Genomic DNA, 57,259 nt, shown 5'->3' with positions numbered 1-57,259 from the left:
GCCTTCGCGGCGCGCACCGCGTCCACCGTCTCTTGCGCAATGGTGTACCACTCGGTGTGCATCTTGTGCTCGCTCAAATCCTCGACCCGCACCGGCTGGAAGGTGCCGGCGCCGACGTGCAGGGTGACGTAGGCGAACTTGACGCCTTTTTGCGCCAACTTGTCGAGCAGGGGCTGGTCGAAGTGAAGGCCGGCCGTCGGCGCGGCAACGGCGCCCGGCTCTTTCGAATACACGGTCTGATAGCGCTGTTCGTCGAATTCGTCGGCGGTGTGCTCGATATACGGCGGCAGCGGCAGGCGGCCGTGGGCTTCGATCAGCTCGAACACGTCGCCCTCGAAATGCAGGGTGAAGAATTCGCCGGCGCGTTCGCCGGTGGTGACGTCGAAGGCGTCGGCCAGGCGGATGCGGTTGCCGGGCTTGGGCGACTTGGAGGCGCGCACCTGGGCCAGCACGGTGCGGTTGTCGAGCACACGCTCGACCAGCACCTCGACCTGGCCGCCGGTTTCCTTGACGCCGAAGAAGCGCGCCTTGAGCACGCGGGTATTGTTCATCACCAGCAGGTCGCCCGGCTGGAGCTGGCCGACGATGTCGGCGAAGTGGCGGTCGGTGATCTGGTCACCGTCGAGCTGCAGCAGGCGCGAGGCGCTGCGATCGGGCAGCGGCAGCTGCGCGATGCGCTCGGGGGGCAGCTCGAAGTCGAAATCGGAAAGCGAGTACATTATTCTCAATTCTGGGAAAATAAGCGCTGCCAGCTTTACAATACAGGCTCCAGCGCTGATGGCGAACCTTCTATTTTACGCCAGCGAGCGCCATTTTGCCGCGATATGCCCGCCTCCAAGACCACAAATCCTCCCAAAACCCTCGAAAGCAAGCTCGCCCGCCTTGGACTGCGCAGCGACATGGACCTGGTATTGCACCTGCCGATGCGCTACGAGGACGAGACCCAGATCGTGTCCATCCGCGAGGCCTGCCTGCGCGGCGGCCACGTTTCGCAGGTCGAAGGCGTGGTGACCAAGAACGAAATCTCGTTCAAGCCGCGGCGCCAGCTGCTGGTGACCATCGCCGACGAATCAGGCGATTTGCTGCTGCGCTTCATGAATTTCTATGGCAGCCAGGTCAAGCAGATGGCCGAAGGCGTGCGCATCCGTGCTCGCGGCGAACTGAAACACGGCTTCTTCGGGGCCGAGATGGTGCATCCGCAATACAAGGTCGTCAACGAAGGCGCACCGCTGCCTTCCTCGCTCACGCCCGTGTATCCGGCCGGCGAAGGCCTGTCGCAGACAGTGCTGCGGCGCGCGATCGCCGATGCGATGAAGCGGATCGACTGGAGCGATACCGTCCCCACGGGCATCCGCGCCAAAATGGGCTTGATCGACTTCGAGCCGGCCGTGAAGCTGCTGCACTATCCGCCGGCCGACGTCGACGAACACGCGCTGGGCGAAAAATCGCATCCGGCCTGGGAGCGCATGAAGTTCGACGAGCTGCTGGCGCAGCAGCTGTCGCTCAAACGGGCGCAGCGTGCGCGGCGCGAAAAAGGCGCGCCGCACTTGCGCGCAGTGGGCAAGCTGTCGGAAGCCTTCCTGAAAGGTTTGCCGTTTGCGCTCACCGGCGCCCAGCAGCGCGTGGTCGAAGAGATCCGTGCCGACCTGCGCGAGGGCTATCCGATGCAGCGCCTGCTGCAGGGCGACGTCGGCAGCGGCAAGACCGTGGTCTCGGCGCTGGCCGCGGCGCAGGCGATCGACAGCGGCTACCAGGCGGCGCTGATGGCGCCGACCGAGATCCTGGCCGAGCAGCACTTCAGGAAGATCGCGGCCTGGATGGAGCCGCTCGGCGTGAAGGTCGCCTGGCTCACCGGCAGCCTCAAGAAAAAGGAAAAGGCCGCGTCGAACGAGTTGATCGAGTCGGGCGAGGCGAACCTGGTGATCGGCACCCATGCGCTGATCCAGGACACGGTGCAGTTCGCGAAACTGGGCCTGGTGATCGTCGACGAACAGCACCGCTTCGGCGTCGGCCAGCGCCTCACCCTGCGCAACAAGGGCAGCGACGGCCTGGTGCCGCACCAGCTGATGATGTCGGCCACCCCGATCCCGCGCACGCTGGCGATGACGTATTACGCCGACCTCGAAGTGTCGGTGATCGATGAACTGCCGCCTGGCCGCAGCCCGATCGTTACGCGCGCGATCGACCAGATGCGGCGCGACGAGGTGATCGAGCGCGTCTACGCGGCGGCGCTCGAAGGCCGGCAAGCGTACTGGGTCTGCCCGCTGATCGAGGAATCCGAGGCCCTGCAATTGCAGACCGCGACCGAGACTTACGAAACCCTGGCCGAATCGCTGCCCGAGCTGCAGGTGGGGCTGGTGCATGGCCGCATGAAGCCGGCCGAGAAGCAGGAAGTGATGGATGCCTTCACGGCCGGCGAGGTGCACGTGCTGGTGGCGACGACCGTGATCGAGGTCGGGGTCGACGTGCCGAATGCCTCGCTGATGGTGATCGAGCATGCGGAACGCTTCGGCCTGTCGCAGTTGCACCAGTTGCGCGGACGCGTGGGGCGGGGATCGGCGGCCTCGGTGTGCCTGCTGCTGTACCAATCGCCGCTGGGCCAGGTGGCCAAGCAGCGTTTGATGACGATGCGCGAGACCACCGACGGCTTCGAGATCGCGCGGCGCGACCTGGAGATCCGCGGGCCGGGAGAGTTTTTGGGCGCGCGCCAGTCGGGCCAGGCGATGCTGCGCTTCGCCGACCTGGAGCTCGATGGCTGGCTGGTCGACCGCGCGCGCGATGTGGCGCAGTATCTGCTCGACGGCGAAAAGCCCGAGAAGATCGCGGTGGTCGATGCGCACCTGGCGCGCTGGCTGGGTGGGCGCGAGGAATTCCTGAAGGTCTGATGGAGAGACGAACGATGAATACGGAACAGGCATTGACGATCGATGAACTGCGTGCCCTGGCCTCGGCCTCGGTGACAGACAGCTGCGCATGCGAGATCGCGAGTTACCCCGGGTGGACGCGTACGCCGGTGTCGTTCCCGCAGGCGCAGATGCGCCCGGCCGGCACGCTGGCCGGCGATCCCTACGCCGAGCCAACCTTCGCCGAATACCATCCGCACGGGACCAATTACTGGTCGCCGGATGCGCCGATCGCCATCCACTATTTTCCCTACAACCGCTGCGCGGTCCAGCAATGCAGCGTGTGCCTGCGCTACTGCCTCAGCTATGTGGAAGCGGGCGGCTACTACGTCGAGCCGCGCATCCGCGCGCTCGATGTGCGGCATATCGTGGATGCGCCGGTGGTCAAATAGGCGCCGTGACAATCGGTTAGAAATTTCACCCCCGATTACGGATATCTTTGCTGTAGCGCGATATCCGGCCCGGCGTGTCGCGTACTTCGTTCATCACCGGACTCGGAACCGCCCATGCCCTTCATTGGACTCGGACTGCATTTCCTGATCGCCCTCTTCTTCGCGATCCACGCCCTGCGCAACCGCCGCCAGATGTACTGGCTGCTGATCCTGTTCTCATTCCCCCTACTCGGCAGCCTCGCCTACTTCGTCGTGGAATACCTGCCGGCCTCGCGTCTCGAGCGACGTGGCCGCATGGCCGGGCGCGCGCTCCAGAAAAGTCTCGATCCTGGCCGCGACGTGCGCGAAGCCCGGAGCGCGTTCGACCTGACGCCGACCGCCCACAACCAAATGCGCCTGGCCGCCGCCCTGCTCGAGGCTGGCGAATCGGAAGAAGCGGTGCGCCATTACGATGCCTGCCTGAACGGGCCATTCGCCGGCGACCCAGAGGTCATTCTGGGCGCCGCGCGCGCCAATGCGGCGCATGGACAGCCGGCGACGACGATTGCGCTGCTGGCGCCGCTGCAATCGAAGCATCCGAACTTTCGCGCCGACGAAGTCGGGCTGGAACTGGGCCGCGCCTATGCCGCCGTCGGGCGGCAAGAAGAAGCGGGCACCGAATTCGAGGCCGTCGTCGAACGTTTCGGCAGCATCGAGGCCCGCGTCGAACTGGCGCTGTGGGCGCTCGCCAATGGCAAGGAGGCGGTAGCCCAGCGCGAATTGAAGGAGATCGGGCATGCGCGCACGCATATGGAGAAGCACACGCGGGAACTGCACCGGGAGTTGTTCAAGCGGCTGGATGCCGCCACCGCGCCGAAGTAGGAGGCCGGCCCGCTAGCCGGCGAAGGTCAACCGGTTCCCGAACGGATCCTTGACGCTCAACTCGCGCGTCTCCCACGGCGTGTCCTCGATCCCGGGCCGCGCATAACCATATTGTTTGGCGGTGAGTTCGGCATGCAGGCTATCGACGTCGTCGACCTCGATGCGTAGCGCGGCGCCCGGGCAGCAATCGCCGTGATGCTCGCTCAGGTGCAGCACGCAGTCGCCGCGCGAGACCTGCAGGTACAGCGGCATGCCGGGACCGAAACGGTGGTCCCAGTCGACCGTGAAGCCAAGGTAGTCGACATAGAATTCGCGCGCCTTGGCCTCGTCGAAGATGCGCAGGATCGGCGTGACGCTCCCGAGCTTCATGGCATCCGCCCTAGACGCGGTCGGCCGCGTAACGCAGGCCGATCTGGCGCCGGATCTCGTCCATCACGCCCATCAGCGCCAGCGTCTCGCCCTGCGTCATCGACGGGCTTTCCAGCAGCCCCTGCTGCCAGCAGCGCTGGGCCTCGATCGCCTCGTGCACATAGCCGTTGCCGAGATACGGGGTCTCGATCGTGCGCTCGCTGCCGTCGTCCAGCTTGACCGTGACCGAGGTCGCGCGGTGGAACATGGTATTCATCCGTACCTGGCCGCGCTCGCCCGACACGGTCAGCTCGGCCGGCGTGCGCGCCAGGAAGGAGCAGCTGCACACCGACATGCCGCCGCCTTCGTGCTTGAGCGTGAAACCGGTCTGCACGTCGACGCCGGTCGGGCCCATCTCGGCTTGCGCACGGACTTCGATCACTGGCCCCAGTAAGCCGGCCGCGACCGACAGCGGATAGATGCCCAGGTCGAGCAGCGCGCCGCCGCCCAGCTCGGGATTGAACACGCGGTGCTCGGGGCCGAAGGCGGCCGCGAAGCCGAAGTCGGCGACGATCTGGCGCGGGGTGCCGATCTCGCCCGAGGCCAGGATGCGTTTCACTTCCAGGTAGGCCGGCAGGTAGCGCGTCCACATCGCCTCCATCAGGAACAGGCGTTTCGAGCGCGCCAGCGTCACCACCTGCTCGGCTTCGCGCAGGTTCATCGTGAACGGCTTCTCGCACAGCACGCCCTTGCCGGCGCGCAGCGCCATCAGGGCGTTGCCGGCATGCTCCGGATGCGGCGTGCCGATGTAGATCAGGTCGACGCCCTCGGCCTGGGCCAGCAGCTCGCCCGATCCATAACTGGCGAGCGCGCCGAATTCCTCGGCGAAGGCCGTGGCCTTGTCCTGGCTGCGCGAACCCACGGCGGCCAGTACGGCGCCCGGCACGTCCTTCAATGCATTGGCAAAGGCACGCGAAATCTTGCCCGTGCCGAGAATTCCCCAGCGTACCGTTTCAGCCATCGGCCTCTCCCTTTTCACGCCGTCCGCTTGGGACGGAACACAGTCGTATCCAGATAAAAATCAGTGTCTTGTCCAGGCCACCAGCCTGGAATGCCCAGCACCTGCAGGGGCGTGAAGCCGCCCGGCGTCAGATCTTGCTTCGCCAGGCTGGCCGCCACCTCGCGGTCGAGCCATGCGCGGCGCGCATCGGCTGCCAGCGCAAAGTAATCGTCGCCGGCAAACACCACCCGCGTATGCGCGGTGATCGCCTTGCGCGGCGCCACCAGCTTTTCCATCAGCGCGTGGCCGAACAGCCAGACCTCGACGTCCTTGCCGAACAGGTCACGCTTATCGTACAGGGCCTCCAGCCAGCGGTGCGCACGCAAGTCGTCGACCAGCGAGCGCCCTGCCTCGTTGTCGCGCACCACCAGCAAGGCCGCGTTCTCGTCGAAGATGGTGGCGGCGTCGCGCGCCGGACCGCGCGACTTGCCGACGCCAGCCTGCGCGATCTGCGCCGCCTGCAGCGCGTTCAGCGCGCGCTTGATACCCGGGAAGGTCTGCCACACCAGCGCGTTGAAGAAATCGTGCAGGTTGTCGCGTGTCGGCACCTGGCCGGTGGCGCCGATGAATTCTTCATAGGCCGTCCCTTCCGGCAGCGCGGCTTGCGGCACGAAGGACAGCGGCATGCCGCCGCCATTGCGGAGGTCGAGCGCGCGCGCCGCCACGTTGAAGGCGTCGATGAAGCCTTCCGGCGGCGGCGCGGCGCGCTCGAAAGCCGGGCGCACCGTGTCGTACCAGGGCTGCGCCCAGTCGATCGGCGGCAGCACGGTGCTGCTTATACCATCTTCCAGTTGATGCTCTCGCCCGCGTTCAGCGGCACCAGCTGGTGTTCGCCCATCGGCACCGATTCCGGCAGGGTCCAGCTTTCGCGCTTGAGCGTGATCGTGCCTTCATTGCGCGGCAGGTTGTAGAAGGCCGGGCCGTTGAAGCTGGCGAAGGCTTCCAGTTTGTCGAGCGCACCGGCCTGGGCGAAGGCTTCGGTATACATCTCCATCGCGTGCAGCGCGGTGTAGCAGCCGGCGCAGCCGCAGGCGGCGTACTTGGTGTGCACCGCATGCGGGGCCGAGTCGGTACCCAGGAAGAAGCGTTCGTCGCCGCTGGTGGCGGCGGTGACCAGCGCCAGGCGGTGCTCCTCGCGCTTGAGCACCGGCAGGCAATAGAAGTGCGGGCGGATACCGCCGCGGAAGATCTCGTTGCGGTTGTACAGCAGGTGGTGGGCGGTGATGGTGGCAGCGATCGGGCCTTCGGCCTCGGCCACGTACTGGGCCGCGTCCTTGGTGGTGATGTGCTCGAACACCACGTTCAGCGCCGGCATGTCTTTACGCAGCGGGCGCATCACGCGCTCGATGAACACGGCTTCGCGGTCGAACAGGTCGATCTCGTTGTCGGTCACTTCGCCGTGCACCAGCAGCGGCATGCCGACTTCCTGCATCACTTCCAGCGTCTTGTAGCACTTCTTGAGGTCGGTGACGCCGGCGTCCGAGTTGGTGGTGGCGCCGGCCGGGTACAGCTTGACCGCGTGGATGAAACCGGTGTCCTGTGCGCGCCGGATCTCGTCCGGATCGGTGTTGTCAGTCAGGTACAGCGTCATCAAGGGCTCGAAGACCATCCCCTCCGGCAGCGCGGCCAGGATGCGGGCGCGGTATTCAAGAGCGGCGGCGGCCGTGGTCACGGGCGGGCGCAGGTTCGGCATCACGATCGCGCGGCCGAACTGGCGGGCGGTGTGCGGCAGCACGCTGGCCATCGCCGCGCCGTCGCGCAGGTGCAGGTGCCAGTCGTCTGGGCGGGTGATGGTGATGGTGTCTGGGGTCTCGATGGTGGACATGGCGGCTCTCGGAAACGAATGGCGTATGAAAGGCGTATTTTACCTGCGCTGCGCCGCGCCGCGCGGGGTGCGTTCGGCGGGCCGGAAAGTCATGTCGGATTACCGTAACGACAACGGTGTAAGCGTGCTTGACAGCACTAACTGTGCCTAGGATACTGCGGAACTTGCCATAATCTTCAGTACCAACCGGCCTTCGGTCCTCGAAAACCGGTCATTGCCCGAACAACCTGCCAGCGACAGCGCAATCCGCCGCCGCCGGCCCTGCACAGGTCCACACGACAGGAAGCTTTATGAACAATCGAAATCGCCTGACTACCTTCATCATGATCGCCCTGGTGGTCGGCATCGTGGTCGGCTACCTGGTCAACACCAATACCGATGCGACGGGCGCGACGAGCTTCTCCGACACGATGTCGCTGATTACCACGATGTTCCTCCGCCTGATCAAGATGATCATCGCGCCGCTGGTGTTCGCGACCCTGGTGGTCGGCATCGCCAAGATGGGCGACGCCAAGGAAGTCGGCCGCATCGGCATCAAGGCGCTGGGCTGGTTCATGATCGCCTCGGTCATCTCGCTGTCGCTCGGCCTGGTCCTGGTGAACATCTTCCGTCCGGGCGACGCGCTGTTCGCGGCAGGCATGATGCCGCCGGTCGACGCGAGCTCGGGCATCACCAGCGGCAGCCTGACGATGAAGGACTTCATCACCCACCTGATCCCGACCTCGATCGTCGACGGCATGGCCAAGAACGAGATCCTGCAGATCGTGGTGTTCTCGCTGTTCTTCGGCACCGCCGCCGCAGCGGTTGGCGCACGCGCCACGCCGATGATCGACGCCATCGACGGCGTCGCCCACGTCATGCTCAAGCTGACCGGCTACGTGATGAACTTCGCGCCGATCGCGGTGTTCGCGGCGGTGGCCGGCATCATCGCCAAGAGCGGCCTGGGCGTGCTGTCGACCTATGGCATCTTCATGGCCCAGTTCTACTTCGGCATCGCGCTGCTGTGGATCGTCCTGATCGGCATCGGCATGGCCGTGATCGGCCCGCGCATCCTGCGCCTGGTCTCCGAACTGCGCGGCCCGACCGTGCTGGCCTTCTCGACCGCCTCGTCCGAAGCCGCCTTCCCGAAAACCCTGGAAAGCCTGGAGCGCTTCGGCGTCAAGAACCGCCTGGCCTCGTTCGTGCTGCCGATCGGCTACTCGTTCAACCTGGACGGCTCGATGATGTACTGCACCTTCGCAGCCGTCTTCATCGCCCAGGCCTACGGCATCGACCTGTCGGTCGGTACTCAGATCACCATGATGCTGGTGCTGATGCTGACCTCGAAAGGCATGGCCGGCGTGCCGCGCGCCTCGCTGGTCGTGATCGCCGCCACCCTGAACCAGTTCGACATTCCGGAAGCGGGCCTGCTGCTGCTGCTGGCGATCGACCACTTCCTGGACATGGCGCGCTCGGCCACCAACGTGATCGGCAACGGCATCGCCACCGCCGTCGTCGCCAAGTGGGAGGGCGACCTGGGAGAACCGAACAAGGAGCCCGCCATCTCACCGTTGAAATGACGATGGCAACCGGCTGCCCGTAGCACCCAAGGCCTTCCAGCAATGGAGGGCCTTTGTTTTTTCAACATCGATAATCACAACAAGGGGAAAGAGATGAAACAGATGGTTGCCGCCGGCATGCTGCTGGCCCTGAACAGCGCACACGCCGCCACCCAGACGGTCGACTGCGGCCGGCTGCTGGACGTCCAGAAAGGCGCCTGGCGCGAGCGCGTCAGCATCGTGATCGATAACGGCAGCATCGTGTCGGTGGGACCGATGACGCAGGCTGCCGGCAACATCGACCTCTCGCGCCACAGCTGCCTGCCGGGCCTGATCGACATGCACGTGCACCTGACCAGCGAAACCCAGCCGGCGGTCGACGCCTACCGCGACCGCCTGGCCGCCAATCCGGCCGACATGGCCTATCGTTCGGTGAAGTACGCCGAGCGCACCCTGATGGCCGGCTTCACCACCGTGCGCGACCTGGGCGCCGCCGACAACCTGAACATCTCGCTCAAGCGCGCCATCGCCGCCGGCGAAGTGCCGGGTCCGCGCATGTTCACCGCCGGTAAATCGCTGGCCACCACCGGCGGCCACGCCGACCCGACCAACAACCTGTCGCATTTCCTGTCCGAGAAGATCGGCACGCCCGGCCCCACCGAGGGTGTGCTCAACAGCCCCGAGGAAGCGCGCCAGGCGGTGCGCACCCGCTACAAGGATGGCGCCGACCTGATCAAGGTTACCGCCACCGGCGGCGTGCTGAGCCAGGCCGCCAGCGGCCACAACTCGCAGTACACCGAGGACGAGCTGCGCGCCGTGGTCAGCACCGCGAAGGACTACGGTTTCCGCGTCGCGGCCCACGCCCACGGCGCCGAAGGCATGAAGCGCGCGCTGCGCGTCGGCGTCGACTCGATCGAACACGGCACGTTGATGGACGACGAGGTCATCGCGCTGTTCAAGAAAGGCGGCGGCTGGTACGTGCCGACCATCTCGGCCGGCCGCTACGTGGCGGACAAGGCCAAGGAACCGAATTATTATTCCGCCCTGGTGCGTCCGAAAGCGGCCGCGATCGGCCCGCAGCTGCAAGCCACCTTCGGCCGCGCCTATAAAGCCGGCGTGAAGATCGCCTTCGGCACCGACGCCGGCGTGTTCCCGCACGGCGACAATGCCAAGGAATTCGGCTATATGGTCGAAGCGGGCATGACGCCGGCCGATGCGATCCGCTCGGCCACGGTCAACGCCGCCATCCTGCTCGACCTGCCGAAGCGCCTGGGCGCGATCGATGCGGGCTTCGCGGCCGACATCATCGCGGTCGAGGGCGATCCCCTGCAGGACGTGAAAGTGCTCGAGCAGGTCAAGTTTGTGATGAAGGATGGCGTGGTCTACAAAAAGCCCTGATTTCCAGGGCGTCCCGCCAGTTTTAGAAAGGTAGTAACACGATGTCCCAGCTGTTCCCCCAAGCCGCACGCGCGCGCGCCGCGCTGTTCGGCTTTTTGTTCATGTTCGCCGCTGCCGCGGTGCAGGCCCAGACCACGGCAAAGCTGCCGAACGTGACCATCCTCGCCACCGGCGGCACCATCGCCGGCACCGGCGCCACCAGCACCACCACGGTCGGCTACACCGCCGCCACCGTGGGCGTGCAATCGCTGATCGCGGCGGTGCCCGAGATCTCAAGGATAGCCAACGTCACCGGCGAGCAGGTGTTCCAGATCGCCAGCGAGAACATCAGCGACGCGCAATGGCTGCAACTGGCCAAGCGCGTCAACGTGCTGCTGGCGCAGCCGGACGTGGACGGCATCGTGATCACCCACGGCACCGACACGCTCGAAGAGACGGCCTATTTCCTGCACCTGACGGTCAAGAGCAAAAAGCCGGTGGTGGTGGTCGGTTCGATGCGGCCGTCGACCGCGCTGTCGGCCGATGGCCCGATCAACCTCTACAACGCGGTGCGCCTGGCCGGTACGCCCGAGGCAGCCGGCCGCGGCGTGCTGGTGGCGATGAACGACCAGATCCATTCGGCGCGCGACGTCACCAAGGCCAACACCACCACGACCGACACCTTCCGTACGTCGGAACTGGGCGTGATCGGCTACATCCAGGGCGGCAAGCCGTTCTTCTACCGTAACGTGGTGCGCAACCACACGCTGGACACCGAGTTCGACGTGAGCAAACTCGATGCGCTGCCGCAGGTCGACGTGGCCTACGCGTATGCGAACGTGGGCGACGTGGCCGTGAATGCGCTGGTCGCAGCCGGCGCCAGGGGGCTGGTGCATGCGGGCGTGGGCAATGGCAGCCTGCCGGCAAAGACGAAGCCGGCGCTGGTCAAGGCGCGCAAGGACGGCGTCGTGATCGTGCGCGCGAGCCGCGTCGGCCAGGGCATCGTGGCGCGCAATGGCGAAGCCAATGACGACGAGCTGGACTTCGTGGTGGCCGATACGCTGAGCCCGCAGAAGGCGCGCATTCTCCTGATGCTGGCGTTGACCAAGACGACCGATACCAAGAACATCCAGCGGATGTTTTATACCTACTGATCGAGTCGGACAGGTACATCACCCGTCGTTCCCGCGGAGGCGGGAACCCAAGTGTGCGTGCGGACCACTACTGCATGCTTTTGCGATAAGCGAAGGGCTTGGGTTCCCGCCTGCGCGGGAACGACGTTCCAAGGCAGGTGGTGCTAATCCTGCTGCACGCGCAGTGCTTCCACCTCCAGCGGCGGCGACGCCACATCCTCATCCGGCCGCGCCAGCTGCCGTTCCCACATCTGCGCATACAGGCCCTGCGCCGCCAGCAGCGAATAATGCGTGCCGCGCTCGACGATCCTGCCGTGGTCGAGCACGATGATCTGCTGCGCATCGGCGATCGTCGACAGGCGGTGTGCGATCACCAGGGTCGTGCGGTTCTTGGCGATTTCCTTCAGTTCGGCCTGGATCGCCTGCTCCGCGCGCGAATCGAGCGCCGACGTGGCCTCGTCGAAGATCAGGATCGCCGGATCTTTCAACAAGGTGCGCGCGATCGCCACCCGCTGCTTCTCTCCGCCCGACAGTTTCAGGCCGCGTTCGCCCACCATGCTCCCGTAACCGTCCGGCAGGCTCTCGATGAAGTCGTGGATCGAGGCCGCGCGCGCGGCCGCCACGATGTCCTCGCGGCTGGCGCCGGGCCGGCCGTAGGCGATGTTGTATTCGATCGTGTCGTTGAACAGCACCGTGTCCTGCGGCACGATGCCGATCGCGGCGCGCAGCGATTCCTGGGTGATGTCGCGCAGGTCCTGGCCGTCGATGCGGATCGCGCCGCCGTTGACGTCGTAGAAGCGGAACAGCAGTCGCGACAGGGTCGACTTACCCGAGCCGCTATGCCCCACCACCGCGGTCGTGGTCCCGGCGGGAATCGTGAAGTCGACGTCGAACAGGATCTGCCGCTTGGTCTCGTAGCTGAACTCGACGTGCGAGAACGCGACCTCGGCGCCTTTCGTCGCCAGCGGCTGGGCCTTGGGACTGTCGGCCACTTCGCGGTTCTGGTCCAGGAGGCCAAACAGGCGTTCCATATCGGCCAGGCTTTGCTTGATCTCGCGGTAGATCACGCCCAGGAAGTTGAGCGGCAGGTAGAGCTGGATCATGAAGGTATTGACCAGCACCAGGTCGCCCAGGCTCATGGTGCCGGCGATGACGCCCTCGGTCGCGCGCCACAGGATCAAGGTGACGGCGGTCGCGATGATCAGCGACTGGCCGGTGTTGAGGAAGGACAGCGAGGTCTGCGAACGCACACCGGCGTTCTCGTAGTTCTTGAGGCCTTCGTCGTAGCGCCGCGCCTCGTAGTCTTCGTTGCCGAAGTACTTGACCGTCTCGTAGTTGAGCAGCGAGTCGATCGCCTTTGTCGACGCTTTTGACTCCAGCTCGTTCATCGTGCGCCGGAAGTGGGTGCGCCACTCGGTCACGACCACCGTGAAGGTGATGTAGGACGCCAGCGCCACCGCCGTGATGATGGTGAACCAGATATCGTAGTTGAACACCAGGTAGACCAGCACCAGCGTGATCTCTACCAGGGTCGGCAAGATGTTAAACAGCGAATACGAGATCAGCGAATTGACGCCGCGCGTGCCGCGCTCGATGTCGCGCGTCATGCCGCCGGTCTGGCGGTTCAGGTGGAAGCGCAGCGACAGCGCATGCAGGTGGCGGAACACCTTGAGCGCGATGGTGCGCACCGCGCGCTGGGTCACGCGCGCGAACAAAAACTCGCGCAGCTCGGTGAAGACCGTCATCGACAGCCGCAGCAGGCCGTAGCCGACCAGCAGGCCGAGCGGAAGCACCAGCAGCGCATGCGGGTGCGCCGGGTCGATCGCCAGGCCGTCGATGATCTTCTTGAGCACCAGCGGCACGCCGACGTTGGCCATCTTGGCGCCGACCAGCGCGGCCATGGCGGCCATCACCCGCCACTTGTAGACCCACAGGTAGGGAAACAGGGTTTTGAGGGTGCCCCAGTCGTTGCGGGGCACACCGGTGGTGTCGGGAGGAAGTGGAGCGGAGTTGCGGCGCATGACGGGGCTTCTGGATTTATGGTTCAATTCGGGTCGATTGTAGCTTTTACCGAGAATTCACGATGACCACGCCCGAAAACACCCCGACCGCTCCTGCCACCGTCCCGACCGCGGTACGTCTGCCAGCAGGAAAAATGCCCGAACTGCGCGTCATGCCCGCCCCGTCCGACGCCAATGTGTACGGCGACGTGTTCGGCGGCTGGATCATGGCCCAGGTCGACCTGGCCGGCTCGCTGCCCGCCACCCGCCGCGCCAATGGCCGCGTGGCGACCATCGCCGTCAACTCATTCCTGTTCAAGAACCCGGTGTTCGTGGGCGACCTGCTATCGTTCTATGCCGACATCACCAAGGTCGGCAACACCTCGGTCACCGTCTTCGTCGAGGTCTACGCAGAGCGCAATCGCCTGGCGGCCGAGGTGGTCAAGGTGACCGAGGCGACGCTGACCTATGTCGCCACCGGCCCTGACCGCAAGCCGCGCCAGCTGCCGCCGCTCGAGTCGCTGGTAGCGCACCGCTGATAACCCGCTCGCTTCCGTTATTGTTGACGTAAAAACGTCGTTCCCGCGAAGGCGGGAACCCAAGTACTGCGTGCGTATCGATAACGCTGGCAAACTTAGGTTCCCGCCTGCGCGGGAACGACGTGGCTGTACTAAGTTAAACGATCAAATTGACGCGCAAGCCGGTCAAGCGGTCTTCTTCTCGTCGCGCAGTTCGCGCCGCAGGATCTTGCCGACGTTTGTCTTCGGCAGGGTCTCGCGGAATTCGATGAACTTGGGCCGTTTGTAGCCGGTCAGCTGTTCCTTGCAGAACTCCTTGATCTGTTCAGTGGTCAGATCGGCGTCCTTCCTCACCACATACAGCTTGACGGCCTCGCCCGAGTTCTGGTCGGGCACGCCCACGCACGCCACTTCCAGCACGCCCGGGTGCGCGGCCACCACGCCCTCCACCTCGTTCGGATAGACGTTGAAGCCCGAGACCAGGATCATGTCCTTCTTGCGGTCGACGATGCGGGTATAGCCTTGCGCGTCCATGACGCCGATGTCGCCGGTCTTGAAGAAGCCGTCGGCGGTCATGACCTTGGCCGTCTCGTCGTCGCGCTGCCAGTAGCCGGCCATCACCTGGGGGCCGCGCACGGCGATCTCGCCGGCCGTGCCGAACGGGACTTCGTTGCCCGCGTCGTCCAGGATGCGCAGCTCGGTCGACGGCAGCGGCAGGCCGATGGTGCCGGTGAAATCGGTGATGTCGCAGCGGTTGGCGCTCACCACCGGCGAGGTCTCCGACAGGCCGTAACCCTCGACGATCGGGATGCCGGTGGTCTTGAGCCATTTGTCGGCCACCGTCTTCTGCACCGCCATGCCGCCGCCCGGGCATACCATCAGGCCCGAGAAATCGAGTTTGGCGAAATCGTCGTTGTTGAGCAGGCCGTTGTACAGCGTGTTCACGGCCGGGAAGATGTTGATGCGGTATCCGCCCAGCTCCTTGATGAAGCCCTTGATGTCGCGCGGGTTCGGGATCAGCAGGTTCATGCCGCCGATGCGCAGGCCCAGCAGCGCGCAGACCGTGAGCGCATAGATGTGGTACAGCGGCAGCGCGCAGGCGAACTGCGGCTGTTCGCCGGCCTTCAGCTTGCCGAGGGTCGGGGCGAACCAGGCTTCGTTCTGCAGCACGTTGGCGATCACGTGGCGGTGCAGCAGCACCGCGCCCTTCGACACACCGGTGGTGCCGCCCGTGTACTGCAGGAAGGCGATGTCGTCGTGGCCGATGGTCACCGGCTTGAGCGTCTCGCGGCGGCCGTCGGCCAGCACCTTGTTGAAGCCGATCGCGTCCGGCAGCGAATAGGCCGGCACCATCTTCTTGACCTTGCGCACCACCAGGTTGACCAGCGTGCCTTTCAGGCCGCCCAAGAGGTCGCCCATGGTCGCCAGGACGATGTGCTTGACCTTCGTCTGGCGCACCACCTGCTCGACCGTGTGGGCGAAGTTCTCGAGCACCACGATCGCCTCGGCGCCCGAGTCGACCAGCTGGTGCTGCAGCTCGCGCGGCGTGTACAGCGGGTTGACGTTGACGACCACGTAGCCGGCGCGCAGCACGGCGGCCAGCGCCACCGGATACTGCAGCACGTTCGGCAGCATGATCGCCACGCGGGCGCCGGCTTGAAGGCCGCGCGCCTGCAGCCAGGCCGCCATCCGCTGCGACATCGCATCGAGTTCGGCAAACGTGATGGACTTGCCCATGCAGGCATAGGCCTTGCGGTCGGCGTACTTGCGAAACGCCTCCTCCAGCAAATGCGTCAGCGAGCGGTACTGGGTCGGATCGATTTCCGTCGCCACGCCGTTCTCATACGACGAGAGCCAAAATTTGTCCATCTGTCCTGCCTTCCTTGTTGGTTCCAATAAAACGCGAAAGCCGCCCGACGGGGCGGCTTTCGCCGGGTAAGTCCCGTCACAATGCTTATGCCACCGTCTCCGGCTGCTTTTTCTCGTCCCTCAGCGCCCGCCTCAGGATCTTGCCGACGTTGGTCTTCGGCAGCTCGTCGCGGAATTCGATGTACTTCGGTCGCTTGTAGCCGGTGAACTGCTCCTTGCAGTAGCCCATCAGCTGTTCGGCCGTGAGGCCAGGGTCTTTCTTTACCACGAATACCTTGACCGCCTCGCCCGAATGCTCGTCCGGCACCCCGACCACGGCGCATTCGAGCACGCCCGCATGGCCGGCGATCACGCCTTCGAGCTCGTTCGGATAGACGTTGAAGCCCGAGACCAGGATCATGTCCTTCTTGCGGTCGACGATCTTCACGAAACCGGCAGCGTCCATGATGCCGATGTCGCCCGAGCGGAAGAAGCCGTCGGCGGTCATCACCTTCGCGGTTTCGTCCGGACGGTTCCAGTAGCCGGTCATCACCTGCGGGCCGCGGATGGCGATCTCGCCGATCTCGCCTGGCGCCAGGTGGCGGCCTTCGTCGTCGATGATCGCGATGTCGGTCGACGGCACCGGCAGGCCGATGGTGCCGGTGAAGTCGGTGCCGTCGGCGCGGTTGCAGGTGGCCACCGGCGAAGTCTCGGACAGGCCGTAGCCTTCGATGATGGCCACGCCGGTGATCTGGCGCCACTTGTCGGCCACGGGCTTTTGCACCGCCATGCCGCCGCCGTTGCACACCCGCAGCGCCGAGAAATCGAGGTGGGCGAAATCGGGATTGTTGGCCAGCGCGTTATACAGCGTGTTCACCGCCGGCAGCATGTTGAAGCGGTATTTTGCCAGTTCCTTGACGAAGGCCGGGATGTCGCGCGGATTGACGATCAGGACGTTCAGCGCGCCCATGCGCATGCCCCACATCGCGCACGCGGTGAGCGCGAAGATGTGGTACAGCGGCAGCGCGCACACGATCGTGACCTGCTCGCCGCCGGCCTCGCCCAGCGCCGGTTGCGACCAGGCCTCGCTCTGCAGCACGTTGGCGATCACGTTGCGGTGGCTGAGCGTGGCGCCTTTCGAGACGCCGGTGGTGCCGCCCGTGTACTGCAGGAAGGCGACGTCGTCGATCTTGAGCTCGGCCGGCTTGAACGGCATGCGCTCGCCCTGGGCCAGCGCGTCCTTGAACGTGACCATATTCGGCAGCGAGAACTCGGGCACCATCTTCTTGACGTTGCGGACCACGAAGTTGACCAGCATGCCCTTCACGCCGCCCAGCATCTCGCCCATGCTGGCCACCACCACATGGCGCACGGGCGTCTTGCCCATCACCTTCTGCACGGTGTGGGCGAAGTTTTCCAGCACGATGATCGCTTCGCTGCCCGAATCGGTGAGCTGGTGTTCGAGTTCGCGCGCGGTGTACAACGGATTGACATTGACGACGGTGTAGCCTGCGCGCAGCACGGCGGCCAGCGCGATCGGATACTGCAGCACGTTCGGCATCATGATCGCCACCCGCGCGCCGGGGGCCAGGCCACGGCTCTGCAGCCAGGCGGCCAGCCGCTTCGAATACGCATCGAGTTCGCCGTAGGTGAGGAACTTGTCCATGCACACATAGGCTTTGCGGTCCGCGAACTTGCTGAAGGATTCTTCGAGCAAGTGCACCAAGGAGCGGTATTGATCCGGATCAATCTCCGCAGGCACGCCCGGGGGATACGACTGCAGCCAAATTTTGTCCATCGCTCACCTCTGTCTCGATTTTTATCGTTCTGATCGGGCGGCCTGAGGTGTTTGCCGGGCGCGCCTGCGCACGTGGCTTATAGGTTTGCCATCGCTGATGTGATGCTATCGGGCAGCGCCCCTGTGCGCAAGCGGTTTTACCGCGATTGGAACCGGTCCTCTACGGCGACGCTCCCATGGTGCGCTGCACCACCAGCGTGCCCGGCGTGGTCGTTCCGCCAAGGCGTTTGAGCACGCGATGACGCTCTTCCTTGTCGAGCTTGGCCAGCTGGTTGACGGCCTTGTAGAAGCCGCGCCACGTCTTCTCGCGGCGCAGCAAAACGCGAAACGCCGGCACGAAATCGTTATAGGTCGCCACCGAGGCCAGATGGGCGTTCGACAGTGGCTCGGCGAAGAAGCGGTCGTAACCCGCATAGCCGCCCCAGTTCGCCTTGAGCACCTGGTAGTCGTCCTGCAGCGCCAGGAACAGGCGCGCCTTGGCGGCGCGCTTGACGCCGTCGGGTTCCATACTTTTGTACGTACGCTCGAGCTCGCCGCGATAGCGCAGCAGCAGCGCCAGGAAGTCGCTCTTGCGGGTTTTATAGCGCTCGTAGGCTTCGCTCATCTGGGGATTGCCGAAGCGCTCGAGCCAGGCTTCCACGCCAGCCTGCTCCACCGCGCTGGCGAAGGATTCGTTGAACTGCGAATCGCCCGCCACATAGACCACCTGGTGCGCCAGCTCGTGGAAAATCAGGCGCGCCAGCTCGGCGTCCGGATAATTGATGAAGGTCGACATCAGGGGATCGCTGAACCAGCCCAGGGTCGAGTAGGCGCTCACGCCGCCGACCTCGACGTCGTTGCCCTGCGCGCGCAGTTGCCTGGCATACGCCTGGGCCTCGGCCTTGCTGTAGTAGCCGCGATAGCTCACGCAGCCGGCCACCGGGAAGCACCACTGGATGGGCTTGAGCGACAGCTCGGGCGTGGCGACCACGTTCCACAACACGTAGGGCCGGCCGAGATTGGTGTAGTTGGTATAGCTGCCGTTGTCGGGCAGCTTCATTTCCTGGATGGCGAAGCGGCGGATCTGGCGCGCCGATTCGAGGCGATGGCGCAGCTTGACGTTGGTATTGCTATCGGCGATCCAGTCGTCGATCGGGCGCGCATTGGTCAGCAATTGCAGCTGGCCTTGCGCGGCCTGGGTGTAGTAAGAGAGGGATGAGCAGCTTGACAACATGAGGGCCGCGGCTGCTGCGACCATGACTGGCTTGAAGGCCTGGGAAAATCTAGATGGTTTCATCTCGCGTCAAGGGTGCAGCTCTTTCGACCTGCACAAGGGTGTCGTAGAAAGTGGGCGCCCGGCCCATGTCGGTCAAACGCTGGCTGGTGACTTCATTGGCGTTCTTGCCGTCGCTGGCGAGTTTCTTCCACCAGACTGACAAGCCCACCACCAATCCAGCACGCGCCTTGTCGGTCACGCGTGCGCGGGCGATGAACGAACCGCGGTCGTTAAAAATACGCGCCATGTCACCGTGGGCGAGGCCGCGTGCGGCAGCATCGTTGGGGTGGATGTCGAGGTGCGGTTCGCCCTCAGTTGCGCGCAGGCTCTTTACATTGACAAACGTGGAGTTGAGGAAGTTCCGCGCCGGCGGAGAAATCATCGCGAGTGGGTATTTTTCGGCCAATACAGGGTTGGAAGCAACAGACTCGTAAGGCGGAATATAAGTGGGCACCGGATCGAGCCCATCGGCCAGCATGCTCTCAGAAAAGAACTCGCACTTGCCGGACGGGGTCGTAAAACCGCCCTCGGCGAACGGCGCGGCCGGCATGTTCAGCTTTTTCCAGCCGCTGCGCTTGAGCGAATCCCAGTCGAAGTGGATCGCGCGCGCATCGCTCTTGTTGAAGGCCTGGGCCGCGATCTCGTCGTCGCTCTCCTGGAAGCACGGGTCGTCGTAACCCATGCGCGCCGCCAGCAGGCGGAAGAACTCGGTGTTCGGCTTCGATTCGCCGACGGGTGCGATGGCGGCATTATTCGCCATCATGTACAAGTGGCCATAGGCCAGGTGCGCATCGACGTGCTCGAGCTGGGTGGTGGCCGGCAGCAGGATGTCGGCATAGTCGGCGCTATCGGTATGAAAGTGCTCAAGCACCACGGTAAACAGGTCTTCGCGCTCGAAGCCCTGCTGCACCTTGCGCGAATCGGGCGCGATCGCCAGCGGATTGGCGTTGTAGACGATGACGGCCTCGATCTTCGGGCCGAATTCGGGCGACGCTTGCCTGAGCAGGTCGTCGCCGATGGTGGTCATATTGATCGTGCGCGGCGTGCGGCCGGCCAGCAGATCCGGGCGCTGCAAGGCCGGGCGGTTGACCGGGAACGACGCCGAGGTCGACAGCTGGATACCGCCGGCCGGCAGGCGCCAGGCGCCCACCAGCGCCGGCAGGCAGGTGATGTTGCGCACCGCCATGCCGCCGCCGCGCACGCGCTGGATGCCATAGTTGACACGGATCGCGGCCGCTTCGCCGCGCTTCGCGGTCTGTCCGTACAGGCGCGCCAGGTTGAGCACTTCGTCGACCGTGATGCCGCAGGTTTCCGCGGTGCGCTCGGGCGTCCATTCCAGGGCGCGCGCCTTCAGGGGCTCGAAGCCCAGCGTGTATTGCGCGATATAGTCGTGGTCGAGCAGGTCTTCCTTGATCAAGACGTGCATCATGCCCAGCGCCAGCGCGGCATCGGTGCCTGGCAACAGGGCGATGTGCTGATGGCACTTCTCGGCCGTCAGCGAACGATAGGGATCGATCGCGATCAAGGTCGCGCCACGGCGCTTTGCCTCTTGCGCGCGCATCCAGAAATGCAGATTGGAAGCGATCGGGTTGCCGCCCCAGATCAGGATCAGCTTGGCGTCCTGGAACTCCTCCAGGTCGGTGCCGATCGAACTGCCGATGGTATAGCGATAACCGGTGGCGCCGGCGGTGGCGCAGATGGTGCGATCGAGCAGCGAGGCGCCCAGTTTATTGAAGAAGCGCAGCGACATCGATTCGCCCTGCACCAGGCCCATGGTGCCGCAGTAGCTATAGGGCAGGATGGCTTGCGGGTCGCGCGCGCCGATGTCTTTCAGACGTGCTGCGATGGTGTCGAGGGCTTCGTCCCAACTGATGCGTTCGAATTTTCCTTCTCCCTTGCGGCCCACGCGGCGCATCGGATACAGCACGCGGTCCGGGTGATAGGTGCGGTCGGCATAGCGCGACACCTTGGTGCACAACACCCCGGCCGTGGTCGGATGCTCCGGATCGCCCTTCACTTCCGTCGCGACGCCGTCTTCGACTTTGACGAGGATGGCGCAGGTGTCGGGACAATCGTGGGGGCAGGTCGCACGGACGTGGGTAATGGTCATTTTCTTATGAGGCTATGGTGAAAAAACTGCGTGAATCCAATACTTTATACGATTCCAGCGGGCTTCGCGCCCTCCTCTGTCAAGTCTGTTTGAGGCACGCTACAATAGTTAAAACGATGCCATGCAAAGGCTGGACAGCGTGGTGACACATTCGCAAACAGCGAGGAGAACACGATGAAACTAGTGGAACCTATCCTGGCGTCTCAAGCAGAGATCCAGGCCATCCGACGTGACCTGCATGCCCACCCGGAGCTGTGCTACGAAGAACACCGCACCGCCGAAATCGTCGCCGAACGCCTGAGCGCGTGGGGCATCCCCGTGGTACGCGGCCTGGGCGTGACCGGCGTGGTCGGCATCATCAAGAACGGCACGTCGGAACGTGCGATCGGCCTGCGCGCCGACATGGACGCGCTGCCGATGCAGGAATTGAACGGCTTCGCGCATGCGTCGACCCACGCGGGCAAGATGCACGCCTGCGGCCATGACGGCCATACCGCGATGCTGCTCGGCGCCGCCCACTACCTGGCGCAGCACCGCAACTTCGACGGCACCGTGTACCTGATCTTCCAGCCGGCCGAGGAAGGCGGCGGCGGCGCGAAGCGCATGATCGAGGACGGCCTGTTCGAGCGCTTCCCGATGGACGCCGTGTATGGCATGCACAATTGGCCAGGTATCCCGGAAGGGCATTTCGGCGTCGTCTCCGGCCCGATGATGGCCTCGAGTAATGAGTTCCGCGTAACCGTGCGCGGCAAGGGCGCGCACGCGGCGCAGCCGCATCGCGGCATCGATCCGATCATGGTGGCGGTGCAGATCGCGCAAGCCTGGCAGACCATCGTCTCGCGCGAGAAAAATCCACTGCACACCGCGGTGCTGTCGATCACGCAAATCCATGCCGGCAGCGCCACCAATATCATCCCCGATGAAGCCGAACTGGTCGGCACGGTGCGCACCTTCACCACCGAAGTGCTCGACCTGATCGAGCGCCGCATGCAGGAGATGGCGAACGGCATCGCGGCTGGCTTTGGCGCCAGCATCGACTTCGGTTTCAAGCGCAATTACCCGCCGCTGGTGAACCATCCGGAACAGACCGCGTTCGCGATCGAGGCGATGCGCGCGGTGGCGGGCCCGGCCCAGGTCGATGCCAATGTGGAACCGACCATGGGCGCCGAGGACTTCGCCTTCATGCTGCAGGCCAAGCCGGGCTGCTATGTCTTCCTCGGCAATGGCGACGGCGATCACCGCGCCGGCGGCCATGGGCTCGGCCCTTGCCAGCTGCACAATGCCAGCTATGACTTCAACGACAATCTGCTGCCGATCGGCGCCAGCTACTGGGTGCGGCTGGCGGAGATGAGCCTGGCTGTGGCCTGAGGCTTAGAACAGGCCCAGGAACTTCTTCCGGGCCGTGTTCTTGCGCGCCGGATCGACCACGTCGGTGACGTTGAACTGGTTGAACTTGTCGATCAGTGCCGCGAAGCCGCGGCGGCGCGCCAGGTTCAGCTCTTCCTTGTACAGCGGCACGACGCAATGGAAATAGACGTCCTTGCCGTCGACCGTGACCGAGTGGAACGGTTCCGGGCTCGATGCCGGCGGCAATACGATGGCGCCGCAGAAGCCGATGCTGGCGATATACGGCTTGGCCGGGTTCCCGTTTGGCAAGGAGTGGCCGAGGCCGATCCAGGTACGCTCCGTATGCGGATAGTGGGCCAGATGGCGCAGCAGGGCGACCGGCCAGTACCAGCGCTCGTCCTTCATCGCCGCCTCGTCCAGTTGCCAGTTCGCCGGCAGGGCCATCATGAGCTCGGCATAGGCCGGCGCGCCTTCCGGCACGTTCATCGGCTGCTTGCTCATGCCCGACGTCACCAGGCGCACGTAGGGATAGGAATCGGTCGGCCCGATCACGTGGATGTCGACCTGGACGCCGTCCGTCTGCGTTTCGTGGAAGTACAGGGCAGGCTTGCCGAGATGGGCGGCGATGTGCTCGCCCACCGGGTCGTGCGGCAGCACTGCGGGTTCGGGCTGGCGCGCCATGGGGGCGGCAAGCGGGTACAGGGGAGCGACTGTCGGTTCGATTGGTTCGGCCATTGTTATTAATGTGGGTCGGTTGCAGCGGGCGTCTATGATACCTTCGCCACATGGTTACGTGGCCGCCAGCACGCTATTGTTCTCGCTAGTACAATAGCGCATCAAACAAGAATTACGCTTTTTTCCTACCAAGGATAACCATGCTCACTACCAAGAAAATCGGCGCCCTGGCGGCTTGCTGCGCCGCGCTGTTCGCTCCGTTCGCCTCGGCCCAGTCCACCGTCGGCAACGGCTACATCGATTCGGCTTCGTTCGAAGTCGGCACCAACCCGCAGCAGCGCATGTACCGCATCGCGGTCCAGTCCGACTGGGACAAGCGCTGGTTCGCCGGCAACGGCCGTCACCTGTCGGGCTACTGGGAGGGCAACCTGGCCCTGTGGCGCCTGAATTCCTACGAAAACGTGCGCGGCCAGAACAAGAATATGGCGGCGATCGGCTTCACCCCGGTGTTCCGCTACCAGAATGACAACAAGCTCGGCCTGTACGGCGAGATCGGTATCGGCGTCAACCTGTTCTCGACCCTGTACAAGAACGAAGACAAGGAACTGTCGACCGCCTTCCAGTTCGGCGACCACATCGGCATCGGCTACACCACCCAGAAGTGGGACTTCGGCCTGAAGTACCAGCACTACTCGAACGCCAGCATCAAGAGCCCGAACGCGGGCGCCAACTGGTTTATCGCCAAGGCGGCTTACCGCTTCTGATGTCCCTGATGCACGCATGGGCCGGCAACGGCCGGTCCATGGCGCGGCCATCTTGCAGTTTGTGACACAATCGGGCCCCTGGCGGCCACTGCCGCCTGCCGTTTTGCCGAGGCCCGATTGACCCCTTCGCCCACCCTCAAGCGCTACCTTCCCTGGCTCGTCGCGACCGCCCTGTTCATGGAGCAGCTCGATGCGACCATCGTCAATACCGCTATCCCCAGCATTGCCGCCAGCCTCGGCGTCACCCCGCTGAGCCTGAAATCGGTCGTCACCAGCTACATCCTCGGCCTCGCGGTCGGCATTCCCTTGAGCGGCTGGATGGCCGACCGTTTCGGTACCCGGCGCGTGTTCTTCACGGCCATTGCCGTGTTCACCTTCGCATCGGTGCTGTGCGGGCTGTCAGTGAGCGCCCACATGATGACCGGCGCCCGGCTGCTGCAAGGATTGGGCGGGGCCATGATGATCCCGATCGGCCGCCTGTCGATCGTGCGCACCTTCCCCAAGAACGAGCTGCTGGGGGCGATGAACTTCGTCATCATCCCGGCCCTGATCGGACCGCTGCTGGGGCCGACGGTCGGCGGCCTGATCGTGCACTGGACCTCGTGGCGCGTGATCTTCTTCGTCAATATCCCGGTCGGACTGGCTGCGCTGTATTTTGTCTGGCGCTATATGCCTGACTACCGCGCGGAACAGCGGCGTCCGCTCGACGTGCCCGGCCTGATCCTGTTCAGCAGCGGCACCGCCCTGCTGTCCTGGGTGCTGGAAGTGTTCGGCGAGCATACGCTCGACGGCATGACGGCCGGCCTGCTGTTCCTGCTGGCGCTCGGCCTGCTGGGCGCGTATGCCTGGCATGCCTGCCGCACCAAGTTCCCGCTCCTGCGCCTGACCCTGCTCAAGGTGCGCACCTTCCGCATCGCGGTGCTGGGCGGCTTCGTCACCCGGCTCGGCGTCGGCGGCCTGCCCTTCTTGCTGCCGCTGCTGTACCAGCTGGGGCTGGGCCTGCCGGCCTGGCAGTCCGGCTTGCTGATGATGCCGGCGGCGCTGGCGGCAATGGGCATGAAGGTGTTCGCGCCCGGCTTGCTGGCGCGCTTCGGCTATCGCCGGGTGCTGCTGGTGAACACGATCATGATCGGCGTGACCATTGCGATGTTCACGCTGGTGGATGCCGGCACGCCGCTGGCGGTGATCGTCGGCATCGGCCTGATGCAGGGCTTCTTCAACTCGCTGCAGTTCTCGAGCATGAATACGCTGGCCTATGCCGACGTCGAGCCGGCCGATACCAGCATGGCCAGCACGATCTCCAGCTCGTTCCAGCAATTGTCGATGAGCTTTGGCCTGGCCGCAGGGTCGATCGTCACTGCCTGGTTCCTGGGCGGCGTATCGCAGACCAACCAGGGCCAGGTGACGCAGGCCCTGCACCATGGCTTCGCCGTCCTGGCGGTGCTGACCCTGCTCTCCTCGGCCGTGTTCTGGCGCCTGCGCCGCAACGATGGCGACAGCATCAGCCGCGGGCAGAGCGTGGCTCCGACGGCCGAGCCGGTGACGGTCACGGCTCAGTGACGGCTCAGTGACGGCTCAGTGACGGCGCCTTATTTCACCGGTTGCGAGATCACTTCGACCGAGCCGCGTTTCAGGATTGGGTTCTTGACGGCGGAGAAGTACACCTGTCGCTGGCTCATCGCGATATAGGTCCGGTGTCGATGCAGGAAGTCGGTGCCCAATACCAGGATCGCGCCTGAATACGGCAAGTCCATCAGGCGCAGATTGAAATCCTTGACCTCGAGTCCGCCGATCGACATCTGCCCCACGGGGACACTCCACACCGGCTTGTCCTGGTCATGGCCGGGAAGTGGTTCCTCGCGGGTCGCGCCGGATGCGGCGGGTGTCAATCCCAGCCGCTCCGCAGCGCTTGCCGGAAGGTAGGAATGCGGCGTCGCCGTCGACAATAGCGCCCAGACTTCCTTGCCGTTGATGAGCACGCTGAACACCGGACGTGGATCGCGTTTCCACAGGTCGACCCGGACGGGGACGGCGACGGCGTCCGGGTCCCAGTAGGCGAGATGCTCCCTGAAGCAGCCTTGCGGGTTGAAGTGTTTCAGATAGCCCTCATCCAGGGCGACCTCTAGATCCGTGAGCAGGAGATTGCCGGCGCCGACCCTTGCGCCGAACGTGTCGTCCATAAAATCCTCGACCATATACCAGCTGTCCGTCAACTTCGTCCGGCCGAAAGAAGCATCATCGACGAATGTCGTCACGCCTTCCTTGACGATGAATTGACCAGACGGCACGAAACCGCCTTGCGGGATGAACGTCGTCGTGACGTTCCTGCTTTCCTGGAACTGGGTACTGGTGACGTGACGTACCTTGATGTCGAGACGATCCAGGGTCTTTTTGTTGAGGACGATGGTTTGCGACGAGCCGATGTTCACCATGGCGGAGATGGGGGAGCCGTTGAGACTGGCCTGCATGACGGGACGCAGATCGTCGGTGAACGTGAGTGGCACCGTGGCCAGTTCACCCATCTCGCAGCCGGCAGGGAGCGATTGCGCAATCGCAGGGCTGGAACTCATCAGGGCCGCGAGCAAAAGCGGGCCGGTCAGGTGGGCGTACAGCGTCGAGAATCGGTTAGTCATCGCCATCAATCATGAGTCCAGGGAAGAACCAGTATAGATACTTCAATGCATGTAAGTGATCGGCGGCGCGAGATTACCCGCTCGGGGTTGATGTCATGCGAATCAGGTAGTTGGAGGTGAAATCACCTTCTGGTGACGACAATTCATCGACTTTTCGGCGCGATCAACTCCGTGATTCTTTTCCGTAAGACATGCACTAGTACATTAGCGGGTCGTAATCTGGCGGTCCATAAAAAAGATTACGGAGACGAGAATGAACAGGCATACAGCAATGCATTGCCGTACACGGCGTCTGTCCGGTGCGGTTGCAATGGCCCTGGCTTCGCTTGCGACCGGCGTACCGGTGCACGCACAACAGGCCGGGCAAACGGAACAGGACGCGACGACAAATAGCCCCGCCAGTGCCCCCACCACCGTACGCGTGGTGGGTACGCGGCAAGCCCAGGAAAGCGCGATCGGCAGGAAGAAACAAGCCGACACCGCCCAGGATTCCATCGTGGCGGAAGACGTGGGCGCCTTCCCGGACCGGAACGTGGCGGATGCGATTTCCGTTCCTTCAAACTTACGCAAAGCTCTTCATAGTTAACTTTGCTGTTGAATTCCTGCTTCACCGGGGCCGGTTTCACCTCGCACTTGACGCGCGAGGCCAGTGCCTGCCCCTCCACAGGCCGATGCGGTGGAACTCACCGCCATATTTCTCAGGTTGATTGCCGCGTTGACGTCTCGGTCGTGCAGTGCGTCACAGCCAGGACAACGCCAATGGCGCACCGTCAGTGGGAGCACATCCATCCGGTAGCCACAGCACGAGCACGTCTTGCTGCTCGGATACCAACGATCCACCACGACGACCTGACCGCCACACCGCGCAGCCTTGTATTCCAGCTGGCGGCGCAGTTCACCAAATCCCATGTCAGCGATCGCCCGGGCCAAGCAATGATTTGCGAGCATGCCCTTTACGTTCAGGTCTTCGATACCGATGGTGTGGAAATGGCCGGTGATATAGGCGCTCAACTGATGCAGGCTATTGCGCCTCATATCAGCAATCCTGGCGTATAGCCGGGCAAGCTTGGCTTTCGCCTTTGCACGATTGCGCGATCCTTTGACTTTGCGTGAAACCTCGCGTGACAGGCGTTGCAGTTGGGCGAGCCGTGTGCGCAACGCTTTCGGCCCGTTAAACACTTCACTGGTCGACAGTGTGGCCAGCGCCGAGACACCGAAGTCGACTCCCACCGCGCCTTGGGTTTCGGCAGGCGGTTGAAGTTGATCCTCGATGTCAACGGTGATACTCGCATACCAGTGACCGGCAATTCGGCTGATCGAGGCCGAGACGATGCGCCCAAAGAAACGCAGGGATTCGTGCATGCGGACCCATCCCAGTATTGGAATGTGGATGCGCTTCTCCTCGACCCAGAACTGGTCATTGCTTAATGTAAATCGATCGTCACGGCCCTTGCGGCGAAAGGTGGGATAGCGGGCACGCCCTTTGAAGAAATTATCGAATGCTCGCCCCAACTGCATGATCGCCATCTGCGGAGCGTTCTTGGTCACTTCCAACATCCAGGGGAATTGTTTGCGCTTGATCGTGTTGAGCTGGCGCCGCAATGCCGCCTCATTTGGCTTGTCCATCTCCGGGTCGACCTTGCTTGCCTCGTACTGTCGCATCCATTCGACCAAGGCCCAGTTGTAGGCGAAACGTGCAGTGCCAGCCGCACGCGCCAGGTACGTCGCCTGGACGTTATTCGGATCGAGTCGGATGCGATGGGCTAGGTACATTGCGACTCCTTGACTGCTGCACGCACGCCATCGATCAGCTTCTGGTTGCGGAGACTGCGGCTTCCATAGAGACGGGCCGAGAAGACGGTGATGATCTCGAGCATGTCGCTGGCCAGCTTTTCTTCGAAATTCGTGTCTTCGCCCTGGTTGATGATGACCACTTCGACCTGCCTTGTCTGGCACAGAGAAAAAATCAGCTCTGCGCCAAAACGCAGCAGCCGGTCCTTGTGCGTCAAGATCAGGCGCTCAACCTCATCTTCGACACTCCCATCGAGCAAACGTTTCAGGCCCTTCTTGCGATAGTTCATGCCAGACCCAAGGTCGGCAATCATATCGCACGCCCATCCATGACTGGCGCAGTACAATTCGAGTACCCGTTTTTGCCGCTCCAGGTCCGCCTTTTGATCATGACTGGACACCCGAGCATAGGCGACAGTCTTACGCACCGCCTGAGCACCGCTGCGAGCGTCAGGTCGCAAGGCAGACAAGTCATACCGGCGCTGACCTCCTTCTGTTCGCGCAGGAGTGAGACGACCGCTGGCTTCCCACCGACGCAAGGTACTGGTCGAGACGCCAAGGGCTTGCGCAGCCATGCAGATGGAAACGAACTTGTTCATCATGCATAAGACTGCTTAAATTCGAACAAGTTCTTATCTACCTGTTAATAACCCTTCCAGTAGTTTCCCCAGAATATTTGAGAATTGACGTCGGGCGCGCGTCCAGTCGGTACAATGTGCGCCTTATTCAATCAACTCATGCTTTTGCCCGGCAGCGGGCCGCACACCGATCATGGCAGTCATCTCCCTATCTTCCGCACAACTGGCCTTCGGCCATGTCCCGCTGCTCGACCACGCAGACTTTTCGCTGGAAACCGGCGAACGCGTCGGTCTCATCGGCCGTAACGGCACCGGCAAATCCTCGCTCCTGAAAATCATCTCGGGCCGCTCGAAACTCGACGACGGCCTCCTGGTCATGCAGCAGGGCGTGAGCATCGCCTATGTGGAACAGGAGCCGGTGTTCGACCCGCAGATGACCGTGTTCGACGTGGTCGCGCTCGGCATGGGCGACCAGCAGGCGATGCTGACCGAATATGAAGAACTCACCGGCAAGTTCGGCCAGGGCGACGACGATGCGCTGATGGAGCGCATGCACGTGCTGCAGACCAAGCTGGACGCCACCGACGGCTGGAACCTGGCGAACAAGGTCGAGACCACGCTGGGCCGCCTGAACCTGTCCGGTGACGCCAAGATGGGCACCTTGTCCGGCGGTATGCAAAAGCGCGTGGCGCTGGCCGTGGCCCTGGTGTCGGCGCCGGACGTGCTGCTGCTCGACGAACCGACCAACCACCTGGACTTTACCTCGATCAAGTGGCTGGAGAGCTTGCTGCGCGAATTCCGCGGCTCGATCCTGTTCATCACCCACGACCGTAGCTTCCTGGACAACGTCGCTACCCGCATCATCGAACTCGACCGCGGCAAGCTGCTCTCGTTCCCGGGCAATTTCACGACGTACCAGGAACGCAAGCGCGAGCTGCTGGCCAACGAGGAAGTCGAGAACGCCAAGTTCGATAAATTCCTGGCGCAAGAAGAAGTGTGGATCCGCAAGGGCGTGCAGGCACGCCGCACCCGCGACGAAGGCCGCGTGCGCCGCCTGGAAGCGCTGCGCCTGCAGCGCTCCGCGCGCCGCGACCAGCAGGGCCAGATCAAGCTCGACGTGGCCACCGGCGAGCGCTCGGGCAAGATCGTCGCCGACCTGGAAGGCGTGTCGAAGCGCTACGGCGACAAGGTTATCGTCGACGGGTTTACCGGCACCCTCATGCGCGGCGACAAGGTCGGCCTGATCGGGCCGAACGGCGCCGGCAAGACGACCCTGCTCAAGATCATCCTGGGCGAAGAGTCGGCCGACAGCGGCAGCGTGCGCCTCGGCACCAAGCTGAACGTCGCCTATTTCGACCAGATGCGCACCCAGCTCAACGAAGAGGCGAGCCTGGCCGACACCATCGCGCCCGGCAGCGACTGGGTCGAGATCAATGGCCAGCGCAAGCACGTGATGACCTACCTGAACGATTTCCTGTTCTCGCCGGAGCGGGCGCGTTCGCCGGTCAAGTCGCTCTCGGGCGGCGAGCGCAACCGCCTGCTGCTGGCGCGCCTGTTCGCCAAGCCGGCCAACTGCCTGGTGCTCGATGAACCGACCAACGACCTCGACATCGACACCCTCGAACTGCTGGAAGAATTGCTGGAGGAATACACCGGCACCGTCTTCCTCGTCAGCCACGACCGTACCTTCCTGGACAATGTCGTGACCCAGGTCATCGTGGCCGAGGGCGGCGGCAAGTGGCGCGAATTTGTTGGCGGCTATACTGACTGGGAGCGCGTCAAGGCAGCGGCCCCGGCGGTGCAGGCGCCGGCATCGACCCCTGCCAAGGCCAGCGCCGCCAAGGTGGAAGAAGCGCCGGCCCAGGGCGCGGCCAAGAAGGTCAAGCTCAGCTACAAGGAACAGCGTGAGCTCGAAGAATTGCCGCTGCTGATCGCTTCGCTCGAAGACGAACAGTCCGCGATCACCCAGCAATTGAACGCGCCCGATTTCTACAAGACGAATCCGGCCGACGCCAAACGCATCAATGCGCGCTTTGCCGAGATCGAAGACCTGCTGCTCGACGCGCTCGACCGCTGGGAACGTATCGAGGCGCGCGCCAGGGGCGAGTAAGCGCGGTTTAATACTGAAGGGACGGCATCGATGAGCGAACACGATGATTCACATGCCGTCCCTTCACCGGCCGCGCTCGCGGCCGGCGAACCCTTCCTCAACCGCGCCGCCTGGGTGCGGATCCTGCCTTTCGGCACCTATATTTTCTTCATCGTCCTTGGCGACGTGCTCGAGCGCTTCGGCTACAGCCGCGCCGAGCTGCGCTGGCTGTATCCGGTCCAGGTCGGCGCCGTGCTGGCGCTCCTGGCTGCGTTCTGGCGCGCTTATGACGAGCTGCATCGCTTCGCGCTGTCGCCCAGGCAGGTGCTGGCCGCCAGCGCTGTCGGCATCGTGGTGCTGGTCTTGTGGGTCAATCTCGATGCTCCCTGGATGACGATCGGCAGCGCGCCCGGCTACGACCCGCGCACGCATGGCCAGATCGACTGGCTCTTGGCGTCGATCCGCATCGCCGGCGCCGCCCTGATCGTCCCCGTGATGGAAGAACTGTTCTGGCGCTCTTTCTTGATGCGCTGGGTCGAGCAGTCCGATTTCATGTCGCTTGATCCGGCGCGTATCGGCTTCAGGGCTTTCGTGATTCCATGCCTGTTGTTCGGATTCGAACACCATCTTTGGCTGGCGGGCATCATGGCCGGCGTCGCCTATGGGATGTTGTATATGCGGCACCGCAAGCTGTGGTCGCCGATACTGGCTCACGCTATCACCAATGGATTGCTGGGAGTCTGGGTGGTGCATACCGGAGGCTGGCAGTTCTGGTAATTCCTTCGGCGCAGCATCTACCGGGAAACTTAGGACATGCCTTTCAACCCTGCATCGCATCGGCTTCGAACCGTGGCGGCCCTGGCGACGGTGTTATGTTCTTTCCCAGCATTGTCCGCGCCGAACGACGCGCGCCAAGAAGACGGCCTGCGGCTGCTTGGCGGTATCGGCTGGGCTTATGACGACAATATTCTGCGTGTCGCCGACGATGAGCAACCGTTCGACGGCCAGCGCAGCGATTCCTATCGCACGCTCGATGCCGGCATCGTGCTCGACAAGACCATCAGCCGCCAGCGCATCGCGGCCACTGCCAAGGTGTCGAAGGTCAAGTTCGACCATTTCGACCAGCTCGACTACGACGGCCGCGACCTGCAGGCGAGCTGGTTCTGGCAGGCCGGCAAGGGGTATGAGGGCCGTGTCGAAGCGCTGTACATCAAGACGCTGGCGCCATACACCGACTTCGACAGCGACGAGCGCAACCTGCGCGAGCAGCGGCGCCAGCTGGTCGATGCCGGCTGGAAGCTGCATCCAAGCTGGAAGCTGCGCGCCAGCGGCGCGCGCGACAAGTACACCTACGCGCTGGAGGCCCAGCGCTATAACGACCGCACCGAAAAGACCTATGAGGCCGAACTCCAGTACCGGCCGAAAAGCGGCAGCACGGTGGGCCTCGTCGCGCGCCGCGTGAAGGGCACCTATCCCTACCGGCGGCCCTACAACAGCAGCGTGCTCACCGACGATTTCACCCAGGACGAGCTCAAGGCGCGGGTCGACTGGCTCGCCAGCGGATCGACGACGCTGCAGGCCCTGGTCGGCTATGCGCGGCGCGACCAGCCTTCGTACGGCGAAGGGCGCACCAGCGGCGTCAATGGCCGTGTCACCTGGCTGTACAAGCCGCAAGGCAAGATCAGCTACGGCGCCTCGCTGTGGCGCGAGTTCGCGCCGATCGAAAGCGTGCGCGTCAGCACGACCCTGAACAAGGGGGCGAGCCTGCAAGCCACCTGGCTCGCGACCGACCGCATCCGGGTGGACGCCCGCGCATCCTACGAAAAGCGCGACTATACGGCGCGCGACGAGTTTGCGGGCCTGGATGACCTGAACGACGCGATCCGCAGCGCCAGCCTGCGGGCGCTATGGCAGGTTCGGCCCAAGGTACAAGTGATTGCCGGCTACGCCTACGAATCGCGCACGGGTTCGCAGGCACTCGGCACCGGCAAGTTCGACGCCAATATGGTGCAGCTCAGTGCGAATGTGCTGTTCTGATGATGGACGTGGCGGCGCATGACGGTCAACGACATCCCCATCATTTCGTTTTTCCAGCGCGTGCTCGATCCACTGATCGTGATGGGCAGCCTGTACCTGGCGACATTGGCCTTTGGCGAACCGTTCTCCGGCTATTGCCTGGTGCTGATGATCCTGGCCTTCTTCATTTCGTCGGCCGTCTACCAGCAAATCGATCCCTACCGCACCTGGCGTAGCGGCCGCATGCTGGCCTATGCGCGCGACACGGTGTTCGGCTGGTGCCTGACCCTTGCCGTGCTGTACTTTGTCGGCTCGGCCAGCGGCATGAAATACTATTACGACGAACGGGTATTGCTGGCCTGGGCGGTGGCGACGCCGCTGACGATCCTGGCCAGCCATATCGCAGTGCGCTTTGCCACCGGGGGCCGCAAGCACCATGCGCGTGAACTACGCTCGATCGTGGTGGTTGGCGCCAACGAGGCCGGCATCAAGTTCGCCGGCGTGTGCGAGCGCCATCCGAACCTGTTCATGCAGGTGCAGGGCTTTTTCGACGACCGCGCCGACGGGCGCCAGCCGCCCGGCCTGCGCCATCCGATGCTGGGCAGGATGGCCGAGGTCGCCGCTTATGTGCGGCGCAAGAACATCAAGATGATCTTCATCAGCCAGCCGGTCTCGGCCCAGCCGCGCATCCGCCAGCTGGTCGACGAACTGAAGGACACCACCGCCTCGGTGTATTTCCTGCCCGACGTCTATGTATTCGACTTGATGCAGGCGCGTTTCGATACCGTGGGCGGCATGCCGGTGATCGCGATCAGCGAGACGCCCTTCATGGGCTTTAACAGCGTGCTCAAGCGCGGCACCGACGTCGCGGTCAGCGCGCTGGCGCTGCTACTGCTGGCGCCGCTGATGCTGCTGATCGCCCTTGCCGTGAAGCTCGGTTCGCCCGGCCCGGTGCTGTTCAAGCAACGCCGCTACGGGCTGTATGGCGAAGAGATCTATATCTATAAATTCCGCTCGATGACGGTGCTGGACGACGGGCCGACCATCGTCCAGGCCAGGGCCGGCGATCGCCGCATCACGCGCATCGGGCACTTCCTGCGCCGCACCTCGCTCGACGAATTGCCGCAGTTTATCAATGCGCTGCAAGGACGCATGAGCGTGGTCGGGCCGCGTCCGCATGCGGTCGCCCACAACGAGGAATACCGCAAGCTCATCAAGGGTTACATGCTGCGCCACAAGGTCAGGCCGGGCATTACCGGCTGGGCCCAGGTGAACGGCTTGCGCGGCGAGACGGCCACCCTCGACAAGATGGAAGCGCGCATCCGCTACGACCTCGATTACCTGCGCAACTGGTCGCTGTGGCTCGATTTGTGGATCATCCTCAAGACCGTCAAGGTCGTCCTCACGCGCGAAAACGCGCACTGAATCTGTCCGTTCGCTGCGCGTGAAAAATGAACCGTCGGGCTTCGCGCGCATCGAATGGCAGGGGTGGTGGGTATTCCCGCCGCGCCTTCAAGCCTATCAATTTTGTCCTGGAAACGGATGAGCGCTAATCGACGCGCTCTTTGATCTGGACGATTGCCGACAAGCTTGCGCGGCCATCCAGGGTGGGTAGAATCGTTAACTGGTATGCAAGAGCAATGGCCGATTTCTTCGCTGCAATAGGGGGCATCGGCATTGATCACGGGAGGCAATGTGCACGACAAGCCACGCATCTACGTTGCCGGCCACCGCGGCCTGGTCGGCTCGGCCATCGTGCGCGCGCTGCGCGCCGCAGACCAGGTCGAGATCGTCACCCGCAGCCACGATGAGCTGGAACTCACCGACCAGGTGCGGGTACGCGAATTCTTCCGCAGCGAAGGCATCGACCAGGTCTACCTGGCCGCGGCCAGGGTAGGCGGCATCCACGCCAACAACAGCTATCCGGCCGAGTTCATCTACGACAACCTGATGGTGCAGGCGAATGTCGTGCACGAGGCCTGGCGTGCGGGCGTGCGCAAGCTGCTGTTCCTGGGTTCGTCCTGCATCTATCCGCGCCTGGCGGCGCAGCCAATCCGCGAAGAATACCTGATGAACGGCATGCTCGAGCCGACCAACGAACCCTATGCCATGGCCAAGATCGCCGGCATCAAGCTGTGCGAAAGCTATAACCGCCAGTACGGCACCGACTATCGCAGCGTGATGCCCACCAATCTGTACGGACCCGGCGATAACTATCACCCCGAGAACAGCCACGTCATTCCCGCCCTGCTGCGCCGCTTTCATGAGGCAAAGACGAGCGCCGCCCCCGAGGTCGTGATCTGGGGCAGCGGCAAGCCGATGCGCGAATTCCTCTACGTCGACGATATGGCGGCCGCCAGCGTCCACGTGATGGAACTGGCGCCCGCGGCGTATGCGGACGCTACCGACCCCATGCATTCGCACATCAATGTCGGCACCGGCCAGGACGTGACCATCGCCGAGCTGGCGCGCCTGGTGGGCGAGACCGTGGGCTACGGGGGCGATATCGTCTTCGACGCCAGCAAGCCCGACGGCACACCGCGCAAGCTGCTCGACGTCTCCAAGCTGGCGGCGCTGGGCTGGCGCGCCAGTACGCCGCTGGCGGAGGGCTTGCAGCGCGCCTATCTCGGCTATCTCGCTCACCTCTCCTGCGAAGCTGGGCTGGACGCCCGATGTGAAATGGACAACAGAACAGATGGCGCAAGCGGTCCAGAATGGCGGATTTCAACCCGGACCGCGCATGCCTGAGGGGCAATGCCGTCCACGCCGGAGAACACCATGCAGAGCTCGTACCGGAACGCCACCGAATTGCCACCTTCATTCGCATCGCGCTCGAGCCCGATGCGGGCCGTGTGTGCGGCCCTGGTCCTGGCCAGCGTCGCGCTGGCGGGTTGCAACCGGGACAAGCCGGTGCCCGAGACCAAGCCTGGCCAGGCCCTGGCCAGCGTGAATGGCGAAGAGATCACGGTATTGCAGCTCAATGAAGAATTGCAGCGTGCCGGCGTCCCGGCTGCCCAGCAGCAAACCGCCAGCAAGCAGTTGCTGCAGGCGCTGATCGACCGCGAACTGCTCGAAACCGAAGCGGCCAAGGAAAAGATCGACCGCGATCCCAAGGTGATGCAGGCGATCGAGCGCGCGCGCTCGCTGATCGTTGCCCAGGCCTATATGCAGAAGCGGGTAGGCGACGTCGGCCGTCCGACCGAGGCCGAGATCGAGGACTACTTCAACAAGCATCCGCAGTTCTTCGCCAACCGCCGCCAGTTCGCCATGAACCAGCTCGTGTTTCCGGCGGCCAGCGTGACGCCCGAGCTGCGCGCCGCCGCCGACAAGGCCCGCTCGCTCGAGGATGTGGCGGCCTATCTCGACACCAGGAAGGTCGCCTACGGCCGCGCCCAGGTCACGCGCAGCACCGCCGACCTCAAGCCCGAGCTGGCCGCGAAGCTGCTGTCGATGCCGAAGGGCCAGCTGTTCCTGGTGCAGGAAGGGCAGCGCGCGCTCCTGACCGCGATCGACGAGGTGCGCGACGCGCCGGTATCGCTGGCGATCGCCGCGCCGCAGATCGCGCAATACCTGGCCAACCGCAAGAACAAGGAACTGGCCCAGGCCGAGATCCAGCGCCTGCGCGCCACCGCGAAGATCGACTACCTGAACAAGGACCTGGCGCCCGACGCCGCCACGCCCGGCGCGCTCCCGGCCGCGGCGTCGGCCTCGCTGGCGGGTGCCGGACTGGAAACGGGGGCGACCGCGGGCGACGTCAATGGCGACAACGGCATCGGCCCGGTGGCCGACACCGTGGACGAGGACGCGCGCGCCGACAAGGCGGCGCTCGATCGCGGGGTGGCCGGCCTCAAGTAGCGCATCTTCAAGGATTTTCCAACGACATGCCTGGAGACTGACGATGAAACGCTGGATCAAGTGGATGACGGGGGCCGCCTTCGTGCTGGGCATGGGCGTGGCCGGTGCGGCCGAGGTGTTGCTGGGCGCTGGTGACGTGGTCAAGCTGTCCGTATACGGCAGCCCCGACCTGTCGATCGAGACCCGCGTCAGCGAGAGCGGCCACATCACGTTCCCGCTGCTGGGCCAGGTCGAGGTCGGTGGCCTGTCGGTGGCCGCCGCCGAAAAGAAGATCGCCGGCCAGCTCGAGAAGGGCGGCTACATCAAGCGGGCCCAGGTGAACATGCTGGTGACCACGCTGGCCAGCCAGCAGGTGTCGGTGCTGGGCCAGGTGAACCGGCCGGGCCGCTATCCGGTCGAAGGCAGGCGCAAGGTGCTCGACATGCTGGCGCTGGCCGGCGGCATCCATGGCGACGGCGGCGACATGATCAGCCTGGTGCGCACGCGCGACGGCAAGACCACGCGCGAGACCATCGATGTGGTCGACATGGTGCGCAAGGGTGAGCTCGACAGAGACTACGAGGTCGCCGGCGGCGATATCATCTTCGTGGAACGGGCGCCGCGCGCCTACGTCACCGGCGAGGTCAGCCGTCCGGGGCCGTTCCGCCTGGAGCGCGGCATGACGGTCCAGCAGGCGATTTCGGCCGGTGGCGGCCTGAGCCCGCGCGGCAGCGACAACGGCATCAAGGTCACGCGCCGCGACCCCAGCGGCAAGCCGGTCACGCTGGACGCCCAGGCCGGCGACGTGGTCCAGGTCGACGACGTGATCGTGGTGCGCGAGAGCTGGTTTTAACGGCGCCTGACGCAAGCGCCGGTCCCGCATGCAAAGGTGAGCCATGAGCGTGCATCAATTTCTGCTGATCTTGCTGGCCCGTAAAAAAATCGTCCTGGGAACGCTCCTGGTCACGGTGCTGCTCGCCCTTGGCTGGAGCCTGGTGCAGCAAAAGACCTACGAGGCCACGGCATCGGTGCTGCTCAACTACAAGGGCGTCGATCCGCTCACCGGCCTGACAATGCCAGGGCAATTGATGCCGGGGTATATGGCAACGCAGATGGACATCATCGGCAGCAAGAACGTGGCGCTGCGCGTCGTCGACACGCTGCGGCTGGCGTCCAGCCCGGCCGTCGTCCAGCAATTCCAGCAAGCGAACGAGGGCAAGGGAACGGTGCGCGACTGGCTGGCCGACCTGCTGCTCCAGAAGCTCGAGATCATGCCCTCGCGCGAATCGAGCGTGGTCGAGATCAGCTTCAGCGGCGCCGACCCCGTGTTCGCGGCCGCGGTGGCGAACGCCTTCGCCGAGGAGTACCGGCGGGCCGGCGTGCAGCTCAAGACCGAACCGGCCAAGAACGCCTCGCTGTACTTCAACGAGCAGACCAGGCAGTTGCGCGACAACCTCGAGGCGGCCCAGGCCCGTCTTTCAAAGTACCAGCAAGAAAAAGGCATCGTCAGCCTCGACAACAACCGGGTCGATGTCGAGCTGTCGCGACTGAACGACCTGGCCGCCCAGCTGGTCGTGGCCCAGGCCGCGGCCATGGAAGCGGGCTCGCGTGAGACGGCGGCCGGGACGGCCGGCGCGGCCGTCGATTCGCCCGACGTCGCCAACAATGCGCTGATCCAGAACCTGCGCATGAACCTGGCCAGCGCCGAGGCCAAGCTGGCCGAGGCCGGTGCGCGTTTCGGGCGCAACCATCCGCAGTACCAGGCTGCGGCTGCCGAAGCCGGCAAGCTGCGTGCCGAGCTCGGTAGTGCGCTGGGCACCGTCACCCGCAGCGTCGGCGCTAACGCCGAGGTCAATCGCCAGCGCGAAGCCCAGTTGCGCAGCGAGCTGGCGGCGCAGAAGGAACGGGTGCTGGAGCTGAACCGCACCCGCGACGAGCTCGGTCCCTTGCTGAAAGACCTCGAAGGTGCGCAGCGCGCCTTCGATGCGGCCAGCCAGCGCTATTCGCAGACGCGGATCGAGGCCCTGTCCGAGCAATCGGACGTCTCGGTGCTCAACCCGGCCGTGGCTCCCACGACTCCGAGCGGCCCGCGCATCCTGCTCAATACGCTGGCGGCGATCGTGCTCGGCACCGTCCTCGGCGTCGGCCTGGCGCTACTGCTCGAACTGCTGGCGCGGCCGGTACGGTCCAGCAGCGACCTGCACGATATGCTGGGCATTCCGGTACTGGGTACCATCGCCTGGCAGGCGCCGCCCGCGCGGACGGGTCGTATTCGCAGGCTGATGGCGCCCGGCGGGCAGCCGCGCCTGAGCTGAACTGAGTTGAACTGAGCTGAACTGAGCCGAGCCGAGGACCCGCCATGAACTCATCCGTGCTATCCGCCCTGCACAGAGACCCCGGCCGCGACGCCAGCATGGGGACCTTGCTGGTCGATGCGGGCAAGCTCAGCGTCGATGACGCCGAGCGCGTGCTGCGCACCCATCAAGACCTGGGCATCCGCTTCGGTGAAGCGGCGCTGCGCCTCGGCCTGGTGAGCGAGGACGACATACAGCAGGCCTTGGCGCGGCAGTTCGCCTATCCCTATGTGCAGAAAGGGCAGGCCAGGCTCTCGCCCAGGCTGGTCGCCGCCTACGAACCGTTCTCGCCCCAGGTCGAAGCCCTGCGCGCGATCCGCAGCCAGCTGATGCTGCGCTGGTTCGCGCGCGGGCGGCGCGCGCTGGCGATCGCCGGCGCCGACCCGGACGATGGCGCCAGCCTGTTCGCGGCCAACCTGGCGCTGGTGTTTTCCCAGCTCGGCGAGCAGACCCTGCTGGTGGACGCCAACCTGCGCGCGCCGCGCCAGCATGAACTGTTCGGGCTCAGGCCGCGCCAGGGCCTGTCCGACCTGCTGGCAGGGCGGGCCGACCTGGATGCCATATTGCGCGTGCCGTCCTTCGCCGACCTGTCGGTGTTGCCGGCCGGGACCATGCCGCCAAATCCGCAAGAACTGCTGGCGCGGCCCGCTTTCCGCACGCTGTCGGCGCAGCTGGAAAGCCGTCATGACGTCGTGCTGGTCGACTTGCCGCCCTTTACCGCCGGCGCCGATGCCCTGGCGGTGGCCGGCCGTACCGGCGGCGTGCTGCTGGTGGCCTGCAAGCACCGCACCCGTATCGCCGACGTGGCGCGCATGGCCGGGCAGATGGCCGATGCCGGCGCCGAAGTGGTCGGTTCGGTGGTGATGGAGTTCTGACATGGCGACCGGGAGCGAGATGGACTTGCGGCACGGCCAGGATTCCGGTCCCGGTCCTGGAGCTGGCCTGCGCCAGGCATTGCCCGAATGGTGGCCGGTCATGCTGGGCCTGGCCCTGTTGTTCGGACCGACCTTCCACGACCTGTTCACCGGCGCCTGGATCGGCGAAGAGCAGGGCCATGGACCGATCATCTTCTTCCTGTCCCTTTGGCTGATCTGGCGCAAGTGGCCCGAGGTGGAGGCGGCCTGTGCGCCGGTGCAGCCGCACCCGACCGGCTGGGCGGTGCTGGCCTTCGGCCTGGGCATCCACCTGCTGGGCCGCTCGCAAAACATATTGATGTTCGAGGTCGCATCGATCCTGGCGGTGCTGGCGGCAACCGTCCTGCTCAAGCTGGGCGCGCGCGCCCTGCGCCTGCTGTGGTTTCCGTTCTTCTTCATGCTGTTCATGGTGCCCCTGCCGAGCGAGCTGGTGGCGGCGCTGACGATGCCGATGAAGATGGCGGTCTCCTGGGCCACCGAACACCTGCTGTTCGCGGCTGGCTATCCGATCTCGCGTTCCGGCGTGGTGCTGCAGATCGGCCAGTACCAGCTGCTGGTGGCCGATGCCTGCGCCGGCCTGCAGACCCTCCTGACCCTCGAGGCGCTGGGCCTGTTCTACCTGAACCTGATGCGTCACCCTTCGGCCATTCGCAATATCGCGCTGGCGATCCTGATCGTGCCGGTCTCGTTCGCGGCGAACGTGATCCGCGTGATCGCGCTGACCCTGGTCACCTATTATTTCGGCGACGCGGCCGGTCAGGGCTTCCTGCATGGCTTTGCCGGCATGGTGCTGTTCGTGACGGCGCTCCTGATGATCCTGGCGCTCGACTCGGCCCTGCAATGGTTCATCAAGCGCCGGGAGCAGTCGCGCCATCCTGGCGGCGGCCAGCCAAAGTCGCCAGATTCGCCGAGTCCAATGCGCGGGGCCGTCCGATGAACCCGGCGCGCCGCCGCCTGGCCGTCAGCATCGTGCTGGGCCTGGCCATGGCCGCCACCTCGGCCCTGACCGGGGCCCTGACGCCCGCGCCGCGCGCGCCGCTGCCGCACGAGCGCTTCAGCCTTGAGCAGATGATTCCGCAACGCTTCGGCGCATGGTCGGTCGATCCGAGCGTCGTGCCCCTGCAGCCCGACCCGGAGCAGCAGGGCGTGCTCGCGAAGATCTACGACCAGACCCTGTCGCGCACCTATATCGACGTCCACGGCCAGCGGGTGATGCTGTCGATCGCCTATGGCGGCGACCAGAGCAGGGCATTGCAGCTGCACCTGCCCGAGGTCTGCTACGTGGCCCAGGGCTTCGAGCTGGTCGAGGATAGCGAAGACCTGCTGCCCATCCGCCATGGCCGCTTGCCGGTCAAGCGCCTGGTGGCGCGCCTGAGCGAGCGCAACGAGCCGATCACCTACTGGATCACCATCGGCGACAAGGCGACCAAGGCCGGCATCCAGCAAAAGCTGCGCCGCCTCGCCTACGGGCTGTCGGGCGAGATCCCGGACGGCATGCTGGTGCGGGTATCGACCATCGCCTCCGACGAGCACGCCGCCTGGCGCGTGCAGGACCGCTTCGTGGTCGACCTGCTCGCGGCGCTGGCGCCACGAGACCGCGCCCACTTGATCGGCGCCGACACCGCTCCCGCGACGACGGCTACGGCGACCGCGCCTGCCAGGGCGGCCACGGCGGCCCGCGCCGCCGACAGCGCGCACCACTGACCCGGCGACAACGCGGCGATGAACGACATCCTGCCCTATATCTATTATTCGCTGCCGTGGCTGTTCGTCATCGGCCTGTCGGTCGCGGCCGTGCTGGGGATCGGCATCGGGCTGGCATGGCCGCGCTTCCTGGTCTATCCCTATCTGCTGCTGTTTTTCTGGGTTAATTCCACCAGCTATGGCAACCTGGCCGTGTTCGCCTCGCGCAGCATCTACAGCCGTGGCTCGGGCATGCTGTTCTTCGGCGTGGTGCTGTGGTACGTCCTCGGCGCCTGGCTGTGCGCCCGCATTGCCGCCAGTTTTACGGACAAGCTCGCGGACAACCTCGCGAACAACTTCGCGGGCAACTTCGCGACCGGCCCGCAACGCCAGCGCGCACCGGCCTGCAATCTGCGGCCCTGGTTCCTGGCCTGGGCCGTCCTGCTGGCCGCCCACGTCGGCGTCGGGCTGGCCACCGGGGTGCCGCTGGCCGCGTCGCTGGCGCCGTCGGGCTTTTCGAACATCGTCTGGATGGCGCCGCTCATCTCGCTGATGCTGCTGGCCTTCCGCACCCGCGAGCAGGCACTCGCACTGGCGCGCTTCATCATGCTGGCCGGTCTGGCGCGCGCGCTGTTCGGCCTCGGCCGCTGGGCGGCGGCGGGCGGCGACCCGAACAACGTCTATGCCAATATGAATGCGATCCAGATCCGCCTGACCTTCTTCGACATCAACGACAGCCTGCTGTGCACGCTGGCGTTCGCAATCGCCGCCGTCGCGCTGTTCCAGGCGCCGTCCGGCGCGCCGTTGCCGGCGCCAGGCCGAACGTGGCGCGCGCTGGCATGGGCCACCCTCGTCACCACGACGCTGTGTGTGGTGCTGTCCTATCGCCGCACCGCCTGGATCGGCTTCCTGCTGGCCTTCGCCGTCGTGCTGTGGCGCTTTCCGCCCGCGCGCCGCCTGCAGCTGGGCCTGGCCGCTATGCCGCTGGCCGGCGCCGCCATGGCCTTCGTGGCGGCGCGGCGGATGGCGCAGACGCGGGCCGAAGGGGGAAGCAATGCGGCGGGCGGCCTGTTGCACGACATGCAGTCGCGCCGCTTCGGCCCCGAAAGCGAGCGGGTGCTGGAACTCAAGCTGGCCTTCGCCGACTTTCTGGCGCATCCGCTGGCCGGCATCGGCGCCTGGGGACGCTACCATGGCTACCAGGCCATTTCGTGGCAAGGCAATCCGGACGGCGGCCTGTTCCTGCACAGCGGGGTGCTGCACATCGCGCTCAAGAGCGGCCTGATCGGCACGGTGCTGCTGGCGGGCACCATCATCGCCTTCGTCGTCGGCGCGCGGCGGGCGCTGCGCAGCTTGCCCCCCGAGCTGCTGGGCCTGGGCGCGGCCGGGGCGGCGGGGCTGGCGTTCATGATTCCGGACCTGCTGATCGGCACGCCGTTCCCGCAAGTGCGCACCACGCAAATGCTGGCTCTATGCCTGAGCCTGCCTTACCTGGCGCTGGCGGCCGCGCAAGGGACGACAGCGCCGCAGCGGCCGGCCTGGCGGCGTGCGCCGCGACGCCACTTGGTGCCGGCCTGATGAAGCTGCGCCTGGCCCGCAACGCCTGGTCCAACCTGCTCGGGGCGGCGGTGCCCGCGCTGGTGATGCTGGGCACGGTGCCGCTGGTGGTGCGGGGCCTGGGCCAGGCCGGCTATGGCGTGTACTCGCTGGTGACGGCCATCGTCGGCTATTTCGCGGTGATGGACATCAATCTCACGGCCGGTTCCGTCAAGTACATTGCCCAGCACCGGGCCAGGGGCGACGCGCGCCAGGTTGCCGAGACCTTGTCCTTCGGCCTGGCCACCTATGCCGCCATCGGCCTCTTCGGCGCGCTGGGCATCCACCTGAGCGCAGCCTGGCTGATCGAGGCCGTGTTCGCCGTGCCGGCGGCCTTGCGCCTCGAGGCGACTGCGACCCTGCAACTGGCCGCGCTGGCTTTCTTGTTCAGCCAGCTGCAAATCTACCTGAACAGCGTGCCGCAGTCGCTGATGCGCTACGATATTTCAGGCCGGCTCGAGATGGCGTTCGGCGCGCTGCTGCCGCTGGCGACGGTGGGCGTGCTGGCGCTGGGCTTCGGCCTGTTCGAGGCGATCCTGCTGCGCGTGATCGCCAGTGGCATCCACGCGCTGCTACTGTGGCGGGCGATCCGGCGCCTGCTGCCCGGCTGGCGCTGGCGCTGGCCGGCGGCCGGCGTGCGTGCGGCCTTGCTGCGCTTCTCGGGCTGGACTTTCCTGTCGCGCTTCGCCGCGCTGTCGTACGCCCACGCCGACAAGCTCATGATAGGGGCCCTGGTTGGCGTGGCCGGCCTGGCGTATTACACGGTCGCCGCCACCCTGGCCAATCGCGTGCTGGGGCTGAGCTTTCGCCTGTCGGCCGTGTTCTTCCCGGCCGCCAGCGCGCTCGCGGCCAGGGGCGAGCTGGCGCGCCTGGATGCGGTCTACCTCAAGGCGACGCGCTACGTGGTGTATTTGAACGCGGCGATCCTGGTGCTGCTGGCGGTGTTCGCCCATCAGATCCTGGGCTACTGGATGGACGCCGCCTTCGCGCGCCACGGCGCCGCCATCCTGTCGCTGATGGCCTTGTCGCAATTCGTCGATTCGCTCACCAGCCTGCCGTCGCTGGTCAACGATGGCATGGGCCACCCGCGCGTCACTGGCCTGTTCGCCATGGTGCGCGCGCTGGCCGGACTGGGCCTCGTCTACGCCGGCGTGGCCGGCTGGGGCATCGATGGGGCCGCCTGGGGCCACCTGGCCACCTCGCTGATGTTCGCCACGGCCTTCCTGGTCTACGTCCATGGCCGTACGGTGCCGACCCCGCTGCGGCGCCTGCTGGCCCATGGCTATGCGCCGGGCCTGGCCGGGATCGCGCTGGTCGCCATCGCCGCCAGCGCGGCCGAGGCCCTGCTCGACGACAGCCTGGGAGCTTTCCTCGCGATCCTGGCCGCGACCGTGCTGCTGCTTGCCCTGCATGGGGCACTGTTCGTGATCGGGCGCGAAGACCGCGACCTGGCCTGGGCCCGCCTCAAGACGCGTTGCCAGCCGGCGCGCGCCCGGGCCGGTTGAAAACGGAGGATGCATGCGCATCCTGATGGTGTCCGAGGATTTACCCGGCGAACAAGTGGGTGGCCTGGGCAAACACGTGGTGACCCTGGCCAACCGCTTGCTGCAAGAGGGCCATGCCGTCGAGATCCTGGGCCGCGCCGACCGGCCCTCGACCGACCCCGCGCGCCAGATCGGCTTTGCCGGACGCTTCCGGCCCGGTTTCGCGATCGCGCGGCCGGGCTGGAAGGAAGAGCAGCTGGGCATGTTCAATCCGCTCAAGCGGCCCTGGTTTGCGCGCCGCATCGCGCGCGCCATCGACGCCCATGCCGCCGGCTTCGACGTGGTCCACTACCACGGCCACCTGCCGATGACGGGCCTGTATGTCCGGGACGGCATCAACTTCGTGCAGACCCGCCACGACCAGGGCAGCGAATGCCTGACCCACCTGCGTTTCATCGACGGCGCCGTATGCGAGCGGCTGGCGCCGGGCGCGTGCACGGCGTGCAGCGCGCGCCGTGCCGGTCCGGGTCCAGGACCGAGCCCCGGACCGGTGCGCACGGCGCTGACGGCGCTCGCCGTCAGCGGCTACCGCAGCCAGGCCGCGCGCGCCTTCGCCCGCCACAAGACGGTGTTCGTGTCCGACTTCCTGCGCCGCCGCTTCTTGCGCGCGGTGCCCGATGCCGACCTGTCGCGCAGCCGCGTGATCCACAACCTGGTCGACTATCCCGCGCTGCGCGCGCTGGCCATGGCCGCGCCCATGCCGCAAGCGGGGGAGGTGGTGCTGGCCGGGCGTATCGACACCGGCAAGGGTTTTGCGGAATTCCTCGACGCCGCCGCCGGCCGCCTGCCGGCCCATGCCCGCCTGACGGTGGTCGGCGACGGTCCGCTGCGCGCCGCGCTGGAGCGGCGCCACGCCGGCCCCCAGGTGCGCTTCCTCGGCTGGCAAGACCATGCGGCCTCCCTGGCCCTGGCGGCGCGCGCCCACCTGTGCGTGGTGCCCTCGGTGTGCGAGGAAGCCTGCAGCACCACGGTGCTCGAAGCGCTGGCGCTGGGCCGCGGCTGCGTGGCGCTGGCGCGCGGCGGCACGCCCGAGCTGACGCAATACGTCCAGTATCCCGGTCAACTGGCGCTGGCTCCCGCCATGCCGAAGCTGGTGGCGCGCCTCGCGCGCCTGCTCGCGGCGCCGCCATCGCCGCGCATTGCGCCGCCGGCCGACTTCGGCGCCGACGCCGCCCGTCTGCTGCCCACCTTGCTGGAGCTGTATGCCGAACCCGCCGACCTTCTCGATCGTCACCTGCACCTGGAACAGCGCGGCCACGCTGGCTGACACGCTGGCCTCGGTCCAGGCCCAGACCTGCCGCGACCTGGAGCACATCTTCGTCGATGGCGGCTCGAGCGACGCCACCCTGGACATGCTCGCCGCCTATCCCGGCAACAAGCGCGTGCTGCGCGACGTGCGGGGCGGCATCGGCCACGCCATGAACCGGGGCATCGCCGCGGCCGGCGGCCGCTATGTCGCCCATCTGCACTCGGACGACTACTATGCCGGCCCGGCGGTGCTGGCGATGGTGAGGCGGCGCATCGAACAGGCGCGCGATGGCGGCGGTCCGCCGGCCTGGGTGGTCGGCAACATCCAGGTGCTCAGGGAGGGCCGCCTGCTGCCGCCGAACCCGATGCCGCAATTCTCTTACCGCTCCTACGCCGCCGGCCGCGCCTGGGTGCCGCACCCGGCCGTGTTCGTGCGGCGCGACGCGTTCGCGGTGGTCGGCGGCTTCGACGAGCGCCTGCGCTATGCGATGGACATCGACCTGTGGCTGCGGCTGGGGATGGTCAGCCCGCCGGCGCTGGTGGACGCGGTGCTGGCCGTGTTTCGCGACCATGCCGGCAGCGTCTCGTCGCGCAACCGGATCGCGGCGCGGCGCGAGGAATTCGCCGTGCGCCGGCGCCATGCGGGCAAGGCGCCGCTCTCGTTCGGGATCTATTGCCTGCGCTACCTGAAGCGCATGCGGGCTTTGCACGCTCAAGATGGCCAGGCGCAAGCCTAGTTATCGCACAGTCTTTTCATATCGAGCACGACAGTTACAGGACAGAACATCCTGTTCACCAAATGTTAAATCCGCCGTGTTGGATTCATGCGAATGACGGGCGCAAAGACAAATAAACCTTTAATTTCCATAGGGAAGTTGATTTTGTTCAAAAAAACCTGCGGTAACATTGTTCCCATCAAGCAAGCATCGTCCGATGCCTGCAGCAGGTATCGATCCAGCGCCCGACCGCGGCGCGGTCTCCTGAACAATCCTCGTTCTCTCGGAGCTTCAGCATGAATTTTCACCGGAAAGGTCTGGTCCACGCGCTAGCGCTGGCGTCGCTCTTGGTATGTGCGGGCGCGCGCGCCGACTGGGCCCAGTCTCCCGATCCCCTGGTCGTCCAACCCGGCCCGGCTTTGGGCCAGGTCCAGGCGCAGAACCCGCCCGGATTCACCTGGGCCCGCCACGCCAACGGTCCCGCCGCCTATGAGCTCGAGATCACGCCAAGCGGTGGTGCGCCGGGCAAGATCGTTACCGAGCGCAACTGGTACCTGCCGCCGAAGGCCCTGGCCCTGGGCCAGTACACCTGGCGCGTGCGTCCGGTCGGCAGCGACGACTGGTCGACGCCGCGCGCGTTTTCCATCACCAGCAGGTCGAACCTGTTCGAGGTGCCGGACAATGCCACGCTGCGCGCGCGCATCACGGCCAAGGCGCGGCCGCGCGCGCTGCCGCCCTCGTTCACGCCGTACGCCGGCTGGAACAGTGCCAAACGCGCCGAGCTCGACCCCTACGTCAGCCGCATGAGCAACGAGATCAAGCTGCAGATCAACGCCGTGCCGGCGCTGAGCGATGGGCGCTGGCCGATCGTCATCAGCTCGCCGCTGACGGCCGCCATGGCCAGCCAGCAGACCGACATCCGCCAGCGCATCAACGAAGCCAGCCGCCAGCTCGAGGCCGCGGCCGTGATGTGGCGCATGAAGGGCGAGCGCCTGTTCCTCGACGAGGCGCTGCGCCGCGGCGACCAGATCGCGGCCCTCGATCCGCGCGGGCCCACCAGCTACGCCAACCAGGACCAGGCCACGCGCCAGATCTCGGTCTCGCTGATCAAGGCGGTCGACATCCTGGCCGGCGACCTGGACGCGCCGCGCCGCGCGCGCTGGCTGAACACGGTCAAGATCCGCACCGAAGAGATCTATGGCAACCTGGCCGGCGACAACGGCCGCCTCGACCAGTATCCCTTCGATTCGCACGGCAATACGAGCCTGATCTTTCTGTCGCTGATCTCGACCCTGGCCCTGGGCGACATTCCGGAAGCGCAGAAGTGGTTCGACTTCTCGTTCCGCGCCTATGCCAATTCGCCGTCGCCGTGGAGCGGCGAGGAGGGCGGCTATGCCAACGGCACCGCGTATGCCGAATACGCGGCCGGCTACCTGGTCGCGCTGTGGGATCCGATGTCGCAGGCGTCCGGTGTGAATTTCTATGCCAAGCCCTGGGCCCAGGGCCTGCTCGACTTCGCCACCCAGTTCACGCCGCCAGGCTCGCGCGTGCACGCCTTCGGTGACGGTTCCGAGACCAGGCCCGACACCCGCGTCTGGCACGCCTTCGGCTCGCGCATGGTGTCGCCGCGCGCGGCCTGGTACGTCGCCAGCCTGGGCGGCACCGAAGACACGCTCAGCTTGCTGCAAGCGCCTTACCCGCTGCCGATCAAGGGCACGAAAACCAAAACGCCGCCGACCAACTCGGCCTATTATCCAAGCATCGGCTGGGCCTCGATGCATACCGACATCGGCTCGGCCGAACGTGCCTCGCTGTACTTCAAGTCCAGCCCCTACGGCTCGTTCAACCACAGCCATGGCGACCAGAACGGCCTGCTGTTGTCGAGCGCGGGCCAGCCGCTGCTGGTCAAGGCCGGCTGGTATGACTGGTATGGCTCACCTTACTGGAGCGACTGGTATCACCAGACCCGCTCGCAGAATGCCGTCACCTTCGACGGCGGCAAGGGCCAGCTGGTGACGGGCTACCGTGAACAGCTGCAGCGCAACGGCAAGATCACCGGCTTCGCCGCCCAGCCCGCTTACGATTTCGCCGAAGGCGACGCCACCGCCGCCTATGGTGGCCAGCTGACCATGGCGAAGCGCCAGGTCTGGCACCTGCGCAATGCCGGCAACGCGATCCTGGTGCGCGACCGCCTGGCCAGCACGATCGCCCGCACCTACGAGTGGAACATCCACACCCCGGTCATCATGACGGTGGAGAACGCGCAGAACGTCAAGGTGTCGGCCGGCGGCCAGTCGCTATGCCTGCGCTCGCTGAACCCGGACGCCAGTTTCGCCAAGTGGATCGGGCCGGGTGCAAAGGTCAATGTGATCGAAGACCACGGCGCCTTCTATCTCAAGAACGACGGCAAGTCGACCGCCGAGTTCCTGGTGCTGCTCGACGTCGGTTGCAAGAAGCCGCCGGTGAGCATCGCCACCTCGGGCACGGTGCGTACCGTGACCGTCGCCGGCCAGAGCGTGACCTTGAACTAGGCAATATCCCGGCGCCTAGGTGGCGCGCTCCGTTCCTGCGCGATGCTAGTTTTGCGCGCATGAGCGGAGCGGTGGCCAGCGATGAAAGAGGCGTTCCTGATCTGTGCGCACAAGGACATGGACCAGCTCAATGGGCTGGTTCGGCAATTGTGCGATCCCGACTTCTGCGTCTACGTCCACCTCGACCGCAAGAGCGCGCTCGACCCGGCGCGACTGCATCCGGCTGCCCGCCTGGTGCGCGAACGGGTCGCCGTGCGCTGGGGCGACGTGTCCCAGGTCGAGTCGGTGCTGGTATCGATGCGCCAGATCCTGCTCGACGTCCCGGATTTCGACAAGCTCATCCTCCTGTCGGCCCAGGACTTCCCGCTGTTGCCGAATCGTTTGTTGAAGGCAAAGCTGGCAAGGATGCGCGGATACGAGCTGATCGAGACCGCGCCGATCGCGGCCCATGGCTGGCGCGTGATGCATCGTTACGCGTATTTCCATCGCGACAGCGGCAGGCTGGCCGAACGGCTGGCCTGCATCGCCGCCAATCGCGCCCTGCGCCTGCTGCGACGCACACGGCATCTGCCGGACGGATTCGTGCCCTATGGCGGCTCATGCTGGTGGACCTTGTCACGCAACTGCGTGCGCGAGCTGCTGCGCCTCGCCGACGCGCATCCGCGCCTGCTGCGTTTCTGCCGCAGCGTCCAGTCGCCCGACGAGCTGTTCTTCCAGACCCTGGTGATGCATTCGCGTTTCGCCGGTCGTGTGCTACCGGACAATTTTCGCTACATCCAATGGCCGAAGGACGGGGCCTGCCACCCGAAGGTGCTCGACGAAGACGATTTCGAGCGCATCCGGGCCTCGGGCGCCCATTTTTGCCGCAAGCTCGACAGCCGTGCCAGCGCCGCCTTGCTGCCACGCCTGCTGGCATGGAAGGAAGGCCGGCTGGCGTGAAGGCCGTTCAAAAAGTGATCTTGATCTCGCGCGCGCTGAAAGTCGCTTCGCCGTGGTACACGGCCTCGATATTGTTACCGTCGGGATCGATCACGAAGGCGCCGTAATAGCCGGGGTGATAAGGCCGTTCGCCCGGCGCGCCATTGTCCTTGCCGCCGGCGGCCAGCGCCGCGTGATAAAAGGCATCGACCATGGCGCGGTCGCGCGCCTGGAAGGCCAGGTGATGGCGGCCGGTCAGCTGGCCCTGGGCCGCCTCGCTGTCCGCCGTCGAGACGAACAGCTCGTCGGCCCAGAAATAATCGTCGCCCGAGCCGGCCAGCGGGATGCCCAGCACCTCGAACACGGCCGTATAGAACTTGCGTGAAGCGGGCAGGTCGCGCACCACCAGCTGGATGTGGTCGATCAGGCGTCCGCGGTAGATCTCCATCGTTTCCATCAGGATCTCCTCAAAGAATAGGCAGGGCAGCCGATTATACGAAAGCCGGCCCGGCCTGCGCGCGTCAATACCTCGCGGAATGGCTGAGCGTGGCGACACGTATCTTGCGTGAATGGCATGATTTGCTGGAAAGCGAACCGGACAAGGATAGAGGAATGCAAGCGTGGTGGAGCCAGAGCTGGTTGACGATCCAGCGTGAATTTTCAGACCTGAACAATGCCGAAGACGTGACCATCGTCGTCGTGCGCCTGCTCGTGGCCACCGTGCTCGGCGGCCTGCTGGGCTACGAACGCGAATCGGTCGGAGCCTCGGCCGGCCTGCGCACCCATATGCTCGTCTCGGTCGGCTCGGCGCTGTTCGTGCTGATTCCGTTGCAGGGCGGAATGAAGATCGAGGATCTGTCGCGCGTGCTGCAAGGGGTGACGGCGGGCATCGGCTTCCTCGGCGCCGGCGCCATCCTCAAGCAGAAGGAGAGCAACGACATCAAGGGCCTGACGACGGCGGCCAGCGTCTGGATGACGGCGGCCATCGGCGTGGCGGCCGGGATGGGACTCGAGGCCACGGCGATCCTCAGCGCCCTGTTCGGCCTGGTAATCCTGTCCATCCTGCGCACCCCGGCCAAGAAGGCGGGCGAATACGGCCAGGCTGACCGCGAGAGCGACCGCTAGCGTGCAAGTCTGCGATAGCTGAAACGTTTGCGTCGTGCGCCGGTCTAGTATCGTAGGTACCACCCATCGATACGAGGCGCCATGCGCAAGCCGCTTTCTATCTCCATCGCCTTCATCGTGCGCGACCCCTTGCCGCCGACCCGCGCCGACCTGCTGACCCTGTTCGGCGCCGAGATGCCGCGCCATGGCGTCGGCAGCGAGCTGGTCGGACAATCCGGCGGCGCCGGCCCGGTGGAGTGGGGCGGCGGCGGCATGCACGCCGTCGGCAGCCTGGGCAGCCGCTACGCCAGCGTGCTGGCGCCCGCCTGGGATTTGCTGGGCCTGGCGCGCGCCTGGCGCCGCCGCAAGCCGGATGGCATCCAGGTGCGCGACAAGATCGCGTCCGGCCTGCTGGGCCGCCTCGCCGCCGCCGCGCTCGGCGTGCCCTTCCTGTACTGGATGTCGTTTCCGATCGTCGAAGGCTTCGAGGTGCGGCGCAACGAGATTGCGCGCCGCGGCCGCGGCCCGCGCTGGCTGGCGCATGCGGCGCGCGCCGCCGCCTCGCGCTGGCTGCTGTATCGCCTGGTGCTGCCGGGCGCGCGCCATGTGTTCGTGCAGAGCGAGGCGATGGCCGACTGGCTGGCAGGCAAGGGATTCGCGCGCGAGCGCATGACGGCGGTGCCGATGGGCATCGATGCCGCGCTGTGCGCGCGCGGGCGCATCGTGCCCAGCCTCGATCCACGCCTCGACGGACGGCGGGTGGTGCTCTACCTGGGCCGGGTCGCGCAGGCGCGCGGCTCCGGCTTCCTGCTCGACGTCGTCGAGCAGCTCGCTCCCGATGTGCCCGATATCCTGCTGGTGATCGCCGGCGACGCCCCCTCGGGCGACGAGATGGCGTGGATGCGCGCCGAGATCGCCCGCCGCCGACTGGACCAGCGGGTGCTCCTCACCGGCTGGCTGGCGCGGCACGAGGCGCTCGGCTATGCGGTGCGGGCCGAGGTCGGCCTGTCGCCGATCCCGCGCGGCGTCCTGTACGACGTCTCTTCGCCGACCAAGCTGGTCGAGTACTTGGCGCTGGGCATCCCCGGCGTGGCCAACGACATCCCGGACCAGGCCCGGGTGCTGGCCGAGAGCGGGGCCGGGCTGTGCGTGCCGATGGAGGCGCCGGCCTTCGCCGCCGCCGTGCGCCGGCTGCTGCACGAGCCCGGCCTGGCCGCCGACTGTCGCGCGCGCGGGCCAGCCTGGGTCAGGGCCCATCGCAGCTATGCGATCCTGGGACGGACGGTGGCCGAGGCCTACGCCGGCATCCTGGGGCGGGGCGCCTGATGGACGCGCGCACGCTCGGGCTGGCGCTCAGGTCGCTAGGCCGCCTCTTGGTGCGCGGCCTGCCGGCGCGGCTGCTGGTGCTGCCGATGCTGATGCGCAACGAGCGCTCGGCGGCCGCACTGAATGCCTATGTGGCGCGGCGCGCGCGCCGCCTCGGCGTGGCCGTGCCGCCGGATGCGACCCGGCTGCACGCGGTGCCGCCCGGCGCCTTCCTGCTCGCCAAGTCGGCGCTGCGCCAGGACCCGGCGCGCCACCTGCGGCCGCGCCGCTTCGGCTCCTTGCTGCGCAACACGATCCGCACCAGCGGCACCTCGGGTTCACCGCTCACCCTGGTGCAGTCGCTCGGCGCCGTGATCCGCGAAGAAGCCTTCATCCAGCGCCAGCTGCGCTGGATCGGCTGGCGGCCGGGGCAGGGCCGGGCCTGGATCCGCGGCGACCTCGTGTGCGACGAGCGCCCGCACGATGGGCGCTACTGGCGCCGCGACCCGGTCGGCAAGCTGCTCGTGATGTCGTCCTATCACTTGTCCAACGCGACCATCGGCGCCTATGTGGCGGCGCTGGAAGCCTTCAATCCGGTGGTGATCCACGCCTATCCGTCCTCGATCGGGGCCATCGCCCACTGGCTCGAAGCGGCCGGGCGCCGCTATCGGGGCCAGGCCTTGCGCGGCGTGATGACCTCGTCCGAAACCCTGGCGCCGGGCGTGCGTGCGGCCGTCATGCGCGCCTTCGGCGTCATCGTGTTCGACTGGTATGGACAGGCCGAGCGGGTCGCGGCCATCGGCACCTGCGAGCACGGCCGCTACCACCTGCTCACCGACTACGGCGGCGTGGAGCTGCTGGGGCTGCCCGACGGCAGCAGCGAACTCGTCGGCACCAGCCTGAACAATGCCGCGATGCCGCTGGCGCGCTACCGCACCGGGGACACGGTGCTTGTGGGCGAAGGCGGGGACAAGCCCGCGCCTTGCCCCTGCGGCCGGGTGTTTCCCACCGTCGAGGCCGTTATCGGACGCCAGGAGCGCAGCGTGACCTTGCCCGATGGCCGCATGGTGGCGCGCCTCGACCGCGTATTCCAGGGCAGTGGCCTGCGCCTGCTCGAGGGCCAGGTGCGCTACCACGGCCAGGCCCGCTTCACCCTGAGGGTGGTGGCAGCCGACGGTTTCGGCAGCCGCGACGAGGCTGTCCTGCGCGAACAATTCCTGCAGCGGGTGCCTGGCGTGCAGGTCGCGGTAGAGCGGGTCGAGGCGATCCCGCGCGGCACCAACGGCAAGTTCGAGTTCATCGCCGTCGACGGCTGAATCGTGCGCGAGATTCGACAAGCCGCCATGTATGATCGTAAATATTGCTGTTTTGTAAGCACCTGCAAGGTAAGCCCGGGGATGCCGGTATGAACACGGCGTCCCCACGCGTGCTGATGGTTGGAACGGCGCTGGGGGGCAGGGGCGGCATCGCTAGCGTGGTCGAGGTGCTGCGCGCCGATGGCCTGTTCGAGCGCGAGGGCATCGACTATGTCGCGACCCACGCCGAAGGGCGCCGCCTGGACAAGCTCGGCAGCGCGCTGCGCGGCCTGTGGCGCGTCGGGCGGGCCTGCCTCGGTCCTGGCGGGCGGCCAGCCATCGTCCATGTGCACGCCGGCTCGCATGCCAGTTTCCTGCGCAAATCGCTGGTGCTGCTGATGGCGCGCATGGGCGGCGCGCGCACGGTGTTCCACCTGCATGGCGGCGGCTTCCGGCGCTACGCGGCGGTAGAGGCCGGACCGCTGCTGCGGCGCTGGATCCGGCATACCCTGGAGGCGAGCTCGCGCGTGATCGCCTTGTCGCCCGGCTGGGCCGCCTGGGTGCGCGAATGCGCGCCGCAGGCAAGGGTCGAGGTGGTGTCGAATCCGGTACGCCTGGCCTCGCCCACGGCGCGTGAACATGCCGAAGCGGGCCGCATCCTGTTCCTGGGCCGCATCGCCCCGGCCAAGGGCGTGGACGAACTGCTGCAAGCCTGCGCCGGGCTGGCCGCGCGTCATCCGCGGCTGCGCCTGGTGCTGGGCGGCAGCGGCGACCTCGACTGGGTGCGCCGCCGTGCCGGTGAACTCGGGATTGCCGGCCGGGTCGAGACGCCCGGCTGGCTGGATGCGGCCGCGCGCGACACCCAGCTGGCGCGCGCCTGGCTATTCTGCCTGCCGTCCCATGCCGAAGGCTTGCCGATGTCGGTGCTGGAGGCGATGGCGGCCGGGGCGCCGGTGGTGGCCACCAGGGTCGGCGGCATCCCGGATGCGCTGGCCGACGGCGAGCGCGGCCTGCTGGTGCCGGCGCGCGACGCGGCGGCGCTGGCCGTCGCCATCGGACGTTTGCTGGACGACGGCCAGTTGCATGCGCGGCTGGCGTGCGCGGCGCGCGCCGCCGTTGAACGACACTACTCGGCCGGCGTGGTGTGCGCCACATTGGCCGCGTTGTACGCGCAATTGCTGGACGCGAGGGCGCCATGAAGAAAACAGTGAGGGAAGCTTGATGAACGCAACAGTACGCATGGCATGGCTGGTCAACCGGCTGCGCTGCATGTCGGTGCCGGAAATGGCTTACCGGGTGCACCAGGCGGCGACGATCCGCCTGGGACGCCGCTCGATCGGCCGCGCCGCGCCGCCGCCGCTGCCGCGCACCCTGAGCCTGGGCGTGCGCGGCGCGCCGGCTTTGGCGCAGGCCGAAGTCGAAGCGTTGCTGCTCGACGCCGAGCGCATCGAGGCCGGCCACGTGGTGCTGTTCGCCGAACGCCGCTTCGACGTCGGCGTGCCGACCGCCTGGAACCGCGATCCCGAAACCGGCGTCGTCGCGCCGTCGGTCTACCGCGGCGACATCGCCATCGGCGACCGCGAACTGGTGGGCGACATCAAGCATCTGTGGGAACTGAACCGCCACCTGCACCTGGTGACCTTGGCCCAGGCCTGGGCCCTCACCGGCGAGCCGCGCTGGCTGCACTCCCTGGAGCACAATCTGCGCAGCTGGTTCGAAGCCTGTCCGCCGCTCACCGGACCCAACTGGACCAGCTCGATGGAGCTGGGCATCCGCCTCGTCAACTGGAGCCTGATCTGGCAGCTGGTGGGCGGCGAGAACAGCGCCATGTTCGAGGGTGACGACGGGCAGCGCCTGCGCGCCGACTGGCTAAGCAGCATCCATGCCCACTGCCGCACCATCGCGCGCCACCTGTCGCGCCATTCCTCGGCCAATAACCACCTGATCGGCGAACTGGCCGGCCTGTATGCAGGCGCCGTCACCTGGCCGTGCTGGAAGGAATCGAAGGACTGGGAAGCCCAGGCGCGGCGCGAACTCGAGCACGAGGCCCAGGCCCAGTTCTCGCGCGACGGCGTCAACCGCGAGCAGGCGTTTGCCTACCATATGTTTTCCTGCGAATGCCTGTTCGTGGCCGGGCTGCTGGGCCAGGTCAGCGGCCAGCGCGGCACTCAATCCCCTGGCCAATCCCGCAGTCAATCGCGCAGTCATCCCTTCTCGCGCGGCTACTGGGCCGTGCTGCAGCGCGCGCTGCGCTTCCTGCGCTCGGTGCGCGACGTCGATGGCGGCCTGCCGATGGTCGGCGATGCCGACGACGGCTGCGCCTTCCGCCTGCACGCCGGGACCGGGCGGCCGGGCCCGGACCGCGCTGCGCAATTGCTGGCGCTGGGCGACACCGTGTTCGGCGGCCAGCCCTACCACCACCCGGGCGTGCGCTGGCTGCTGCATGCGCTGCCGGGCGGACGGCCCGACTGCGATCCGCACGAGGTCGAGTCCGGATGGTCCTTCCCCGATGGCGGTTACCTGCTGTTCGGCAACCACTTCGGCGAGGCGGACGAGATCAAGGGCGTGCTCGACTGCGGTCCGCTCGGCTATCTCGGCATCGCCGCCCACGGCCATGCCGATGCGCTGGCCCTGACCCTGTCGGTGGCGGGCGAGCCCTGCCTGGTCGACCCCGGCACCTATTCGTATTGGCAAGACCAGAAGTGGCGCGATTATTTCCGCGGCACGTCGAGCCACAACACCGTGCGCGTCGACGGCCTCGACCAGTCGGTGCCGGGCGGGCGCTTCATGTGGCTGCGCAAGGCGCAGGCCAGCATCGAGCGCATGCCTGCCTCGCCCCAAGAATTCGACTTCCGCGGTTCGCATGATGGCTATGCGCGCCTGCCGGACCCGGTGCTGCACCTGCGCAGCGTGCGCTTCGACGGCGCCAGCAATACCCTGACCGTGCGCGACGAGGTGGCGGCCAAGAAAGCGCACAAGGTAGAAACCTTCTGGCACTTCGCGCCCGGCCTGGACGTGCGCCTGACCAGCCACGGCCTGTCGGTGCGCGGCAAACGCTTCGTGCTGCAGATGCAGGCCGGCGGCGAAGACCTGCACCTCGAACTGGTGCGCGGCGCCGAGAATCCCCCGCTGGGCTGGTATTCGGCCGCCTACGAATCGAAGATGCCGTGCGAGGTGCTGCGCATCACGACCATATCGTCCGCCGTTCCCATCGAATGCAGGTTTACAATCACCTTTATCGATGATAAATAATTAATGGCAAGAAACGTCAGGTACCGGACCGGAGGCACGCATGAACGAGCGCGTCACGCTGTTTGGTTGTAATATAGATAACGTTTCGATGGAAGAGACGCTGGCA

The 57,259-nt window shown here is 65.8% G+C and carries 49 protein-coding genes (2 of these 49 running past the window's edge); 34 read left to right on the top strand and 15 right to left on the bottom strand.

The features are described 5' to 3' along the window. On the bottom strand, window positions 1–719 hold the 5' portion of the coding sequence (gene queA / locus SOM28_RS20450) for a tRNA preQ1(34) S-adenosylmethionine ribosyltransferase-isomerase QueA (protein WP_123070227.1). It extends 304 nt beyond the left edge of the window; the window shows 719 of its 1,023 coding nt (coding positions 1–719); the start codon lies at window positions 717–719; its stop codon lies beyond the left edge, outside the window. A gap of 105 nt (window positions 720–824) precedes the next feature. Between queA and recG the strand changes: the two genes are divergently transcribed. The 3 genes from recG (at window position 825) to SOM28_RS20435 (ending at window position 4,156) form a co-directional block, all read left to right on the top strand. After that, window positions 825–2,885 carry an ATP-dependent DNA helicase RecG gene (gene recG / locus SOM28_RS20445; RefSeq protein ID WP_320469254.1) on the top strand — a complete coding sequence of 687 codons (2,061 nt, stop codon included), beginning with the start codon at window positions 825–827 and terminating at the stop codon, window positions 2,883–2,885. Window positions 2,886–2,899: 14 nt separating this feature from the next. Further along, the gene (locus tag SOM28_RS20440) at window positions 2,900–3,295 is read left to right on the top strand and encodes a hypothetical protein (protein WP_320469253.1); all 396 of its coding nucleotides are present in this window, start codon (window positions 2,900–2,902) and stop codon (window positions 3,293–3,295) included. Window positions 3,296–3,409: 114 nt separating this feature from the next. Then, window positions 3,410–4,156 carry a hypothetical protein gene (locus tag SOM28_RS20435; protein WP_320469252.1) on the top strand — a complete coding sequence of 249 codons (747 nt, stop codon included), beginning with the start codon at window positions 3,410–3,412 and terminating at the stop codon, window positions 4,154–4,156. 12 nt (window positions 4,157–4,168) lie between these two features. Here SOM28_RS20435 and SOM28_RS20430 read toward each other — a convergent pair whose 3' ends face one another. Genes SOM28_RS20430 through pyrC form a run of 4 tightly spaced genes read right to left on the bottom strand, consistent with a single transcriptional unit; the run spans window position 4,169 to window position 7,389 of the window. Next, on the bottom strand, window positions 4,169–4,525 hold the full coding sequence (locus SOM28_RS20430; RefSeq protein ID WP_123070231.1) for a glyoxalase superfamily protein: 357 nt from the start codon (window positions 4,523–4,525) through the stop codon (window positions 4,169–4,171). 10 nt (window positions 4,526–4,535) lie between these two features. Then, a complete protein-coding gene (locus tag SOM28_RS20425; RefSeq protein ID WP_320469251.1) occupies window positions 4,536–5,525 on the bottom strand; it encodes a Gfo/Idh/MocA family protein in 990 nt (329 codons plus the stop codon). A gap of 14 nt (window positions 5,526–5,539) precedes the next feature. After that, on the bottom strand, window positions 5,540–6,331 hold the full coding sequence (locus tag SOM28_RS20420; RefSeq protein WP_320469250.1) for a DUF3025 domain-containing protein: 792 nt from the start codon (window positions 6,329–6,331) through the stop codon (window positions 5,540–5,542). An 8-nt stretch (window positions 6,332–6,339) separates the two neighbouring features. Continuing rightward, complete coding sequence (gene pyrC / locus SOM28_RS20415) at window positions 6,340–7,389, bottom strand: dihydroorotase (RefSeq protein ID WP_123070234.1); 1,050 nt, start codon at window positions 7,387–7,389, stop codon at window positions 6,340–6,342. Between the two features lie 290 nt (window positions 7,390–7,679). On the opposite strand from pyrC, the gene SOM28_RS20410 reads away from it, so the two are divergent. The 3 genes from SOM28_RS20410 (at window position 7,680) to SOM28_RS20400 (ending at window position 11,458) form a co-directional block, all read left to right on the top strand. Further along, window positions 7,680–8,948, top strand: coding sequence for a dicarboxylate/amino acid:cation symporter (locus tag SOM28_RS20410; RefSeq protein ID WP_123070235.1), 1,269 nt, complete (start codon window positions 7,680–7,682; stop codon window positions 8,946–8,948). Between the two features lie 93 nt (window positions 8,949–9,041). Further along, window positions 9,042–10,325, top strand: a complete 1,284-nt coding sequence (locus tag SOM28_RS20405) for a metal-dependent hydrolase family protein (RefSeq protein ID WP_320469249.1) — start codon at window positions 9,042–9,044, stop codon at window positions 10,323–10,325. Window positions 10,326–10,426: 101 nt separating this feature from the next. Continuing rightward, complete coding sequence (locus tag SOM28_RS20400) at window positions 10,427–11,458, top strand: type II asparaginase (RefSeq protein ID WP_320469264.1); 1,032 nt, start codon at window positions 10,427–10,429, stop codon at window positions 11,456–11,458. Window positions 11,459–11,601: 143 nt separating this feature from the next. Here the strand turns inward: SOM28_RS20400 and SOM28_RS20395 are convergent, their stop codons facing one another. Continuing rightward, window positions 11,602–13,458 carry an ABCB family ABC transporter ATP-binding protein/permease gene (locus SOM28_RS20395; RefSeq protein WP_320469248.1) on the bottom strand — a complete coding sequence of 619 codons (1,857 nt, stop codon included), beginning with the start codon at window positions 13,456–13,458 and terminating at the stop codon, window positions 11,602–11,604. Window positions 13,459–13,520: 62 nt separating this feature from the next. Between SOM28_RS20395 and SOM28_RS20390 the strand changes: the two genes are divergently transcribed. Then, a complete protein-coding gene (locus SOM28_RS20390) occupies window positions 13,521–13,976 on the top strand; it encodes an acyl-CoA thioesterase (protein ID WP_123071184.1) in 456 nt (151 codons plus the stop codon). Window positions 13,977–14,141: 165 nt separating this feature from the next. Here the strand turns inward: SOM28_RS20390 and SOM28_RS20385 are convergent, their stop codons facing one another. The 4 genes from SOM28_RS20385 to SOM28_RS20370 form a co-directional block, all read right to left on the bottom strand. Beyond that, window positions 14,142–15,824, bottom strand: coding sequence for a long-chain-fatty-acid--CoA ligase (locus SOM28_RS20385; protein WP_320469247.1), 1,683 nt, complete (start codon window positions 15,822–15,824; stop codon window positions 14,142–14,144). A gap of 85 nt (window positions 15,825–15,909) precedes the next feature. Beyond that, a complete protein-coding gene (locus tag SOM28_RS20380) occupies window positions 15,910–17,601 on the bottom strand; it encodes a long-chain-fatty-acid--CoA ligase (protein ID WP_320469246.1) in 1,692 nt (563 codons plus the stop codon). A 160-nt stretch (window positions 17,602–17,761) separates the two neighbouring features. Then, entirely contained in the window at window positions 17,762–18,838 is a 1,077-nt protein-coding gene (locus SOM28_RS20375; RefSeq protein ID WP_147935765.1) for an aminopeptidase, read from the bottom strand. 25 nt (window positions 18,839–18,863) lie between these two features. After that, entirely contained in the window at window positions 18,864–20,966 is a 2,103-nt protein-coding gene (locus SOM28_RS20370) for a molybdopterin-containing oxidoreductase family protein (protein ID WP_320469245.1), read from the bottom strand. Window positions 20,967–21,140: 174 nt separating this feature from the next. On the opposite strand from SOM28_RS20370, the gene SOM28_RS20365 reads away from it, so the two are divergent. After that, the gene (locus tag SOM28_RS20365; RefSeq protein WP_320469244.1) at window positions 21,141–22,334 is read left to right on the top strand and encodes a M20 aminoacylase family protein; all 1,194 of its coding nucleotides are present in this window, start codon (window positions 21,141–21,143) and stop codon (window positions 22,332–22,334) included. 3 nt (window positions 22,335–22,337) lie between these two features. Here the strand turns inward: SOM28_RS20365 and SOM28_RS20360 are convergent, their stop codons facing one another. Then, entirely contained in the window at window positions 22,338–23,048 is a 711-nt protein-coding gene (locus SOM28_RS20360; protein ID WP_229414962.1) for a suppressor of fused domain protein, read from the bottom strand. Between the two features lie 140 nt (window positions 23,049–23,188). On the opposite strand from SOM28_RS20360, the gene SOM28_RS20355 reads away from it, so the two are divergent. Together SOM28_RS20355 and SOM28_RS20350 are read left to right on the top strand one after the other, a co-directional pair. After that, complete coding sequence (locus tag SOM28_RS20355) at window positions 23,189–23,752, top strand: acyloxyacyl hydrolase (protein ID WP_123069894.1); 564 nt, start codon at window positions 23,189–23,191, stop codon at window positions 23,750–23,752. Between the two features lie 117 nt (window positions 23,753–23,869). Beyond that, window positions 23,870–25,312, top strand: coding sequence for a DHA2 family efflux MFS transporter permease subunit (locus SOM28_RS20350; RefSeq protein ID WP_123069893.1), 1,443 nt, complete (start codon window positions 23,870–23,872; stop codon window positions 25,310–25,312). Between the two features lie 29 nt (window positions 25,313–25,341). Here the strand turns inward: SOM28_RS20350 and SOM28_RS20345 are convergent, their stop codons facing one another. Then, complete coding sequence (locus tag SOM28_RS20345; RefSeq protein ID WP_320469243.1) at window positions 25,342–26,391, bottom strand: retropepsin-like aspartic protease; 1,050 nt, start codon at window positions 26,389–26,391, stop codon at window positions 25,342–25,344. Window positions 26,392–26,638: 247 nt separating this feature from the next. On the opposite strand from SOM28_RS20345, the gene SOM28_RS20340 reads away from it, so the two are divergent. Then, window positions 26,639–26,971, top strand: a complete 333-nt coding sequence (locus tag SOM28_RS20340) for a hypothetical protein (RefSeq protein WP_320469242.1) — start codon at window positions 26,639–26,641, stop codon at window positions 26,969–26,971. Here the strand turns inward: SOM28_RS20340 and SOM28_RS20335 are convergent. Next, the gene (locus SOM28_RS20335) at window positions 26,968–28,158 is read right to left on the bottom strand and encodes an RNA-guided endonuclease InsQ/TnpB family protein (RefSeq protein WP_320469241.1); all 1,191 of its coding nucleotides are present in this window, start codon (window positions 28,156–28,158) and stop codon (window positions 26,968–26,970) included. The genes SOM28_RS20340 and SOM28_RS20335 overlap by 4 nt on opposite strands. After that, window positions 28,149–28,775, bottom strand: coding sequence for an IS607 family transposase (locus SOM28_RS20330; protein ID WP_320469263.1), 627 nt, complete (start codon window positions 28,773–28,775; stop codon window positions 28,149–28,151). Before SOM28_RS20330 ends, SOM28_RS20335 begins: the two co-directional genes overlap by 10 nt. 172 nt (window positions 28,776–28,947) lie before the next feature. Between SOM28_RS20330 and SOM28_RS20325 the strand changes: the two genes are divergently transcribed. From SOM28_RS20325 to SOM28_RS20245, 17 genes are all read left to right on the top strand, one after another. After that, a complete protein-coding gene (locus SOM28_RS20325; RefSeq protein ID WP_320469240.1) occupies window positions 28,948–30,864 on the top strand; it encodes an ATP-binding cassette domain-containing protein in 1,917 nt (638 codons plus the stop codon). 30 nt (window positions 30,865–30,894) lie between these two features. Next, the gene (locus tag SOM28_RS20320; RefSeq protein ID WP_320469239.1) at window positions 30,895–31,620 is read left to right on the top strand and encodes a CAAX prenyl protease-related protein; all 726 of its coding nucleotides are present in this window, start codon (window positions 30,895–30,897) and stop codon (window positions 31,618–31,620) included. 111 nt (window positions 31,621–31,731) lie between these two features. Then, complete coding sequence (epsL, locus tag SOM28_RS20315) at window positions 31,732–32,880, top strand: XrtB/PEP-CTERM-associated polysaccharide biosynthesis outer membrane protein EpsL (protein ID WP_320469238.1); 1,149 nt, start codon at window positions 31,732–31,734, stop codon at window positions 32,878–32,880. Between the two features lie 18 nt (window positions 32,881–32,898). Then, a complete protein-coding gene (locus SOM28_RS20310) occupies window positions 32,899–34,284 on the top strand; it encodes an undecaprenyl-phosphate glucose phosphotransferase (protein WP_320469237.1) in 1,386 nt (461 codons plus the stop codon). A gap of 270 nt (window positions 34,285–34,554) precedes the next feature. Further along, window positions 34,555–35,607 (top strand): GDP-L-fucose synthase, encoded by a 1,053-nt coding sequence (fcl, locus tag SOM28_RS20305; RefSeq protein WP_320469236.1) that lies wholly within the window; start codon window positions 34,555–34,557, stop codon window positions 35,605–35,607. Window positions 35,608–35,637: 30 nt separating this feature from the next. Then, the gene (locus tag SOM28_RS20300; RefSeq protein WP_320469235.1) at window positions 35,638–36,714 is read left to right on the top strand and encodes an EpsD family peptidyl-prolyl cis-trans isomerase; all 1,077 of its coding nucleotides are present in this window, start codon (window positions 35,638–35,640) and stop codon (window positions 36,712–36,714) included. Window positions 36,715–36,757: 43 nt separating this feature from the next. After that, window positions 36,758–37,546, top strand: coding sequence for a polysaccharide export protein EpsE (gene epsE, locus SOM28_RS20295; RefSeq protein ID WP_123069820.1), 789 nt, complete (start codon window positions 36,758–36,760; stop codon window positions 37,544–37,546). A gap of 43 nt (window positions 37,547–37,589) precedes the next feature. Further along, window positions 37,590–39,008, top strand: coding sequence for a chain length determinant protein EpsF (epsF, locus tag SOM28_RS20290; protein WP_320469234.1), 1,419 nt, complete (start codon window positions 37,590–37,592; stop codon window positions 39,006–39,008). Window positions 39,009–39,052: 44 nt separating this feature from the next. Continuing rightward, the gene (epsG, locus tag SOM28_RS20285) at window positions 39,053–39,922 is read left to right on the top strand and encodes a chain length determinant protein tyrosine kinase EpsG (RefSeq protein ID WP_320469233.1); all 870 of its coding nucleotides are present in this window, start codon (window positions 39,053–39,055) and stop codon (window positions 39,920–39,922) included. A 1-nt stretch (window position 39,923) separates the two neighbouring features. Continuing rightward, a complete protein-coding gene (gene xrtB / locus SOM28_RS20280; RefSeq protein WP_414675184.1) occupies window positions 39,924–40,898 on the top strand; it encodes an exosortase B in 975 nt (324 codons plus the stop codon). After that, window positions 40,895–41,665 (top strand): exosortase-associated protein EpsI, B-type, encoded by a 771-nt coding sequence (gene epsI, locus SOM28_RS20275; protein WP_229414955.1) that lies wholly within the window; start codon window positions 40,895–40,897, stop codon window positions 41,663–41,665. Before xrtB ends, epsI begins: the two co-directional genes overlap by 4 nt. A gap of 18 nt (window positions 41,666–41,683) precedes the next feature. Next, window positions 41,684–43,222: an O-antigen ligase family protein gene (locus SOM28_RS20270; protein ID WP_320469232.1), complete on the top strand. Its 1,539-nt coding sequence runs from the start codon at window positions 41,684–41,686 to the stop codon at window positions 43,220–43,222. Beyond that, window positions 43,117–44,745 carry an oligosaccharide flippase family protein gene (locus SOM28_RS20265; RefSeq protein ID WP_320469231.1) on the top strand — a complete coding sequence of 543 codons (1,629 nt, stop codon included), beginning with the start codon at window positions 43,117–43,119 and terminating at the stop codon, window positions 44,743–44,745. Before SOM28_RS20270 ends, SOM28_RS20265 begins: the two co-directional genes overlap by 106 nt. Window positions 44,746–44,758: 13 nt before the next feature. Beyond that, complete coding sequence (locus tag SOM28_RS20260) at window positions 44,759–46,051, top strand: glycosyltransferase family 4 protein (RefSeq protein ID WP_123069815.1); 1,293 nt, start codon at window positions 44,759–44,761, stop codon at window positions 46,049–46,051. Then, window positions 45,987–46,769: a glycosyltransferase family 2 protein gene (locus SOM28_RS20255; RefSeq protein WP_320469230.1), complete on the top strand. Its 783-nt coding sequence runs from the start codon at window positions 45,987–45,989 to the stop codon at window positions 46,767–46,769. Before SOM28_RS20260 ends, SOM28_RS20255 begins: the two co-directional genes overlap by 65 nt. A gap of 275 nt (window positions 46,770–47,044) precedes the next feature. Beyond that, window positions 47,045–49,279 (top strand): heparinase II/III domain-containing protein, encoded by a 2,235-nt coding sequence (locus SOM28_RS20250; protein ID WP_320469229.1) that lies wholly within the window; start codon window positions 47,045–47,047, stop codon window positions 49,277–49,279. An 81-nt stretch (window positions 49,280–49,360) separates the two neighbouring features. Then, the gene (locus SOM28_RS20245; protein ID WP_123069812.1) at window positions 49,361–50,218 is read left to right on the top strand and encodes a beta-1,6-N-acetylglucosaminyltransferase; all 858 of its coding nucleotides are present in this window, start codon (window positions 49,361–49,363) and stop codon (window positions 50,216–50,218) included. 7 nt (window positions 50,219–50,225) lie between these two features. Here the strand turns inward: SOM28_RS20245 and SOM28_RS20240 are convergent, their stop codons facing one another. Then, window positions 50,226–50,654 carry a VOC family protein gene (locus SOM28_RS20240; RefSeq protein ID WP_123069811.1) on the bottom strand — a complete coding sequence of 143 codons (429 nt, stop codon included), beginning with the start codon at window positions 50,652–50,654 and terminating at the stop codon, window positions 50,226–50,228. Between the two features lie 155 nt (window positions 50,655–50,809). Here SOM28_RS20240 and SOM28_RS20235 point away from each other — a divergent pair, with 155 nt between their 5' ends. The 6 genes from SOM28_RS20235 to SOM28_RS20210 all read left to right on the top strand — a co-directional run. Then, complete coding sequence (locus tag SOM28_RS20235; protein ID WP_123069810.1) at window positions 50,810–51,322, top strand: MgtC/SapB family protein; 513 nt, start codon at window positions 50,810–50,812, stop codon at window positions 51,320–51,322. 81 nt (window positions 51,323–51,403) lie between these two features. Next, entirely contained in the window at window positions 51,404–52,627 is a 1,224-nt protein-coding gene (locus tag SOM28_RS20230; protein WP_320469228.1) for a glycosyltransferase, read from the top strand. Then, window positions 52,627–53,922 (top strand): phenylacetate--CoA ligase family protein, encoded by a 1,296-nt coding sequence (locus SOM28_RS20225; protein WP_320469227.1) that lies wholly within the window; start codon window positions 52,627–52,629, stop codon window positions 53,920–53,922. Before SOM28_RS20230 ends, SOM28_RS20225 begins: the two co-directional genes overlap by 1 nt. A gap of 89 nt (window positions 53,923–54,011) precedes the next feature. Next, window positions 54,012–55,100 (top strand): glycosyltransferase family 4 protein, encoded by a 1,089-nt coding sequence (locus SOM28_RS20220; protein ID WP_320469226.1) that lies wholly within the window; start codon window positions 54,012–54,014, stop codon window positions 55,098–55,100. 22 nt (window positions 55,101–55,122) lie between these two features. Beyond that, window positions 55,123–57,153, top strand: a complete 2,031-nt coding sequence (locus SOM28_RS20215; protein ID WP_320469225.1) for a heparinase II/III family protein — start codon at window positions 55,123–55,125, stop codon at window positions 57,151–57,153. 40 nt (window positions 57,154–57,193) lie between these two features. Continuing rightward, window positions 57,194–57,259, top strand: partial view of a WecB/TagA/CpsF family glycosyltransferase gene (locus SOM28_RS20210; protein ID WP_123068746.1) — the beginning only. It continues 681 nt past the right edge of the window; 66 of the gene's 747 nt are visible here — the first part of the coding sequence; it begins with the start codon at window positions 57,194–57,196; its stop codon lies off the right edge, out of view.

This window comes from Massilia sp. CFBP9026 (genome assembly GCF_034045165.1).
Classification (GTDB): Bacteria; Pseudomonadota; Gammaproteobacteria; order Burkholderiales; family Burkholderiaceae_D; genus Telluria; species Telluria arenae.
The sequence above is the reverse complement of the archived record's forward strand: the minus strand, read 5'-3'. Positions and strand labels throughout refer to the sequence as shown.

Excerpts from the sequence above, each read along its gene's own strand:
- SOM28_RS20335 (WP_320469241.1), bottom strand. The coding sequence starts at position 28,158 with ATGTACCTAGCCCATCGCATCCGACTCGATCCGAATAACGTCCAGGCG.
- SOM28_RS20390 (WP_123071184.1), top strand. The coding sequence starts at position 13,521 with ATGACCACGCCCGAAAACACCCCGACCGCTCCTGCCACCGTCCCGACC.
- SOM28_RS20225 (WP_320469227.1), top strand. The coding sequence starts at position 52,627 with ATGGACGCGCGCACGCTCGGGCTGGCGCTCAGGTCGCTAGGCCGCCTC.
- SOM28_RS20270 (WP_320469232.1), top strand. The coding sequence starts at position 41,684 with ATGAACGACATCCTGCCCTATATCTATTATTCGCTGCCGTGGCTGTTC.
- SOM28_RS20365 (WP_320469244.1), top strand. The coding sequence starts at position 21,141 with ATGAAACTAGTGGAACCTATCCTGGCGTCTCAAGCAGAGATCCAGGCC.
- epsI (WP_229414955.1), top strand. The coding sequence starts at position 40,895 with ATGAACCCGGCGCGCCGCCGCCTGGCCGTCAGCATCGTGCTGGGCCTG.
- SOM28_RS20230 (WP_320469228.1), top strand. The coding sequence starts at position 51,404 with ATGCGCAAGCCGCTTTCTATCTCCATCGCCTTCATCGTGCGCGACCCC.
- epsG (WP_320469233.1), top strand. The coding sequence starts at position 39,053 with ATGAACTCATCCGTGCTATCCGCCCTGCACAGAGACCCCGGCCGCGAC.
- SOM28_RS20240 (WP_123069811.1), bottom strand. The coding sequence starts at position 50,654 with ATGGAAACGATGGAGATCTACCGCGGACGCCTGATCGACCACATCCAG.
- SOM28_RS20360 (WP_229414962.1), bottom strand. The coding sequence starts at position 23,048 with ATGGCCGAACCAATCGAACCGACAGTCGCTCCCCTGTACCCGCTTGCC.
- SOM28_RS20310 (WP_320469237.1), top strand. The coding sequence starts at position 32,899 with ATGACGGTCAACGACATCCCCATCATTTCGTTTTTCCAGCGCGTGCTC.
- pyrC (WP_123070234.1), bottom strand. The coding sequence starts at position 7,389 with ATGTCCACCATCGAGACCCCAGACACCATCACCATCACCCGCCCAGAC.
- SOM28_RS20325 (WP_320469240.1), top strand. The coding sequence starts at position 28,948 with ATGGCAGTCATCTCCCTATCTTCCGCACAACTGGCCTTCGGCCATGTC.
- SOM28_RS20435 (WP_320469252.1), top strand. The coding sequence starts at position 3,410 with ATGCCCTTCATTGGACTCGGACTGCATTTCCTGATCGCCCTCTTCTTC.
- SOM28_RS20355 (WP_123069894.1), top strand. The coding sequence starts at position 23,189 with ATGCTCACTACCAAGAAAATCGGCGCCCTGGCGGCTTGCTGCGCCGCG.
- recG (WP_320469254.1), top strand. The coding sequence starts at position 825 with ATGCCCGCCTCCAAGACCACAAATCCTCCCAAAACCCTCGAAAGCAAG.
- SOM28_RS20265 (WP_320469231.1), top strand. The coding sequence starts at position 43,117 with ATGCCTGAGCCTGCCTTACCTGGCGCTGGCGGCCGCGCAAGGGACGAC.
- SOM28_RS20250 (WP_320469229.1), top strand. The coding sequence starts at position 47,045 with ATGAATTTTCACCGGAAAGGTCTGGTCCACGCGCTAGCGCTGGCGTCG.
- epsE (WP_123069820.1), top strand. The coding sequence starts at position 36,758 with ATGAAACGCTGGATCAAGTGGATGACGGGGGCCGCCTTCGTGCTGGGC.
- SOM28_RS20215 (WP_320469225.1), top strand. The coding sequence starts at position 55,123 with ATGAACGCAACAGTACGCATGGCATGGCTGGTCAACCGGCTGCGCTGC.
- SOM28_RS20340 (WP_320469242.1), top strand. The coding sequence starts at position 26,639 with ATGAACAGGCATACAGCAATGCATTGCCGTACACGGCGTCTGTCCGGT.
- SOM28_RS20345 (WP_320469243.1), bottom strand. The coding sequence starts at position 26,391 with ATGGCGATGACTAACCGATTCTCGACGCTGTACGCCCACCTGACCGGC.
- SOM28_RS20385 (WP_320469247.1), bottom strand. The coding sequence starts at position 15,824 with ATGGACAAATTTTGGCTCTCGTCGTATGAGAACGGCGTGGCGACGGAA.
- SOM28_RS20430 (WP_123070231.1), bottom strand. The coding sequence starts at position 4,525 with ATGAAGCTCGGGAGCGTCACGCCGATCCTGCGCATCTTCGACGAGGCC.
- SOM28_RS20410 (WP_123070235.1), top strand. The coding sequence starts at position 7,680 with ATGAACAATCGAAATCGCCTGACTACCTTCATCATGATCGCCCTGGTG.
- SOM28_RS20370 (WP_320469245.1), bottom strand. The coding sequence starts at position 20,966 with ATGACCATTACCCACGTCCGTGCGACCTGCCCCCACGATTGTCCCGAC.
- SOM28_RS20235 (WP_123069810.1), top strand. The coding sequence starts at position 50,810 with ATGCAAGCGTGGTGGAGCCAGAGCTGGTTGACGATCCAGCGTGAATTT.
- SOM28_RS20330 (WP_320469263.1), bottom strand. The coding sequence starts at position 28,775 with ATGAACAAGTTCGTTTCCATCTGCATGGCTGCGCAAGCCCTTGGCGTC.
- SOM28_RS20320 (WP_320469239.1), top strand. The coding sequence starts at position 30,895 with ATGAGCGAACACGATGATTCACATGCCGTCCCTTCACCGGCCGCGCTC.
- SOM28_RS20400 (WP_320469264.1), top strand. The coding sequence starts at position 10,427 with ATGTTCGCCGCTGCCGCGGTGCAGGCCCAGACCACGGCAAAGCTGCCG.
- SOM28_RS20255 (WP_320469230.1), top strand. The coding sequence starts at position 45,987 with ATGCCGAACCCGCCGACCTTCTCGATCGTCACCTGCACCTGGAACAGC.
- SOM28_RS20440 (WP_320469253.1), top strand. The coding sequence starts at position 2,900 with ATGAATACGGAACAGGCATTGACGATCGATGAACTGCGTGCCCTGGCC.
- SOM28_RS20380 (WP_320469246.1), bottom strand. The coding sequence starts at position 17,601 with ATGGACAAAATTTGGCTGCAGTCGTATCCCCCGGGCGTGCCTGCGGAG.
- SOM28_RS20375 (WP_147935765.1), bottom strand. The coding sequence starts at position 18,838 with ATGGTCGCAGCAGCCGCGGCCCTCATGTTGTCAAGCTGCTCATCCCTC.
- SOM28_RS20245 (WP_123069812.1), top strand. The coding sequence starts at position 49,361 with ATGAAAGAGGCGTTCCTGATCTGTGCGCACAAGGACATGGACCAGCTC.
- SOM28_RS20405 (WP_320469249.1), top strand. The coding sequence starts at position 9,042 with ATGAAACAGATGGTTGCCGCCGGCATGCTGCTGGCCCTGAACAGCGCA.
- SOM28_RS20260 (WP_123069815.1), top strand. The coding sequence starts at position 44,759 with ATGCGCATCCTGATGGTGTCCGAGGATTTACCCGGCGAACAAGTGGGT.
- SOM28_RS20300 (WP_320469235.1), top strand. The coding sequence starts at position 35,638 with ATGCAGAGCTCGTACCGGAACGCCACCGAATTGCCACCTTCATTCGCA.
- SOM28_RS20395 (WP_320469248.1), bottom strand. The coding sequence starts at position 13,458 with ATGCGCCGCAACTCCGCTCCACTTCCTCCCGACACCACCGGTGTGCCC.
- SOM28_RS20220 (WP_320469226.1), top strand. The coding sequence starts at position 54,012 with ATGAACACGGCGTCCCCACGCGTGCTGATGGTTGGAACGGCGCTGGGG.
- epsF (WP_320469234.1), top strand. The coding sequence starts at position 37,590 with ATGAGCGTGCATCAATTTCTGCTGATCTTGCTGGCCCGTAAAAAAATC.
- xrtB (WP_414675184.1), top strand. The coding sequence starts at position 39,924 with ATGGCGACCGGGAGCGAGATGGACTTGCGGCACGGCCAGGATTCCGGT.
- SOM28_RS20425 (WP_320469251.1), bottom strand. The coding sequence starts at position 5,525 with ATGGCTGAAACGGTACGCTGGGGAATTCTCGGCACGGGCAAGATTTCG.